Origin of the sequence: Pseudovibrio sp. JE062 (assembly GCF_000156235.1) — a bacterium.
In the GTDB taxonomy this organism is placed as follows: Bacteria; Pseudomonadota; Alphaproteobacteria; order Rhizobiales; family Stappiaceae; genus Pseudovibrio.
This window is the reverse complement of record NZ_DS996811.1, coordinates 2002-59672: the sequence shown is the minus strand read 5'-3', so window position 1 is coordinate 59672 and position 57671 is coordinate 2002. Positions and strand designations below refer to the sequence as shown.

The following is a 57671-nucleotide window of genomic DNA, read 5'->3' as shown; positions in this document are numbered from 1 at the left end:
ATCTGGCAAGTCCTTTCAATCTCTGCGTCGGGCGCTTAAAGCTGCCGCGCATGAAAATTCTTAGTTGGAAGCAAGGCGCATAACGCTGACCTGATCTGCTTCAGCTCGGTCCAGAATTCCGGTGACATGTCCTTCGTGCATCACCATCACGCGGTCACTCATGCCCAGCACCTCCGGCATCTCGGAGGAGATCATGAGAACAGCAACGCCCTCACCTGCCAGTTTGGTAATGAGCTTATGGATTTCTGCCTTCGCGCCCACGTCGATGCCGCGGGTTGGCTCATCCAGAATGAGGATGCGGGGTTTGGTCAGCAGCCAGCGACCGATCAGAACCTTCTGCTGGTTGCCACCAGACAGGTTCTCGATGCGCTCGTTCATGCCCGGCGTTTTCACACGAAGCGCGTCACTCATTTCCTTGCAGAGCTTGGAAACAGTGCTCTCAGCGACAAAGCCGCCTTTCACGTGATCCTGACTGAGCAGAGCGATCTGCATGTTTTCCTGAATGTCGAGCATCAGGAACAGACCAGTGTCCTTGCGGTCTTCGGTCAGCAGCGCCATGCCATGGTCCATGGCTTCAGCAGGTGTCTTGATCTCAACCGTCTCGCCAAACACGTCGATGGTGCCAGCGGTGGCTGGTGTCACACCGTAGATCGTTTCTGCCACGTTGGTGCGGCCTGAGCCCACCAGACCGGCCACGCCAAGGATCTCGCCTGCGCGAAGATCAAAGCTCACGTTCTCGAACACGCCTTCCAGACACAGGTCCTTCACGGAAAGAACCACGTCACCGATCGGCACTTCCTCTTTCGGGAACATCTGGGTGATCTCGCGGCCCACCATCATGCGGATGAGCTGGTCGCTGTCCAGATTGCTGGCCAGATCCGTACCGATGTACTTGCCATCACGGAAGACGGACACATCATCAGCAATCTCAAAAACCTCGTCCATCTTATGGGTGATGTAGACGATGCCTTTTCCGTCGGCCTTCAGGCTGGCAATGATCTGGAAGAGGTGTTCAACTTCGCGGTCTGTCAGGGCCGAAGTTGGCTCGTCCATGATCAGAACGTCGGATTCATAGGAAATTGCTTTTGCAATCTCGACCATCTGCCGGTTGGCAATGGAAAGGTCACGAACTTCAGTTTCCGGATCCAGACTGATGTTCAGTCGGTCAAACAGCTTCTGGGTGTTCTCACGCAGGGCTTTGTGGTCAACAAACCCAAGCTTGGTGAGTGGCTCCCGGCGGATCCAGATGTTTTCGGCGATGGTCATGAACGGCATCAGGTTGAGTTCCTGGTGGATCATGGCAACGCCTTGCTCCAGAGCATCCAGCGGCGTGTGCATTTGCACCTGCTTGCCACCCAGACGGACCTCGCCTCGGTCTGGCTGGTAGATGCCTGCAATGATTTTCATCAGGGTGGATTTACCCGCCCCGTTTTCTCCCATGAGGGCATGAACTGTGCCGGGTCGGATACGCAGGTTCACATCATCCAGTGCAACAACACCGGGGAACTCCTTGCGCACACTATCGACTTCTAGCAGGTACTTTTGTTGGGCTGCGGCACCCTTATTCTCACGTACCGCTTCTTGTGTGCTTAAACTCACAGTCCGTGAACTCCATTTTTCTGCTGGCAGTGTGAGGGGCTCCCGGGAGCCTGGCCCGGAAGCTTGATCACTTGGTGCCTGCGCGCGGTCCTCTCGTTTGCCTGAGTTTGTCAGGCGGACAGAGCTGCAAGGCAAAAGCGGAAGGCCGTTAAAACCTTCCGCTCAACTGCTTACTTGTCGAGGTACTCGCCAAGGTTCGCTTTGTTCACCAGCTTGAATGGGATCCAAACAATGGTGTCTACTTTTTCGCCGCGAGCCAGCTTCAGAGCAGCTTTAACGGAACCTGCGCCCTGGCCTTTAGCGTCCTGGAACACGGTTGCGAACAGCTGACCAGCCTTCATGGAAGCCAGAGCGTCCGGAGTAGCGTCAACACCTGCAACTGCGATGTCGCTTGCTGCGATGCCAGCCTGCTTCATTGCGATCAGAGCGCCCAGAGCCATTTCGTCGTTGTTGGCTGCAACTGCGTCGATTTTGGTGCCGGAAACGATCCAGTTGTTCATCAGGTCGATTGCTTCTGCGCGCTGGAAGTCAGCGGTCTGCTCTTCAACAACCTTGATGTCAGGATAGTTGCCCAGAACTTCCTTCACGCCCTGTGTACGGCCACGAGTACCGTTGGAAGCCAGTTCGCCAAGCATGATGGCAACGTTGCCCTTGCCACCCATCTGCTTTGCCAGTTCTTCCATCTGCAAACGTCCGGCAACAACTTCATCAGAGCCCACGAACACAACCTTTTCAGGCAGTTCTTTGTCTTCTGGCTTACGGTTTACGTAAACGAGTGGGATACCGGCGCTGTTGGCCAGTTTGGTGATGCGTGGTGTTGCGGAAGTATCAGCCGGGTTTACGATGATCGCATCAACGCCCTGTGCAACGAAGTTCTGCACCTGGTCGATCTGCTTGCCGATGTCACCGCGTGCGTCTTCAAACTGAATCTCAACGCCGTTGGACTTGGCTGCTTCTTCACCCATTGCGTTGCGCAGGATGGTCAAGAAGTTATCATCAAAATAAGCCATTGAAACGCCGATGTTCTCAGCCATGACGCTGGTTGTCATCATTGCCGATGCAGCAAGAGCCAGTAGAGTACGTTTCATTACTTCCTCCTCCGTGCCTTAGGTGGCACTTCTCCCAAGATTATGCTGGCGCAAGTCCCCACCTGCGCCAATTAATTTAGCGAAATCAGTCGCCTGGATACTCAGGCAGCGTTGGCTGCCTGCAATTCTTTTTTCAGGAAATCAAAGCTTGCCTGCGTGGCGTCCACCACGTTTTCAAGGGCATGCACAACTGGAGAAAATGGCTCCAGAGACACGTGGCCCGTATACCCGTTTGCAAGCATGGTTTTGATCTGAGCAGCGTTGCCCAGACGGTCCGCTTCACCTACCAGCAGGCGATGGTCATCCAGCATTTCAGCGATGGAAAGAGCTGGATCTTCCACGCCGGAAATGTGCATGAGGCCTGTCAGGTCAGCGAAGAATTCGGTTTCTTCAGCAAGGTGATGATGGAATGTGTCATGCACCAGCTTGAACACGCCCTCACCGTCCACATCGCGGATCGCTGCAACAGCATCCGCCTTGCGGCGCAAGGAGCACTGCGGGAAGCCGAGAGGCTCAACCAGACCGGTCACACCAGCGGTTTCCAGCAGAGGCTTGAGTTCTTTCAGCGATTGGCGCAGGTTCGCAGCCAGTTCATCATCGCTTTTGCCATAGTCATGGTCGTTGACCGGACACATGACGAGGGCCTTGGAGCCACAACGCTCAGCAAAGCCGATCAGTTCGTTTGCTTCAGCAAGGCGAACCTCTGACCACTCATTGAACCGTTGAAGTGCATTGATGCTGATGATTTCGACACCGTGCTTAACAGCCAGTGCCTTGACGTCTTCCGCTGGCGTTTTCAGTTCAAACGGATTGCCAGCAATGTCATTTCGGATTTCTACGGCATTGATCCCCATGGAAGCTGCCATTCCAAAAAACGCGTCCAACGTCATTTGAGGTGCCAGCATGTGGTTCAATGCGAAGTTGATGTTTCCCGACAAACGACTTCTCCCAATGTCCGATGTATAAACATCAATTTGATCTGCTAAAGATGATATGTAAGTAATGGTACCTGTCAATTTAGAGTCTGAAATTACTGATAAAATCGGATTCAGAGAACGAATATTCCATGAATTCAATATTTTGGAAGGTTTGCTCTCCCGAAGTCAAAATGTGAATTTCGGCGTAAAGATTGATGTGTATGATGGTTTAACAATCAAAGGTGATATATATGAGGCGGGGCAGCTGGCAGAATCCGAGCGTGTTGGATATCGCAAACAAGGCAGGAGTTTCGACCGCGACAGTTGACCGTGTCCTCAATAAACGAGGTGGTGTTTCCAAGAGGAAAGTGGAGCTGGTTCACAAGGCTCTGAACGAGCTGCGTGCGCCGGAAGAGGTTGTCTCAGAAACAGTTTCTCCGATAACGGTTGGACTGCTGGTGGATTCCGGAACGAGCTTCATTGAGGAGCTTCTGGAGCTGGTTGAACGCCGTTATGGGGATGACCCGCATGTGCGCTTCAAGTGCTTCACATCCCACACCAAAGACTTCGAGCCGAGTGTGTTTTCCGAGCAGATGATTGCCTGGGCGCGCAAGTATGACGGCATCATCATCGCCGTGCGCGAACACCCTGCGATCACCCGCGCTATTGAAGAAATCAGCGAAAATGGAACACCTGTTATATGCCTGACCACGGATCAGGAGAGCCCTAAACACCTTGGTTACGTTGGGATGGATCAGATTGCAGCCGGCCTTTGCGCCGCGCAGTTGCTTGGTAAACTCTCAGGCGACCGGTCCGGCGAAATCTTCCTTGCAACCAGCGCGCATTACCGCTGTCAGGAAGGTCGCGAGACAGGGTTCCGCCGCTTGTTGCGCAAGGAATATCCCAATCTTACCATCTCGGAGATCATCAACTCCAATGATGATGCGGAGACGGTCTACAAGCTTTTCAAAAGCAGACTGGATGAAGGGGCCAAACCACTTGGCGTCTATAACGTGGCTGGCGGAAACACGGGCATTGCCAAGGCGATCCGTGAGCTGGGTTTACCGATTGCCTTTATTGGTCATGAGCTCAATGAGAACTCCCGCAGGCTGCTGGAGAATGACCAGATGGACTTCGTAATCACGCATGACATGGAAACAGAGCTCAAGCGGTGCATTAAGCTCATTAGGCGGCAAAAAGATTTTCCTGATGGAAATCAACCAGAATACGAGCTTTTACCACCTGTTTTGAAGACACGCTTCAATATCTGATGGAATTTTTATGCAGATATTTGGATGAATTGAGCCAATATTCTAATCAATGAAATAAATATTCCATGATTATTGGTCTTCAGAAAGCGCAGAATTACGCCAAAACACCTTAGGTATTCAATCTTAAGGGCTCTGCCGAGGCTGTTCAGGTGGCCGCATCATGTCAGGGCAACTGGCAAAGTGCGATCCGTAGTAGCGCTATACGTAGTAACTCTGATGTTATTCACATCAAAAATGAGGCGTCCGCTCAGTCAGTTTAGCTCTGACATGTGAGGAACGGATGCGTTTGCAGCGATCGCACATGGGCTCAGTGAGCTGAAGTCGCCTCTTTCCTGAAAAGCAAGAAGCTCCAGTTGGATTCGCAGGTTCAATCTATCCTTCAGATAGACTTTGCGAGGCTGGAGGTGCTTCCACCTTCAACACGTGCGCCCCTCATTTCTCACCGATTGCAAACAGCTCCCCTTATTCCTTAGGCTCATTCATCAATGATATGACGTTTACGTCATGGACTCTCTTTTCCTTATTTGCTAAACGTTCAACAATTAACTTGAGTGAATGTTGGCTGGCTTTGGAAAAGAAAAAGACACAGGCAGAACGGCGTGAGGAATCTGAACGCAAGCTCTTTGATGCGCTGGTGACCATCATCAATGAGGACGGCATTCAGATGGCGACCTGCGAGAGTATTGGTCTGAAGGCCGGATACAGCCGCGGCCTCACCATTCAGCGGCTCGGCAAGAAAGACGAGATGTTCGTCAAGCTGATCGACCGCATGGTGAGCGAAACGGAGGAGCACATCACCAGCCAGATACCGGCGGAGACAGATGCCAGGGAGGCGATCCGGCGGTACATAGACATTCACTTTGATGATTTGCAGAATAAGCCCAGTTATCAGGCCTACTTTGCGCTGATGGCGGGCAGCGTCACGGACTATGCCCTTTTGGGAGATGCGGTGACGCGCGCGCATGATTTCGTCAAACGCCTGCTTGTCTCTTATCTGGAGCGCGGCAAGGCGGAAGGTGCGTTTCCAAAGGATCTGGATTCCGGCATTCAGGCCGTATCCATCGGAAGTTATTTGCTTGGGGTCGCGCTGCAGCAAAAGCTGCATCCAAGCCTCGATATCACTCTGCTGAAACCGGCAGCGTATTCATTGATACCATCATTGCCTGATAAATAATAAGCGCCACCACGAGCGCACCATGAGGAGAACAGGCTTCGCATTTTAAAACACAGCGCAGAACGCGCTGATCAACCTATGACTTGGGAGGGGAATATGGTTGGAACACATACTGGAGTACCGGCAGGTGCCATGAATTTTGATATGCTTGTGAACCATCTGCAGAAGGTGGACACTGGCATTCCATTGTTTAAAGACCTTGGCGGTCGTGCCTTCAGCAACCCGCAGTTTGCCACGCGCACCTGCCAGTTTGCCAAGGGCTTGCAAGACATGGGCCTTGAACCCGGCGCCCGCGTTGCCATTCTCAGCCTCAACTCGGTTGAGTATGTGGAAGCCATGATCGGCACCATGATTGCAGGCATGATCTCCGTTCCACTCAACATCCGCTGGTCCGCTGAAGAGATGCTCTATGCCATCGGCCATTCCAGCATGTCGGCGATCGTTTATGATGACACCTTTGCGCCTATGGTTGCTGCGATCAAAGAACGCGCGGAAAGCCTGAAGCATTTCATCCATGTGGGAGAGAAAGAGCAGCCGGAAGGCACCAAAGCCTATGCGGACTGCCTGAGCGAGCCGATTGAGCTGGAGCTGGGCCGCGATGTGGAGACCGAGTGCTTTATGAGCTACACCGGCGGCACCACCGGCTTCCCGAAAGGTGTCGTTCACACCCACAAGTCCATGCTCGCCAGCGCTAACATCGTGGCAGCGAATGGTGTTCCTTATCATGATCGTTTGGCGATGATGGTGATGCCGCTGTTCCACCTGTCCGGCTACGGCCTACTGTTGGCGCGCCTCATCCAGAACAAGCCATCCCTGATCGTGCCGATGTTCCGCCCGGATATCGTGGTGGCTGCGGTCAAGAACTTCGATGTCTCGTCCTTCCTCATGGCACCTGCCATGTTCCAGATGCTGATCCACTCACCGGAGTTTAAGTCCGAGGATTTCCTGCGCGTGGCACAGATCGTCTACGGCGCCTCTCCGATTTCGGAAGGTCTGCTGAAGTTGGTGCAGGAGAAGTTCCCGAAAACAGAACTCACGCAGGTCTACGGCATGACCGAGGCTGGCGCAGGTACCTTCCTGCATCCTCAGTTCCACAGTGGTGATCTGATGAAAATGGGTGCAGCCGGTCAGGCTGCCTCCCCGCTCATCCAGCTGCGTATTGAAGATGATGAAGGCAATGAGCTGCCGCCGAACACCATTGGCGAGGTGGTGTTCTACTCCCCTGCCGTGATGTGCCGCTACTACGATGCGCCGGAACAGACGGCAGCGGTGCTGAAGAATGGCGGGTACCGCACCGGTGATGTGGGCATGCTTGATGAGATGGGCATCCTCTCGCTGAAAGACCGAAAGAAGGACATGATCATTACAGGTGCAGAGAATGTGTACACCGCTGAGGTGGAAAGCGCGATCTCCACGCACCCGGATGTCTCCATGGTGGCGGTCATAGGCATTCCTGATGAAACCTACGGCGAGGCCGTGCATGCGGTGATTGTGCCGAAGGAAGGTAAGGAGCCGACCTTTGAAGAGATCCGCGCCCACACAAAAGAGCGCATTGCTGGCTACAAATGCCCGCGCTCCATGTCGCTGGTGGAAGAGCTGCCGCTCTCTGCCATGAACAAAGTTTTGAAGAACAAACTTCGCGAGCCGTTCTGGGAGAAGCACGACCGCGAGATTGCCTGAGTTCAGCCGGGGCGACGCGGTTGCCCCGGCCTTAAACCCTTATTTCAAGATAAGACACGGTAGATAAACATGGCGACGACAGCATACGTCTATGATGCGATCCGCACTCCGCGTTCCAAAGGTAAGCCGGACGGGTCTCTCAACGAAGTCAAACCAATCAATCTGGTGACCACACTGCTGGATGAAATGCAAAGCCGGCACGACCTCGACACCTCCCGGGTGGATGATGTTGTCATGGGCTGTGTGACACCAGTGCGCGAACAGGGCGCTGTTCTGCCAAAGATTGCCCTGCAGAAAGCGGGCTGGGATCAGACCGTCGCTGGCGCTCAGGTCAACCGCTTCTGTGCATCTGGTCTGGACACCTTCAACTCTGCCGCAGCGCGCATCGCATCCGGCTGGGAAGACATGATCTGCGCAGGCGGCTATGAAAGCATGAGCCGCGTGCCGATGGGCACGGATGGTGGTCCGTTCAGCGAAGACCCTGAAACCGTGCTTGCCACTGGCTTTGTGCCACAGGGCATCGGTGCTGATCTGATCGCAACTATCGAGGGCTGGAGCCGCGATGATGTGGATGCAGCCGCCGTCGCCAGCCAGCAACGTGCAGCACATGCGCGCGATAACGGTTGGTTCGACAAGTCCGTTGTGCCAGTGAAGGATGAGAACGGCATCATCGTTTTAGAAAAAGACGACTTCATCAAGCCAAACACGGATATGCAGGCGCTGGGTGCTCTGCGTCCAAGCTTTGAAAAGCATGGTGCCATGGGCTTTGATGCGGTCGCATTGGCCCGCTACCCTGAAGTTGAAAAGATCAATCACGTCCACACACCAGGCAACTCCTCCGGCATCGTGGATGGGGCCTCTCTGATCCTGCTTGGCAGTGAACAGGTGGGCAAGGACATGGGCCTGACCCCACGCGCCCGCGTGCTTTCAGTGGCTGTCACAGCCTCCGATCCGACCATCATGCTCACCGGACCGGGACCAGCTTCCAAGAAGGCACTCGCCAAGGCAGGCCTGACCATTGATGACATCGATCTGGTTGAGATCAATGAAGCCTTCGCTTCTGTGATGATGCGTCTTCAGAAGGACCTCAACGTGCCGGATGAAAAGCTGAACGTTGTTGGTGGTGCGATCGCCATGGGTCACCCTCTGGGCGCAACCGGCGGCATGCTGGTGTCCACCATGATCGACGAACTGGAGCGCCGTAACCAGAAGCGTGCGCTGATCACCATGTGTGTCGGCGGCGGCATGGGCATCGCGTCCATCATCGAGCGCGTATAACGGGGAAGACCATGTCTGAATACATTTACGAAAAAGACGCCAGCGGCATTGTTACAATCACGTTTGACTCACAAGGCAAGTCCGCAAACACCATGACCCGCGCCTGGTTTGAGGGCATGAAAGAGCTGATGGCCAAGCTCTCCGTTGAAGAGGGCCTCACCGGTGTTGTCATCGCCTCTGCCAAGAAGACCTTCTTCGCGGGTGGTGATCTGGAAGAGATGCTCCACGGCAGCATGGACCCGGAAGACATCTTTGCCTACGTGGAAGAGATGAAGGCCCCCCTGCGCCAGCTGGAAAAGCTGCCGGTGCCAGTGGTTGCGGCCATCAACGGAGCGGCCCTAGGTGGTGGCTTTGAGATCTGCCTTGCCTGTAACCACCGCGTTCTGCTCAACTCACCAAAGGCTGTTGTTGGCCTGCCGGAAGCAACCCTTGGCCTGTTGCCGGGCGCTGGGGGTGTTGTCCGTCTCACTGCCAAGCTGGGTCTGGAAGCAGCTCTGCCTCTGTTGGCTGAAGGCAAACAGCTGCGTCAGGAAAAAGCGCTGAAAGCCGGACTGGTGGAAGAGCTGGTGGATACACCAGAAGAGCTCATCCCAGCTGCAAAAGCATGGATCAAAGCCAACCCAGAGGCTGCGGCGCAGCCGTGGGATCAAAAAGGCTTCCGCTATCCGGGTGGCAATGCGGACAGCGCCAATGTGCGCATGGTGGCAGCCATGGCGCCAACCATGCTGTACAACAAAACACGCGGCCTGATGCCAGCACCGGAAAAGGTGATGGACATTGCCGTCAACTCCATGCGCATGGGCTTTGACAGTGCGCTGCGCAACGAAAGCCGCGGCTTTGCAGCCCTGCTGCGCTCCACTGAGGCTCGCGCTGCGATCACCACCTTCTTCTTTGGCATGCAGGCGATCAAGTCTGGCAAGGTTCGTCCGCAAGGCGATGCGTGGAAAGCGGGAAGCTCTGCGATCCTCGGTGCTGGCATGATGGGCTCGGGCATTGCCTGGGCACACGCCAGCCGCGGCTTGCCAACTGCGCTGAAGGACATGAGCCTTGAGAATGCGGAAAAAGGCAAAGGCTACTCCGTCAAGCTGGCGGACAAAGCTATCAAGCGTGGCCGCATGGATGAGGCTAAGAAGGACGCTCTGCTGAGCTGCATCACGCCAACGGACAGTGATGCGACCTTTGCAGGCACGGACATCATCATCGAGGCGGTGTTTGAGGATATCTCTTTGAAAGAGAAGGTTATCCCTGAAACCTACAAGCAGCTGTCCGACACCGGCATCTACGGCTCCAACACGTCCACTCTGCCAATCTCCATTCTGGCAGAAAGTTGTCCGGACCCGACCCGTTTCATCGGCCTGCACTTCTTCTCGCCGGTCGATAAGATGAAGATCGTAGAGATCATCGTTGGCGATAAAACTAGCGAAGAGACCCTGCGCAAAGCCTATGACTACGTGCAGCAGATCGGCTATCTGCCAATAGTGGTCAACGACAAGCGTGGCTTCTTCACCAGCCGTGTGTTTGGCACTTATCTGGATGAAGGCCTGGCTCTGATGCGTGATGGCATGAGCCCGGTTGCCATTGAACGCGCCGCCTGGAAAATCGGCATGCCGGTTGGTCCACTGGCCGTGCATGATGAAGTTTCCATGGTGCTGACCAAGAAGATCCACGAGACCCACATCGCGCTGGATGCACGTCTTGGCGTTGAAAACGGGTTCCCGGCAGATGACAGCTCCAACGTGAAAGTTGGCCAGTCCATGGTGAACATGGGCCGTGGTGGTCGTCACTATGGCGGTGGCTTCTACGAATATGCTGAGGATGGCACCAAGAAGCTGTGGGATGGTCTTTCCCAGTTCAAGGAGCGGGATCTGAACGTATCCATGCAGGATGCGGAAGATCGCATGATGTACCGTCAGGCCATCGAGACACTGCGCTGTCTGGATGAAGGCGTGCTGCGTACAGAAGTGGAAGCCAACATCGGCTCCATCTTCGCCATTGGCTTCCCTGCTCACACCGGCGGTGCACTCCAGTTCATCCACGGCGTTGGTCTTGATGCCTTCAAGAAACGCGCTGACGAACTGGCTGCAGCCTATGGTCCCCGCTTTGAGGTGACCGAAAGCGCGCTCAACAAACTGCGCAGCGAAAAACTCGCGGCTGCCTGAGTTGTAGCCATCTAAACCAAAAGCCCGCGATGCCGCTGTGTCGCGGGCTTTTTTGTGCGTGTCTGCCAGCTTTCCTACTGTGCTCCCCAGTTTCACTGATAAAAATACTACATAATTTTCAGGTTAGCTTCAGGCTCATAAGGAAGAAGGGCTTTGGAGGTAGAGTGATTGTCTGAAGGTTGCTGAACCATAGGGAAACTGCATTGGCGTTTCCGCTGTTCTGCTGCTCAAGGCTGTCTGATCCTCATCATAACAAAAAGCGAAGTAACCTGATCATGAGGCAGCTGATGATTGACAGAACCGTCACACCAGCCCGTATTGCCATTGTTGTTTTCATTATAATATTTGCTGCCACCCTCGCCCGTTTTTATGGCGCTGCCCTGCTTGGTCTCGGGGTGGATGAAAGCTACATGGTTGCCATGGCGCGCCATCCGTCTCTCAGCTATTTTGACCATCCGCCACTGACCTTCTGGATCATTCACGCAGCAGCATGGCTGACAGGATCTGAAGCAGGCTTCGTGCTCCGCTTTCCCTTCATCGCCATGTCGGTGCTCTCCACCCTGCTACTTTTTCAGCTGACCTCTCGCTTTTACGGTGCAAAGGCTGGAGCCTGGGCAATTGCATGGTTTTCCATCTCGCCGTTCTTCCTCCTTTCCGCAGGAAGCTGGATAGTTCCCGACGGGCCGATGATGCTGTTTCTGCTGATTACGGCCAGCCTGCTGACACCGCTTCTGAATCCAAACTCACGCCACATAAGCGATGCCCGTTGGATCGCTGTTGGACTGGCGTTTGGTCTGGCTCTGCTCTCCAAGTACATGGCAGTTTTGACTGGAGTGGGTGCCTTGCTGTTCCTGCTCACGGACAGAGAACTCCGCCCCCTCCTCCGTACCCGTGGCCCGTACATTGCTAGTGCCGTTGCTCTTCTGGTCTTCAGCCCCGTCATCTGCTGGAATGCCATGAACGGCTGGCAGTCATTCGGGTTCCAGCTGTCCCGTTCGGTGACGTCTAGCGGTTTCGACCTCCCAGTTCACCTTCTCAACTCCGGGCGCATGCTTTTGGGGCAGCTGGCCTATCTGCAGCCCGTGACACTGATCGTGTGCTTATGGCTTGTGGTGCGGTTCTTCCATGCTGGTGAGAAATCAGTGGCGGACCGGTACTTCCTGTGCCTCGCGCTTATCCCGATCATCGTGTTCAACGCAGTCGCTCTGCTTTCCCGAAACACTCTGCCCCACTGGCCCATGGCCGGATACCTGTTCCTATTCCCGCTTCTGGGCAGTTGGTTTGCAAAGCTAAAGCCGTCGAGCGTTGTCATTGCCAAACGCGCGTTTGCGGCCTCAGCCGCGCTGATCCTGATCGTTGTGGTGCTTGGAGGGCTGCATTTCAAAACGGGACTGCTGACACGACCGCTCGGATCTCCTCCACCGCGTTGGGACGAGACCATTCGTGCCATGGATTGGTTTGATGCAAAGGACGCTCTGATCAGCCGCGGTCTGCTGCAGGACGGGGAGCCAACCCCGCTTTACACCCTCAACTGGATCGATGGCGCCAAGGTATCCTATGCCCTTGGTGATCAGGCGGAAGTGCGAGTTCTGGGAAGCGACCCCCGCCATTTCGGATTCCTGCCGAAGCCAGCCCAAAACAGCAACGTACTTGTAGCAGGACTTCTGCCCTACGATGACTGGGAGACGCGACTGAACCGTGTTCGCGCATCCCTAACCGGATCATTCTGCGAGATCACCCAGCACGAGCCGATCACGATCAATCGAGGTGGCATGCCTTATCGGGCACTCTTCCTACTCTCAGGCTCGTCTTGCTGAGATGGCGGGCTCTCTTCAGGTTTTTCGGGCTTGTAATCCTTGTTGGTGAGGGCCTGATAAAACGGCTTGCTGCGAAGCATCTTGCGGTTTTCTTCAAGCTGGTCTTCATCATCCACGCCAACACCGCGTGAGCCTTCTTCATTGCGGAAGGTTGCAAAGCTCAGACCTTCGAGGCTGGCATCGGAATCCGGGTTCTTGCCCGGTTGAATGCCAGCGGCTGCCAGTTCCTGTTCCAGCAGTTTTAAAAAGAAGCCGAAGTCCTCAGCTCCATCAGGATAGCTTGTGTCCTTGGTATAGGGATAAAGGGTGATCTGCGCTCCCTGGGTGACCCGATCAAAGTACGCTTTTTGCTCTGCCAGCTTGGCTTTGGCTTCAGGCGTATCAGCGGAATACTGCTTCTCATCATCTTTAAAGGCCGCTACTGCTCCGTCCATGTTGGTGACTTTGAACGAAAGGAAAGGATTATCTGGTGAGAGCAAAAGGGGTGTCAGGACGTTACCGGCTTGCTCCAGTTGACCCATCTGGACGCTCAAGTGGATCTTGTTTCCGGCTTTCTCGTATTCGCCGCTATCAAGAACAGACTTGCCATCCTCGCCCAGAGGCTCAAACTGAGTAAAGATTCCATCACGGTCAGCATTGTTGATCCGGTGATCAGGGTTTTTGAGCAACTCCCTTTGAGCCGCTATCTTTTCCCTGCTCTGTGCGTAGGCTTCTTTATCCGTGTACGGGATCTTGCGCTGCTCCTCATACAATCTATTCAGTTCAGTGAGTATTTCCTGTGCCCCAGCTACCGAGTTGTCACCGGTATAAGCTTTAACCGTGATTTCCTTGCGCGGCTTTTGAGTTTCCTTTGATGGTTTTTCCTTGAGTATCCGCTCCAGCGTATCCAGATAGGTATGCAGTGTTACAAAGGTATCCCGGCTGGCTTTGATTTCACCAGCTTTCAGCTGTGCCTCTGCTTTATCTGCATTGGTTTTGACGAACTCGGCGAAACGAGGAGCTTCTCTCTGTCGTTGTTCAGAAAATCCTTCCAGATCAAAGCTGTTGAGGAACTTCAAACGGGCTCGAATGTCTGCCAGTTCCTGTTTTCGGTGTAGCAGTATACATGCAGAGTCAACACCGCGGGCATAGATCTTTTCGACTTCCTTCATCGTCAGGGTTGCATTGTCCAAAGAGTCGATAGCACCGGAAACATCTTGCTGCTTGTTCAGGTCGCTGGCCTTGTCCAGAAATTCTGCGGTGGATTTGACGAATTTGTCGAAGACCTCCAGATCATTCACATCCTTGAAGATGTTCCGGCGCTTTTTGTAGGCCTCAAACTTAGTCTGTGCTTTTTTGATCTCTGGTGTGAGATCTAGGATCTGCGTCTCAGGAGGTGTCGTGTCCTGAGTAGGCACATCAGGCTCCAGTGAGATGCCGTTGCCCTGTGGTCTTTCCAGGTGGTTCGTATCATCACCATTGGAACCACCCCTGGCACTCGCTTCCTCCTGATTGATGTGCAGGAGCTTTGAAACCGCGTTGATCCACTTCACCACTTTCGGGTCACTGGAGGTTTTTTCTTGTTCCTTCTTCGTCTTAGGCATCCATGAGCTCCATGTCACTTCCGGGACTGCTCTTATTCTGGAGTACTCTGCGGTTTTCCCAAATAACGGGATGGTTTCAGGGCGAACGGTGCGTCAATGGAATCGATAAAATATCAGGGTAACTGGAATACGTCGATTGATATGCCGGTAACTCATTGCAATGTAAGATTTATTGCGTGAAATGTATGCATGGAGGTGATAAACGATCAGCCTAACTGGTTCCTCAGTATTTACATTTACTGGTTCTTTTGAAGTGCCAATCGTGCGCTTAGTGTGCCTGTCAGAAGCAAAGGTGGCTCAGATCAAGTGAGTTTGATCAGCGCCTGCTTTTCAAACACGATTATTTGAGGTGCCCGTGCATGTCTCGCACTCTGACATTTGTCGTTTACTTACTGGCCGTGCTGCTGCAAGCGGGAGCTTATGGCCTCACCTTCATGCTCCCACGACTGTTCGCCACGTTCGGAGCCAATGAGAAAGCCGTTGGCCTCATCCTGCTGGTGGCGACTGTTTCCACGTTGATCGCCGTGTACTTCTCTGGTCATCTGTCAGACTGGTTTGGCCGCGTGGTCACCCTTGGGCTGGCCTGCCTTGCCATCGCCGCAGCTCTCGCACTGTTCGCTTTGGCGGATGGTGTGAACGCAATGGTCGTTCTCGCCAGCTTGTTGCTGGGTGCGGGGTGGGGCCTCACCTATGCATTGGCCCCTGTTGTGTTGACCCGGCTTGTAACGGCGGACGAACGTATCCGCTACTTCGCCTTGCACTCGGTGGTTCTGATGGCAGGCTTCGGGCTCTCCCCTGTCATGGCATCGCAGATTGAAGCCGCAGGTGGCACCATTGCAGATGCGTTCCTTATCACCTCCGGTCTGTGTGTTCTCAGCGCTCTGCTGTTTTTTGTGCTGGTTGCGCCTGTGCGCCGACATGCCATCAATCCGGGGCCGGAGGCCAGATCCCGCCTCAGCCTTGGCTATGTGGGCAGCATTTTGAAAGGCAAAGCGGTTCTACCGATTATCATGGTGTGCCTCGGAGCCAGTGTGTTTGCGGGTATGAACAACTTCCAGACGGTGTTTGCAGATGCCAGAGGGCTCGACTACGCTCACTTCTTCCTCGCCTACACCATCACCGTTGTCATCTGCCGTGTGGCGCTGGCCAAGTTCAAAGGCGGCACGCAGCCCTACATGACCATCGCCGCCCTGCAATATGTGATGGCTGGCAGCATTCTGCTCTTTGCATTTTCCGGCGCCAGCGTTCCGGCCTATATCGTGGTCGCGATCCTGTTTGGGGTTGGATATGGTGCCTCTTATCCGGTGTTGGCGGCCATGGCAGCAAATGATGCGCAGGAAGATCTGGTGCCGCAAACCTTACAGCTGTTCGCGCTGACCTACTTTATCGGCATCTTCGGCTTTCCGCTGATTGCAGGCTGGATGATCGTGGAACTGGGCACGGCCCCGCTGCTCTACCTCATCGTAGGCCTCGCCGCCCTGGAAGCCACCATGGCCCTGCGCCGCGCGCAAAACGATCAGGCGAACCTCACCCTCGCCGCCGACAAATCGGTTTAAGCAAAGGCACTTATTGAAACAAAAAACAGCTCGCGATGGAGGCTTGCGAGCTGTTTTAAAGCAAACGACTTAGATTACATTCTGGTTTAATCGTCATCTCTGCTTGGTATGAATTTCAAATATAAATACAATAAGTTACGAACTATACATTCGAGTATTCCCTTCCCCCCATAACTGTTAAATCAATGCTGAATCTGGTTTGGGCGGCTCTGTTGAAGAGACCTGCAATGGCCTTGGCCGTGCCTGCATCATCTCTTCACTGAACTTACCCAAGCCCAGGATAGATCGGCTGATGTGTGGCCTGCTTCATGGCCACGAAACACAGTGATTGCTTAGAAAATGTAATCAGCCTGAGGCCATGCTAGGGAAAGCCCGAGCTGCAAAACATTCCTCAAATGGGGGCTTGTTAAAGAAAAAGGCTCAGCCTTCGCGCGCGCTCAAAAGAGAGGTATGAGACCTTTCTTCAGAACCAGTGCCTCTCTGTCGCGATAAGAACTGGTAGTTCTACTTAAATGCTATTTGATGTTTACTTGCTATCCGTTACGGTAAGTTTATCGATTGCTGCGCGAATCATTGCTGTTTACATATTGCATATCCATGAAAAAGGACTTTGATTTCTTCCTTACTCAGCTTTACGAGGCCGTTGAACACCCCGAACTCTTCGAGGATGCGCTTCTTACTGCCAGTGACCTGCTGAGAGCTTCCGGAATGCATCTTTACACTTATGATGCTGCCAAGCCGGAGGAGCGGTTGAACTATGTTGCGCGGATCGATCCTTCTTTTGAGCCTGAGTACACTGAAAACTATTTTGCTCATGATTACAGAATAGACCGGGTCAACAGATCGCCATACGGACAGATCATTACTGACGCGGAGATGACGACCGAATATGGGTTGAAAACCAATCCCATACATCAATTTCTTCCCAAGTTCGAAGTCTATGACCTCATGGGAACCAACCTGACCAAGGGCGATAATTTTGGTTGGTTTGGTGTGTCTTCGCTCAATCCGGGAGACGGGTTCTCCCCCCTCCAGCGCAAGATGTTTGAAAGCATGATCCCTCATGCCAGCAGGGCCTTGCATTATCGGCAAAGGGTCAGAAGCCTTGAGATGAGACTGGCGCTGAAGGACTCGGTTACAGGAAACCTGCCATACGGACTCATCATCTTCACGCAGTATGATATCAACTCCATCAACCCAAGAGCCCTTGAGATATTGGAGCAAGGGTTCCTGAGGCTCAGAAAGACCGGGATTTCCTGCTCTGACCGCAAGCAGAACAAGAAGCTGGAAGAGGCTCAGATCAGCGCGCTGGTGGGAGGGCTGCCGATTGTGAACCTGACGGATGAACGCACAGGGACAACTTACCTGATCCAGATGTTCAACCCAAAGCCGCAGGCGTCTGACGGTTCATTGGAAACTGCGCAATATCTGGCCGTGAAGATCATGATGACCAGTGCGACGGCCCAAGCTGACCCAGCCGTGATTGAAAAGCTAAGTGACGTCTTCCGCCTCTCCAAGGCAGAGAGCCACGTCATCAGTGCCGTCCTTTCCAGCAAATCCCTGCAGGATTACGCGCAGGACAGGTCTGTGCGGTTGGATACCGTCCGCAAACAACTCAAATCCGCCCTCTACAAAATGGGCATCAACTCCCAGAAGCAACTCTTCCAACTCTATGAGGTCTTTCGGTCGTTTCGGGGGTGAGCTGGTGGATGTTCATCAGTGAACCACCTATGCGTGTCCTCAGCGATGGTCAAAGGTCCACCACGCACAAACTACGTGCCACAACCGACCCCTCATAAATCACCTCCCCGGCAAGCCGAGACTGCGGGAGAAGAAGAACCGGCAGGGCCGCGATGTTTCGATAAGAGCCTCAGGTTTCATGGTTGGCACGTTGCTTCAGGGAACGGAGAACGCCCCTCACCACCGACGGGCAGCCCTCCTGACCCCATAAAACACGAGCACCCGGAAGGACACATCACACCAACCTCTCGATTTGGTCAGCTAAAGTAGCTCGATACCCAAGGTACTCAAGTCTTCCGCCACTTTGCAAAGCTGGCAGGCTAGCAGTAGTCAGAGGCCCTGGCGCTCCGTGTCCGAGAGGACACTTCACGACCAGGCCCTCTGAATGACAGAGTGTCCTTCACTGCTATATGAGGGGCCCAGGTAGTGTTTACTTCTTACTCTTGGATGTTTTTCTCGATAAAGGTCAAGGATTTGAAGTAGTTTATGAAGCCATCGGGAACCGTGAACGCATCAACGGCCTCGGGAGCTTTTGCGTTGCTGCCCAACGCAAAACTGAAGTCGCGCCCATCCTGGGCCGCCGATGCATGGCATCCAGCGCAACCGCCCATGTTTATTTTGCCGAAGCCAAGTCGTTGGGCTTGGAACGGTAAGAGCTGGGTGTTGTAAAGCGGCTTATTTAAGATTGATTTTGCGACCGGAACACCTTCCTCGAGGAAGCCGTCAAAATTTGCGAGGGAGTAGTCGGTTTCCACAGTGGAATCTGAGAGATAATAGGAGGCGGTGGTTGAGAATATTCCGTCATCCATCCCGGCTTTATGAACTGGCTGAGGCTGGACGTTGATCAGTTTGTAGTAAAGAAGGGGGCTCTTGGCGGGCAGTTCTCCGGAATGTTTCAGATCGAGATAGGTTTCAATCTCGTAGTGGGCGCCTTGGTTGGCTTCGATTACATCAGAGGGGATTGCATACCAGCGGCGGTTAACACAAATATTGCCGTCTGATGGCAATGTCGGGTAGAAGTCTATTTTCTTAAAAACGGGATCTTTGAACTTGTAGGTAGGGTTTTCGCGTAAAAACAAACGGTTGCCGGGTGTGTGGCAATAGGAACCGTCCCTTTTAATAACCGGAAGTTTTATGGACGCAATCTCATCCTTTACCAACTTTGGAGATGTCGCTTCCACCGGGAGATTGTGCGGGTCAATCACTTCACCGTTTTCGTTTTCGATTGCTTTTCCATCTTTGGACAGAATGTTGTCTGCTTGCTCGAATGTTGCCCAGATACCCCAGGGAGCTTGCTCAGGGAACACCAATACGTGCATACCGGTCAGACCCCAGGTATCTTCCCGATAGCAGGGTTTGGCATCCGCACCTGTTCCTGTGGTTTCGTAGTAGCGGACGTTGGTCATATAAAACCTGCCAGATCCTTTTTCGGTATCTGTCAGAGGCCGGAAGGCCAGTTTAAGCTCAATGGCAGTATCGCGGTTGTTTTCCGGGGTTGGCGCGAAATTGACATAGGGTTTTTGCGGGTTCTGCCCCTGGCCGCTTTCCAATGCAGTGGTGTAATTGTCCTGCGCAATCTCAAGGGGAGATGGCGTTCCGTCATCATTACTCGGATACCAGAAGCGGTTCTCAACCATATTGGTATAGACGCTCTTGTTCATTTTCACTGAAAAACGGATGAGCTGCGGACTGCTGTTGTATCCGCTTGGATCGGTTGCCGGAAGGTGACCGGCATAGATCTGGTTGTTGCCAATCTGTGTGGTCTCGTCGAGATTGATCAGCGCCGGGGTATCGACTGGCTTCTGCCCATCACAGGCAGCGACTTCTCCGTTATCTGTTCCAACTGACTTTGGGTCGAAAAAATAGGCCGGAGCCTGGGAATACCCATAGTCAGGTTTATTGCTGGGAATACCGTCAGGGTCGAGCGTAACCCCGTGAGGCGGTATCTTTGCCGAGGCGTTTCCGGGGTAAACTTCCGACTTGGAGCGCATGGTTTCCCAAACGGTTGGTCCTGGACCTCCAAAGTCAGCCGACAAATTAGGGGCACCGCGCTCTGAGGCATCAGCTGGCCAGTTGAGGGCAATGAAAGTGTTCCAGATATAGGCACGGGCTGCTGCCAATGTGATGCCACGAGCTGCGCCATCCAGGCAAGGGGGCTGTACTGTAGCCGCAACAACGATCTGGTCAGCACAGGTAGAGCTGTTTGTCTCTTGTGATTTTGCTTCTTCTGGACTGGCGAAGCACGAGAATGCGAAAACTGCTGAAATTGCGAATACGGAGTGCACCCGCGTGCTTTGTTTTGCTTGCTGGATGAATTCAGGTTTTCGAGATAGTGGTTGTTGAAAGAAGAATTCCACGGCAACGCTCCTTTAGTCTCGTATGAGAACACAACTTTTTAATGAGGCATTCATCTATATAGATCATGGGTTGCAGTGAATTTAATGTCGGAGCCATACATTTATGCAGCTCGATAAGTAGATTGAAATTTTTGCTCCAGCCTCTCTTCGAGAAAACTCCAGCTCTTTTGTGAAGAGATGAAATGACAAATGAGCGCCAAACGGCTCTACATCCCGCACTGCACAATGAAATCCTTAAAAAACGCAGAAAAACACGAAAGAACGCAAACGAACGCGTTGCTATGTGAGGGGGAATGCTGAGCGGGTTTCATGGGTTCTGGTTTTGGCGGTTGAGAGTGACTTATGCCCGGTGGGTGGGGAAGTTATCAACCGTCGCGGCAAAGGGCTGTTCTGTGACTTGAGGAGGATAAGTGCGGGACCGCGCAATTTTGTTGCGGGGATAATGAGGTGCGAGCCGGAAAGTGTCGCTGAGGGAGGCCCTGTTGCAAATAACTTAGAATAATTGGCTCCTGTGAAATTTAACAGGCAAAAAATCTCTGAGATATCAAGAGTTCGTGGCGCCTCGTGCTTCCAGACAATTAATTTATAGGGTTCACCCTTGGGCGTTTTCAGGTGGAACGGCTTTTGCACATGGGAAAGAACATGGGTTCTAAGCAAAAACTAAGATTTTACAGAATTATTTACTGTGCTGGCTTGAAAAATACAGCGCCTGTTAATGCGGTGTGAAGTCTATACTGGCTTATCTACTTGTTCTAGGGGCAACCCCGTAGGAAAGAGGTAGAATAGCTGCTTGACACATGGGCAATTGTGGTTTCATATGCCTTTGCTATCACATGATATGCAGTAAAGATGAGGATTAGGTCATGAGCCGGTCAGTACTGGTTCTTCAGTATCGCAATAAAAAGAGCTTGGCGTGGTTTACGCAAGACGTTCGTCTTGCCTATGACTTCCCAAACGCGTGCGTATAAGCCTACAGGCCCATCAGTCTCTTTGAAAAATTGAACGAGTGACGCCTAATCTACTTGGAGCCACGGGTGAACTACATCCACTCATGTAGTTAATCGGGCAGATCTACTTGCTCTGCCGCCGGCAGGTAACAGGTAAGCTGCGTCTATTGTTCAAAACCGGGACTGCTGCCGCAACACGTTAATTCCAAAAGGAATGCCTGCACTTTCAGGCAGTTGTAACTTTCGCGCCAAAGGGTTGGAGAGCGACCCAACCTGTGCGCAGCTGCGTATTCCCAACGGTGGGAAACAGTTTTCTAAGAAGAATGCGCAGTAAAAATGCAAGGACTAGAACAATGAAACGTATCCCTGAGCCGTTCCGCATCAAAATGGTTGAGCCAATCAAAATGACCAGTTTCGCAGACCGCGAAAAGGCATTGGCAGAAGCTGGCTACAACCCATTCCTGCTTGCAAGTGATGACGTTTACATCGATCTTCTGACAGACTCCGGCACCGGCGCCATGTCTGACTACCAGTGGGCAGGCATGATGATGGGCGATGAAGCCTATGCCGGCTCCCGCAACTTCTACAACCTGAAAGACGCGGTTCATCACTTCTTCCGTTATGAATATCTGGTACCAACCCACCAGGGTCGTGGTGCAGAACAGATCCTGTTCCCTGCTCTGATCCGCCGCGCGAAGGAAGTTCGTGGTGCAGACAAGCACATCTTCATCTCCAACTACCACTTCGACACCACAGCCGCTCACGTGGAACTGAACGGTGGTCAGGCGGTGAACGTGGTGGACGAACGTGCTTATGACACAACCACTTACTACGACTGGAAGGGTGACTTCGATCTGGAGAAGCTGGAAGCGGCGATCAAGGAACACGGCGCGAAGAACGTCACCGCGATCATCACCACAGTGACCTGCAACAGCTCCGGTGGTCAGCCAGTTTCCATGGCAAACATGCGTGCTGTTTACGAGATCGGCCAGAAATACGACATTCCGGTTGTGATCGACTCCGCCCGTTACTGCGAAAACGCGTATTTCATCAAGCAGCGTGAGGAAGGCTACGCGGATAAGTCCATCACAGACATCATCCGTGAGATGTACTCCTACGGCGATATGCTCACCATGTCCGCAAAGAAAGACCCGCTGGTCAACATCGGCGGCATGTGCGCAATCCGCGAGAAGAAAGAGCTGTTCCAGGCCGTCCAAACCCTCTGCGTCCCAATGGAAGGCTTCGTAACTTATGGGGGATTAGCTGGTCGCGACATGGAAGCGCTGGCACGTGGTCTGCATGAGGGTGCGGATGAGAACTTCCTGCACTATCGTATTGGCCAGGTTAAGTATTTGGGTGATCGTCTTGTTGAAGGCGGCGTGCCAATTCAGTACCCAACCGGCGGTCACGCAGTGTTCGTAGACGCGAAGAAGATCCTTCCGCACATCCCTGGCGATCAGTTCCCAGCACAGGCTCTGTGTAACGCGCTGTACCTGGAATCCGGTGTACGCCCAGTTGAAATTGGCTCATTCTTGCTCGGCCGCGATCCTGCAACCGGCCAGCAAAAAGAGTCCCCACTGGAACTCATGCGCCTCACAATCCCACGTCGTGTGTACACCAACGACCACATGGATTACATCGCGGATGCTCTGATCAACGTTGCGAAGAACGCAAAGGATATCAAAGGCTTCGAGTTTGAATACGAACCACCTGTCCTGCGTCACTTCACTGCACGTCTGAAGCCAATCAAGTAATTTGGCACCTCGGGAGGCGCTGCTCTGTGCCTCCCTCTTTTCCTCACGGATATAACAAAACTACTTCACGGGAGAGAAGTAAATGTCTGAGGGCACACAAGTCGGTGGCATAGGCAATGCCACTGCAACAACCAGTCCATCCTTCCTAGGCGGTGCAATGATCATCGCCGGAACCGCGGTCGGTGCTGGTATGTTTTCCGTTCCAACCGTCAGCGCTGGTATGTGGAGTATCTGGGCTATTTTTGCGCTGGCCTTTACCTGGTTCTGTATGCTGCATTCCGGGCTTATGATATTGGAAACAAACCTGAATTACCCGGTCGGCTCCAGCTTCGACACGATGGTGAAAGACACCCTTGGGAACGGGTGGAACACCGTCAACAACATCGCCGTGGCGTTCGTCGGCTACATCCTCTGCTACGCGTACATCTCCGGTGGTGGTTCCATCGTGGTACACACGCTGGATGCAACAGTTGGCGTTGCACCTCCGCAGATGATTGCAGGCCTGATCTTCGCACTGGGCCTTGCGTTCTTCGTATGGTGGTCCACAAAAGCCGTTGACCGCATTACAACAATCCTGCTCGGCGGTATGATCATCACGTTCTTCATGTCCGTGACAGGCTACACCTTCAGCATGAAGGCCGCCGTGTTCTTTGACAGTGACAGTGGTATGGGACTGGGGAGCTACTTCCCGTACCTGTTCGCAGCAATGCCATTTTGTCTGGCATCCTTCGGTTATCACCACAACGTGCCAAGCCTGATGAAGTACTATGGCAAGGAGCCTAAGAAGATTCTGCTCTGCCTTGGTACAGGCACTTTCCTCGCACTGGTACTTTACATTGTCTGGCTGTTCGCCACATTGGGCAACATCTCACGAGCTGATTTTGGTCCGATCATTGAACAGGGCGGTAACATCGGCGTACTGGTGGAAGCTCTTGGCCGTGCAGTAGAAAACACCTCTGCGTCCAACATGTTGTCCGCATTTGGTAACATGGCTGTGGCGAGCTCCTTCCTGGGCGTTGCGCTTGGTCTGTTCGACTTCCTTGCAGACTTCCTGAAGTTTGATGACAGCCAGGCAGGTCGTGCGAAAACCGCTGCAGTAACCTTCGTACCTCCGCTGATCGGTGGCATCTTCTTCCCGGATGGTTTCATCATCGCGATTGGTTACGCTGGCCTTGCAGCGACCGTCTGGACTGCGATCGTTCCGGCCCTGATGGTGCGCGTCAGCCGCAAGAAATTCGGCAATCCTCAGTTCCGTGTCTGGGGTGGCGAGGCACTGGTCTGGGTGGTCTTTGGCTTCGGCATTCTGGTTGCCGTCAGCCATGTGCTTGGAATGTTCAACGCACTTCCAGTTTACCCATAGCGCCGAGAATGGCTTTACGCTCTGCTGGGGCTCGCGAATGTGAGCCTCAGTTTAAACGAGGAAATTGAAATGAAAGGCATACTCTCCATCCAATCCCACGTGACATACGGCCATGCTGGCAACGGCTGTGCTGTATTTCCAATGCAACGCATGGGACACGAAGTCTGGGCGATCAACACAGTCCAGTTTTCAAACCACACCCAGCACCCGCAAGGTTGGACCGGACAGGCCCATGATGCCAAGCAAATCTCTGAAATCTTTGAGGGACTTGCCAAGCTGAATGTTCTTTCTCAGATCAAAGGTATTGTAACAGGGTACCTGGGAGGCCCCTCTCATTGTGATGTCATTGTCGACATCGTGCAGGAAGTTCGCCGTCACAATCCTGATTGTCTCTATTTCTGTGATCCGGTGATGGGCGCACCTGATAAAGGCTGCATCGTCAGCGAAGGTGTAGCTGAACTGCTGGTCAGCAAAGTGATGCCGATTGCTGATGTGATCGTGCCGAACCAGTTCGAGCTCTCTCAGTTCATTGGCGAGCCGGTTGAAACGCTGGAGCAAGCCAAACAAGCCTGTGCTAAGGCAATGGAAAAAGGGCCGAAAATGGTTCTGGCCAAGCATCTTCACAGCGTCTCCGACGAAGCTTTCACCATGATGTTCGCCAATGCGCAAGGCAGCTATCTGGCTCAGCGCCCGCATTTGCCGTTTGAGCGCCAGCCAGTTGGCGTTGGCGATCTGATCACATCTGTATTTGCCGCTGGTTATCTGAATGGACTTTCTGAAGTAGAAGCGTTCCAGCACTGTAACAACGCGGTGTACGGCGTGCTTAAAACCACGCAGGAAAAAGGCGAATGGGAGCTGCAAACTATTGCTGCTCAACAGGAATTCGTCTCACCATCCGAACAGTTCGACTTAATAAACCTATAAAACAGGAAAAAACAATGACAGCTATCGATACCTCCAAAGCACCTGCAGCGATCGGCCCTTATGTTCAGGGTGTAAACCTTGGCCAGATGGTGATCACCTCCGGTCAGTTGCCTATCAACCCGGAAACCGGTGAGATGCCTGCAGATGTTGCTGAGCAGACCCTTCAGTCTTTGAAAAACGGTCTTGCGATTGTTGAAGAAGCAGGCCTTGCTGCGAAAAACATCAAGAAGACAACTGTTTTCGTGAAAGACCTCAACGACTTCGGTCGTGTCAACGAAGTTTATGGCAAGTTCTTTGAAGACAACAACGCACCGTTCCCAGCACGCTCCTGCGTGGAAGTTGCACGTCTTCCAAAAGACGCTCTGGTAGAGATCGAAATGATCGCCTGCCCGTAACCGGGTAGGATTTCCCCTGCAATGCTCGTGGTCCAAAGCGAGCATTGCCCTCATGTTATGATTTTGAATAGTGCTATAAATTCAATTAGTTGTAGCTTCATCTCAGTAATAAAATTGCAAAAACTGCAGTAATTATCTCCCCTCGTTGCCCTGCGCTTAAACTGCAATAGCTAAATCCGGCGGCTACTCCAACGCTCACGAATACGGCAGTGTCGACATGTGAAAACATGTTTGCACATATCTGGCTGGTTGGAGTTCCTTGTTGCATCTGCGCTACTACTGGCTGTCGCCGGGTGCTCGGAAATTCCAGGACATGGCCCAAGCGCTTATCAGGTTGAAACGGCAACCTCGCAGAGTGATGAGCAATCCCTGAGCTATGTCATGCTGGATGTAGATGTGCCGACAATCCAACATTTATCCAATTATGCCAGCAACTTACCTCCCAAAGAATTCCGCGTTGGCAAAGGCAAACGCAGCACGATCCGTGTTGGAGTTGGCGACCAGCTCTCCGTCGGGATCTGGGAGTCTATTCCTAATGGTTTGTTCTCCACGCAAGGGCAGAAGCGAACGGAGCTGGGGCTTGTCGTGGATGATAAGGGCAAGATCTATGTGCCCTATGTTGGCGAGCTGAATGTAGAGAACAAAACAATCTCTGAGGTGCGTGAGCTGATCCTTGCTGGTTTGGAGGGGAAGGCCGTTGACCCCCAAGTGGTTGTAAACCTTCAAGCAAATGGGTCTCACAAAGTGATCGTGATTGGAGATGTGGCAAGGCCGGGCCAGTTCCGCGTGCATGAGGATGGGCTGAGTCTGGTCGAGGCGATCTCTGAGGCTGGGGGGACAAGGAATCCGGATTACGAGTCGTTTGTCACCGTTGTGCGGGATGACAAGAAGTTCCGGTTTGGGCTGGATGATATTGCAGAGCAACCGGCCAATAACATCTGGCTGAGACCGAAAGATATCGTCTCTATTACGCACCAGCCGAAGTCCTTTACGGTGTTCGGAGCTGTTGTTGCCCGGCGCAAACATGACTTCCCGTCTTCGCGGCTAAACTTGTCAGAAGCTATTGGAATGTCTGGTGGTTTGCATGATGGAACAGCGGATGCGACGGGTGTGTTCCTGTTCCGGTTTGAGGACCGGCAGAAGATGATGCCGCTGCTTCCGCCGCATGAGCAGCACAATGAGTTTGAAACTGTTCCCGTTGTTTATCGTCTCAACCTGAAAGAACCCAGTGGCTTGTTCCTGACGCAAGCCTTTGAGATTAAAGACAAAGATGTGATCTATGTTGCCAACTCCTCCGTGTCAGAGGTTAACAAGTTCATCAGTATCCTCGTTTCTCCGGTCACCGGAACGTTGCGTTCAGGCGTGGCGTTGGCTGGTATGCCTTAGCAATCAACTAGTCGCTATCGATTGATTTTGCTGAGTTATTTGCTGTGCGTGGCTGTTTCGAAACGAAAATTTTGGACACTTTGCACTCTGGCATTACCCTGAAAAATAGAGGAATTTATCGATAGAGGCGGTTGGGCAATATCCTCTCCGGTCCTCCTGTTCAGAGGCGTTGAGGGGGCGGCCTCTGCATCAGCTTTGCGGTAAAGTGCTGATGTAATTGAATTCTTCGCGATGAGCCGATCGCGCGGAAGGTAACGATCAAGGGCGTTTTCACCTTAACATTTGCTTCCACAGCAGAAATGCCTTTGATCGTTTCATCTACGCAGTGCGTTCTTCAAAGTAATACTACAAAAATCGTTAGAGTTTATGCTGCCACTCTCTTAGAACGAAGGTCGTGTGCATAGAATCTACATAAGGTAACTTGCTGATACGGAATCTGGCTGATTCCAATGCTTCCTGTGAGATAGCCTCTACCATCACGATCATATCGGTGGTTGGAGAGGAAACTGTCCAGCAGCCTTTCACTTCCTCCCATTTTTTAACGTGCTCAAATAGTGTTTCGCAGGCTGGTTCTGTCAGGTGAACGTGGAAGAAGCTCTTCAGTGTGCCAGCGTTTCTGACGTCCGTATCTTCCAGATCAACTGTAAATCTTTTAATGATACCAGCATCATAAAGCCGATCGATCTTTGTTTTGACGTTGGTTCTGGACGTGCCGATCTTCTGGGCAATCTCTGTGAGAGACTGCCGCGCGTTCTCCTGCAAGAGAGAAAGGATTTTGCGTTCTGTATCGCTTAGATTTTGCATTTTCTCTGGTAAAGTAATTCATTGAATTTCAAAGTTGGTGCGACAGTATAATTATTGATTTTTTAGTGCAATCAGCTAGTGGTCTAATGTAGTTTGAGATAAATCAAGAAGTATAGTCTTTAGCAATCTAACCTGATTTTCATCGGTCTTCTTTTCGCCCGTCGCTTCAAAACCAAAATCCAGCAGTGTCTGGTCCTGCGGATAAGTTGAACCGCATCCGGCATGAATCTCAGTAAAGTCAGCAGCTTGCAGGATGTCTGGGGCTGTCTGGTGGTTGATACCTGAACCCGGCATGACTGAAAGGCGCCCGGCAGCCGTGTGGTGCATCGCTGCTAAATTCTCAATGCCATCAAATGCTTTGTGAGCACCGCCGGAACTGAGGATGCGTTCGAAGCCAAAGTCCACTGCGGTTTCTGTCGCTTCCACCAGATCAGGAGCCAGATCTATAACCCGATGGAGGGTCAATCCAAGCCCTTCGGAGTGATTTATCAGATTTCCCAATAGGTTAGCGTCAAGTGCGTTGCTATGTTGGTTTGCGCCGAGGACGACGCCAGCCAAATTGGTATTACGAACTGCATCGATTTCCCGCTTCATCTGGTCCACCTCCTGCGGGGAAAAGATGAAGTTACCCCCGCGCGGGCGGATCATGGCGTAGACCGGGATGGGGGCTTTGGCAGCCAGCTCCATCAGGCCGACGGAGGGTGTGAGCCCACCCATGGCGAGGCAGGAGCACAGTTCGATCCTGTCGGCACCACCGGCAACTGCGGCGTTCAGTCCGGCAATGCTGTCGACACAGACTTCCAGCTTCATGACAGCGCCTCCACCTGCCCGGCCAGCAGGTCTTTTGCAAGAATGGCTTTGCGCTTTTCCGGTTGGCCCAGCTCAGGTGTCCAGACCCAATAGACAATCTCCTCATCACAGCCCACATTGACCACGCGGTGTTTGCCTGCAGCATCAATGGCATGGATCACCACACCGCCAATGTAGCCGCTCTCCAGCTCCTGCAGTTCAGAGATTGCCAGCCGCAATGCATCATCCAGTGAGATACCCAGTTTCATGGCCAGCACCACAGTGCGGGCTGTGCCACAGCGCATGGTCATTTCGCCGGTGTGTGTACAGGCCGCCGCGCCATATCGGCTGTCTGCGTAAAAGCCAGCACCGGGGATTGGAGAGTCCCCCACCCGTCCAGGATATTTCCAGGCCCAGCCTGATGTTGAGGTTGCCGTGCAGATGTTGTTCCCGCCGTCTTTGCAAAGGAATACGGTGGTGTCGCGCACCTTTTCCGGGTCGGTGATGGCCTTGGTGAGGGGGGCAAGATCCGTGTTGGGGAATGCAGCCTTTTGCTCCTCGCTCATCACCTCTTCCAGCTTGCGCCACCACACTTTTTTGCTGTGGTCCAGAAGGGCGGGATCTTTGGCAAACCCCAGCTCATCGGCATAACGTCGTGCGCCCTCACCCACCAACATGGTGTGAGGCAGATTATCCAGCACGGCCTTTGCCAGACGTGTGACTTCCAGCGTCATCGGCACCCCAGCCACAGCGCCATAATCCCGTGTGGTGCCGTTCATGACGCTGGCGTCGAACTCCATATCTCCTAAAAGGTTAGGCCAGCCGCCATAGCCTACACTGCGCACCTTGGTTTCCGCTTCCACCAGAGACAGCCCAGGTACCAACGCATCCAGTCCATGTGCTCCGTTTTGCAGGTGGTCCGCCGTGGTGCCAATGCCCGGCCAGCTTTCAGAGTTTCCAAGTACAATCATTGCGCAGCTCAAAACTTATCAGAGAATAAATCACAGCAACTCTTCGGCGCGCCACACGCCTTGTCAATGCTACCAATCCGGCGCTCAGGGCTGCCTCTCATGTGAATATGCCGAGAGGTGCACTCCTAACTATCTGAATTAAATGATATATTTGATTTGAAAATTGGTAGCACGCAAACCTGTGAGCGTTTGCGTTGTTTTGTGCGTTCCTTTGAAAGCTTTTGCGTTTTCCTGCGTTGTTATGTTTTCACTCGCAGATCGCGCCAAGGTTTATTGAACTCCACCTGAGAGTTGGTGGTCTTGCGAAAATCTGAGTAACTTATTCCCCACCCATATTTTCCTCAATCACCTCTTTACACCTTCTTAGAAGTTTCATCAGCTCTTGGGTGCTTGGTTCGGGGATCCAGCCGGAGAGGGCTAGGGCGGCGGTGGTGGGGGTGCCTAGGGTGGTGGCGATGGTTTGGTGGATGTCGTTGGCTTTGCCGAGGGTATCGGGCTGAACCTCCACGTAAGCGTAGTTCTGGCGGCGGATGGTGGTGATGCGGTCCATCAGTGCCTCTGGCCCCTCGGGGTAACCGGGGATATCTCGCCCGGCATACAGACTTATTATCTCTTCGTCCGTTTTGGCGGCGAGCAGTGCCATACCCACGCCGGTCATGGTGGCAGGGCGTGATCCGATACGGCCCAGAGCGTCACCGGCTGACATGCCCGGCGTGCGGTGGTAAAGGTAAGCCACCTGATCCCGCCACAAAACTCCAAGTGCCACAATCAGACCGGTGGAAGTCAGCGTTTCCAGAGCGTCCATGGAATGGCGCAGCAGGCTGGAAGCGTGCAGGCTCTGGGCTGCAAGCACGTGCATGCCCGGGCCCGGCTCATATTTGCGCTGAGCGGTCTGCTGCAGAATATCCATGGATGCCAGAGTCTTCAGCAGGCGATTGACCCGCGTCGTCTCCATATCCAATACGCGTGCCAACTCCCGTCCCCCCATGGGACGATCAGAGGAGGCAAGCGCTTGCAAAACGACGAAGCCATCAGAAATGCTCTTGTTGGATTGGGCGGGACTTTTGGTTGCCATCTCTGCCTTCGCATCGCGGATCATCGAGCCGTTGCCAACCTGATCCATCTTCAAGTGAGTTATCAATAGCAACATTACTGCATTTTCTGTGCTGTTTTCCAGCATTGAACCACGTCTATCAGCTTGGTCCACAAGGCATAGGCGAAACTGCGGCATGTTTTAATGTTGCTATAAAAGCAATATTGTGATTGGTTTGCGCATGGGTGAGCTAACCCACCCGAATTACTCAGGCAGCTTTCCTCACCGGATGCTGCGATAAAATGGGGCGCTGATCATGACAGATGCGAGTCTGGTCGCTGTTGATTGGGGCACGAGCTCGTTCCGGGCGTGCACTCTCAGTAACCAAATGGAAATCCTCGACAAAATCTCGACAGACCAAGGGATACTCCAGTGTGACGGAAAGTTTGAGGAGGTCCTGCGAGATAACCTTAAGGGCCTGAAGGGGGGCTATGCGGACTTGCCAATCGTCCTTTCGGGCATGATCACCTCTCGCAACGGCTGGGTTGAGGTGCCTTACGCAACATTGCCAACCACAGCTGCAGACCTTTCCAGTGCCGCAAAGCAAGTAACACTGCCGGATTTAGGTCCGCTCTGGTTCATTCCGGGCATCAAGGCCGAAGGGGCTGAGGCCGATGTGATGCGCGGGGAGGAAACGGAGATCCTTGGGGCCGTCTCTCATTTCAACCTGCGCGATGCCACCATGATCATCCCCGGAACCCATTCCAAACACACGATCATTCGGGATGGAGCTATTCAAAGCTTCCGCACCTATCTCACCGGAGAGATGTTCAGCGCCCTCACCAAATCCACCATTCTCGGTGCGTTTGGCAGCAAAACATGTGATCTCGGCTGCTCCTGGTTTGAGGAAGGCATCCGGATAGGTGCGCAGCAAGGTGGGGCTGGTGCTTTGCTCAACCGCGTATTCTCCGCGCGCTCCCGTGTTTTGGTGGATGGCATGCCGGAAGAGCATGCAGCTTGCTACCTTTCGGGCTTGCTGATCGGTGCAGAACTTTCCCAAGCCATCGCGACCTCTCAAGACACACTCTGGATCCTTGGCAATGGCAGATTGCCTGAGCTGTATCAGCGCGGCTTTTCTGTGCTGGGTGCTCCCTCAAAAATCGTCCCGAACGGTTCCGCTGCGTTTGGTGCAGCACAGGTCGCACGCGCCCTCAACCTTATCCAATAAATTCAGGAAGAACAATGAAATCACTCGATAGACACATGCAAACCGCGCCTGTGGTCGCGATTTTACGCGGGCTTACACCGGATGAGGCTTTGGAAATTGCGCAGGCGCTGATTGATGGCGGCATTCGCATTATGGAAGTGCCACTGAACTCACCGGATCCCTTGATAAGCATCTCTTTGATTGCAGAGAGGTTTGGTGATCAGGTGAGTGTTGGTGCAGGCACCGTGCTCAACTCAGACAATGTAAAGCAGGTGAAGGAAGCCGGAGGGCAGTTTATCGTTGCGCCCAACTTCAGTGTAGAAGTCGGCAAAGCCTGCCAGTTGCTCGATATGGACTGGATGCCAGGCGTTTACACGCCAACAGAGGCGTTTGCTGCTGCTGAGTTGGGCGCGCATTCTCTTAAGCTCTTTCCGGCAGAACTCTGCCCACCTTCCATCATCAAAGCCATGCTTGCCGTATTGCCTAAGGGGACACGTGTTCTCCCCGTTGGTGGCGTCGATGCAGACAACATTGCGCAGTACATGGCGGTTAGGGCAGCCGGTGCGGGCATTGGGTCCTCACTCTTTAAACCGGGAGACACACCAGATCAGGTGCGGCAGCGGGCCAGAGCTCTCGTGACAAACGTAAACAAGAAGGAATGCTAGCATGTTGAGTGCAAATCTTGATCATCTGGAGATCATCCCCTTTATCTCCACGGAGCTGAAGCAGCTTTTGAAAGATGCCAAAGAGTTCTTGAGCGAAGACCGCGAAGCGGGACGCTATGACCTTGATGGCGATAAGGTTTTCGCCATGGTGGTGGATGCGCAAACCCAGCCCATAGAAGAGCGTCGGCCAGAATTCCATGCTGATTATGCGGATATTCAGGTGCTGCTGGAAGGCACGGAAGTGCTGGGTTACGGCCATATGCCAGCAGGCGCCATCACCGAGGATAAGATGGCAGATAAGGATGTCGCCTTTACAGCTGAGATTGCCTCAGAAAAGACGGTTCTCATGGCACCGCGCGACTTTGCCGTGTTCTTTCCCGGTGAACTGCACCGGCCATTGGTGGCACCAGATGGCAAGGGCGCGCCCGTGCGCAAAGCTATCTTCAAGGTGCATCGCTCAGTGCTGGAACCTTCTTAAGTCAACGACTTAGCACGTATCATCATTGTTCAGGATGCGAGGTTGTCATGCGGACACCAAACGAAATCTTTAATCTCACTGGGCGCACGGCTTTAGTGACTGGCTCCAGCCGAGGGATTGGCGCGGCCATTGCAAAGGGGCTTGCAGGAGCTGGAGCCACGGTGGTGGTGCACGGGCACAAACAAGACGCCTGTGCAAACACGCTGGAGGAGATCAGAGCAGGTGGCGGCACTGCTTACTCCATTGGGCAAGACCTGAGTGCACCCAGAGCCGGGCGCGAAGCCATTAAGAAGGCAGAAGCCGTAGCGGGGCCAGTTGATATTCTGGTCATCAACGCTTCAGCCCAGATAAACGCAGTACTGGAGGATCTTGCACCGGAAGATCTGGAGTTTCAGCTGAACGTCAATGTGCGTTCGACCATTGAGATGCTGCAAACCTGTCTGCCAGTGATGGCAGAGCGCAAATGGGGGCGTGTGGTCAGTATTGGCTCGGTCAACCAACTGAAACCAAAACAGATCGTCACGGCCTATGCGGCCACCAAAGCGGCGCAGCACAACATCATGCAAAGCCTAGCGCAGGATTATGCCAGGGACAACGTGCTGCTGAACACGCTGGCACCGGGGCTGATCGACACGGACAGAAGCGCCGGGCGCAAGGCAGAAGACCCGGAAGGGTTTGCTGAGTACGTGCGCCAGCTCAACTGGATGGGCCGTGAGGGCACGACCGATGAGATGGTGGGGGCTGCCTTGCTGCTGGCCTCAGATGCCTGTGGGTTCATGACGGGTGAGAGCATTTTCATGACTGGTGGCTACTAGTTATCACCGGTCCTGAAGGGGAATAAAAAGGGCGGCTCAGCAGGTGCTGATGCCGCCTTTTTTGCTGCCTGAATGCTTGCGTTGAAATGTGCGTTGGTTTGCGTTGATCCGCATATTTTTGAGTGATTTTGCGAGAATCGTTTTCGCAGCACAACCGTTTTGAGAGCTGCAGAGCGAGATTTATTTTTCCAGCACCCCGGTCCCATCCTACCTATCTACCACGCTCCAGCGGCAGAACTCTGCCGTTTGACCATGGTGTTTTGGTGTTCTGCCGCGTCCTCTGATTACGTTGAAAACCCTATTGCGATATATCGCCGATTTTATTAGTATCAATAAATAACACAAGGTATCATAAAGTGGACCAATGAAAAAAGCTGATCTAAATGGCATCTTGCCGGTACTGCCGACGCCCTTCTCAAAAGATGGCGGAGTTGATCTCGACGGAATGAAAGAGGTGGTGACCTTCGCCCTGTCCGCTGGCGTGGATGGAGTGGTGTTTCCCGGTTTCGCCAGTGAGGTGGAGAAGCTCACCGCGGATGAGCGCAGCAGCCTTCTGAAAGTGGTCGTTGATACCGTTGCTGATCGTCTGCCGATCGTCGCCGGTGCCAGCGCTGCAAAGCCGGAGCTGGTGATTGCTCATGGCAAGACAGCCGAAGCTTTGGGCATTGGCCACCTGATGGTGCAGCCTCCGAAGGAGCTGGGTGAGGCAGAAGCACTGGTCTTCATGACAGAGGTTGCTGAAGGTCTGCCGGGTATGGAGATCATTCTGCAGAACGCGCCAGCACCGCGTGGCTCTGATCTGTCCCCAAAAGCGATCCTGAAAATCCTCGAAGCCGTGCCTGCTGTCACCTACGTGAAGGAAGAGACCCTTCCGGCGGGTCCGGCTATTGTTGAGATTTTGGCAAACCGTCCAGCGGGCCTCAAAGGCGTTATCGGTGGCGGTGGCGCGCGTTACATTCTGGATGAGTACGAGCGCGGTGCCTGCGCGGCGATGCCAGCCGTTGAAATCGCCGATCTGCATGTGCAGATGGACCGGGCGTGGCGCTCTGGCGAGCAGTCCAAAGCGCGGGACCTTTACATCCGAACTCTACCTTTGCTTGCAATTCAAGCACTTTACCGTATGCGCCTAACCAAATATGTGCTGCTAAAACGCGGCATTTCCATCGAAACAGACGTGCGCGCACCAACCCCCCTCTTGGACAAAACCTCTCTAGCGGATATTGACAATAATCTGGTGGAGCTGGGCTTGTTGGAAAGCTCTGTCATGGAAGGGGCAGCATAATGACAGATCCTGTCGCAAAAGTTGAGGTTTTCACATTAACTCAACCTCGCGAAACACCCTATCTGGGTGCTGCACGTCCGGGTGAAGAGCCCAACGCGCAGGGATATCTGGTGCGTCGCGGAAACCGGACGGTCTATCCAATCTTCGACCGCTCTGTGCTGGTGCGTCTTGAAACACGCAATGGCGCAGTTGGTTGGGGGGAGACCTATGGTCTTGCGGCACCCGGAGCTGTCGGTGCCATCATCAACGATCTGCTGGCCAGTTTTGTCATTGGCCGTGATCCTGCAGATCCGGAAGTCATCTTCGACGATCTTTATGATTTGATGCGGGTACGTGGGTACACCGGCGGTTTCTATGTGGATGCATTGGCCGCCATCGATATCGCGCTTTGGGACATTGCCGGGCAGCAGGCAGGGAAACCTGTGGTGGAGCTGCTGGGTGGTGTGAAGCAGGATGGCATTCTTGCTTACGTTTCCGGCCTGCCGGAACCAACCCGTGAGAAACGCGCAGAACTGGCGCTGAGCTGGCAGGAGAAGGGCTTCCACGCCTTCAAGTTTGCCAGCCCGGTGGCTGATGATGGCCCGGTCGCTGAAATCGAGCATTTACGTTCCGCTCTGGGACCAAAAGCTCTGATTGCGGCAGATATGCACTGGAACCAGACAGCCGATGAAGCTCTGTCCCTCATTGAGGGCATGGCACCATACGGCCTTTGGTTTGCTGAGGCACCGGTGCGCACTGAAGATATCAATGCCCTTGCACAGGTGAGCCAGAGCACATCGCAGAAGATCGCGGTGGGTGAAGAATGGCGCACTGTGTGGGATATGCGTCACCGCATCGAGCGTTGCCGCATCTCAATCGTTCAGCCGGAAATGGGGCATAAGGGCATCACCAGCTTTATGCGCATAGGTCGGCTGGCCGAAGAACTCGGCATTGACGTTATTCCTCACGCCACCATTGGTGCGGGGATCTTTCTGGCAGCGAGCCTGCAAGCTTCTGCCGCTCTGTCCGCCACCCGTGGGCACGAATTCCAACATTCCATCTTTGAACCAAACCGCCGCCTGCTAGTCGGGAACATGGATTGCAAAGCGGGGACTTACTTCCTGCCGGAAGGTCCGGGTCTTGGTGTCAAACCTTCGCCAGAAGCATTGGCGCTTCTGGAAACGCTCTAACCTTGCTTTAGGGAGGAAAGCTCTATGAAATCCTATATTAAATCACTGCTACTTGGGGCGAGTGCAGCGGTTGCCATATCCTTTGCAGCACAAGCGGAAACGCTGGTTCTTGTGAATGCGGATGCCATTGATTCACCCGTTGATTTGATGAACAAGCACTTTGCCAAACTGGTTGAGGAACGCTCCAACGGCGACATCGATGTCAGCTACATCACCGGCACCCAGCTGGGCACACCTCCGCAGGTGATGGACCAGCTCTCCGCCGGTTCTCTGGATGCATTCGGCACCGCTGGCTCCTGGCTGACCAGCTATGCACCAGACACCAACATCCTCACCTGGGGCTTCACATTCCGCGATGCGGATCACGTCTTCAACTTCTTCAAGAGCGATCTGTTTGACGATCTGACGAAGGACATGATCAACGAGGCCCGCATCCGTCCGCTGTCTTCCGGTCCAACAGAACCTCGTGTTGTGTTCCTGACAGAAGAGCTGAACGAGAAAGCCGACTTCTCCGGCCGCAAAATGCGCATTCCGCAGATCCCGGCTTACCTGAGCCTCTGGAAAGCCATCGGCGCACAGCCAACACAGGTTGCTTGGGGTGAGGTGTTCCTGGCCATGCGCACCGGCATTGTTGATGGCGCAGAAGGCCCTCCAAGCGCGGCAATCTCCCAGCGCTTCCACGAGGCAGCACCAAACGTGTACATGACCAACCACGTATGGGCGACGTCCACCATCGTCATTAACGAAGACAAGTTCCAGAGTTTCTCACCAGAGCAGCAGGAGCTGCTGACCAAAGCTGCGGAAGACGCCTCCCGCTGGGTCTACGAGTACTCCACCGAGCGCCGCGAAACCGTGCTGGACGAAATGCGCAAGGGCGGTGCCACCATTCGCGAGATCGACGCCACCCCACTGCGCGAAGCTGCCAACGCTGGCGTTGCGGATGTGGAAGCCGAAGGTCTGTGGCGCAAAGGCCTGTTTGAAGCTGTCCAGAAATACTAAGCCCGGCCTCTGACCGGACACCAAAGCTGTTGTGAGGCGCGGGGCTGCCCGCGCTTCTCCTCTAATCAATCGCGGTCCAAGCCGCATTAAGAGGGCTTTTCGATGAAAAGTTTCTTGAAGACCGTTGTGACGGTTCTCGGGAAGATAGAAATGGCACTATGCATGGCACTGATCACCATGATTGTGGGAACCATCTCTTTCCAGATCATCCTGCGGTACGTTTTTGACTCTCCCATTGCCTGGATGGAAGAGATCGTAACAATCGCCTTTATTCTGCTGACCATGCTGGCCGCCGCCGTGGCAACCAAGGAAAAGCGCCATATTCTGGTGGACCTTTTCCCGCAAGGGTCGCTCTCCAAAACACTGGGCGTGATTATGGCGCTGGTGACGATTGCAACGCTCGTCGTCATTCTGCTGCACGTTAATCCGGTTCTGAAGGTTGAGATGCGCCGTACCACCATCTCCCTGCCGTTCAACTTCCCGGTCGCGTTCTACAACTCCATTCCACTTATCTACTGCTTCTCTTCGATCATCCTGTCGCTGGCCTATGACGTGATCTTTGAGCGCAAAGACGAGCAGGAGGCTCTGGTCTGATCATGGAAGCACTTCTTCTGCTCGGCCTCTTGTTTGGTCTAATCTTTCTGCGCATGCCTGTGCCGTTTGCCATGCTGGCTGCCTCCGTCATCTTCATCGTCATCCAGCAGGTCACCGGCGCTTCGCCTCTGTTCTCTGCTGTGGGTCTGAAGATCATCGCACAGCGCGTCACGCCCTCGCTGGAAAGCTTCCCACTGCTTGCAATCCCGCTCTTCGTCTTTGCGGGCAACTTACTCAACGTCTCAGGCATTGCAGACAGGATCTTCGCTTTTGCCAAGACACTGGTGGCCCATATTCACGGCGGGCTGGCGCACGTAAATATTCTGGCCTCCATCGTCTTTTCCGGCATGTCCGGCGTGGCACAGGCCGATGCTGCTGGCCTTGGCACCATCGAAATCAAGGCCATGAAAGACGCCGGCTTTGAAAAGCCCTTCAGCGCCGCCGTCACTGCTGCTTCCTCCATCATTGGCCCGATCATCCCACCAAGTGTGATCATGGTGATCTACGCCGTGCTGTCCGGTGAATCCATCGCCCGCCTGTTCCTGGCTGGTATCGTGCCGGGCCTGTTCCTCGGCTTCGTGCTGATGGTGCTTATCTACTTCATGGCTGTCTCTGGCAAGGTGCATTCACCTGTCGCCCCGCGGGCCACCTTCCGCGAAGTGGTTGTTGCGGGATGGCGCGCTTTGCCGGGTCTTCTGGCTCCAATCCTGCTGGTGTCCGGCCTGTTGCTTGGTGTGGCAACCCCAACCGAGCTGGGTGCAATCGTCACCGTTTACGCCATGGCTCTTGGAGCGCTCTCCCGTGAGATGTCCTTCAAGGATGTGCTGGATGCCATGCGGGCCACCACCTTCACCATTGGTGCCATGGTGTTCATCATCGGCTGTGCAGCCCCAATCTCCTGGTTGATCTCCGTGCTCAACGTGCCGGAAACGCTGCAAACAGCACTGCTGTCCATCTCGGACAACCCAATTGTGCTGTTGCTGATGATCAACCTGATGCTGCTGGTGGCCGGGCTCTTCATGGAAACCACCGCGATCCTTCTGATTGGTGTGCCAACTCTGCTGCCGCTCATTGAGCATATCGGCATGGACACCACCCAGTTCGGCGTGATGATGATCTTCAACTTGCTGATCGGTGCGGTCTCCCCACCATTTGGCGTGATCCTGTTCATCATGATGGACATTGCCAAGATCAGCTATGGCAAATTGGTCAAGGCCATGATGCCGTTCTATCTACCTATTGTGATTACACTAATTGTGATCACCTTCTTCCCGGCAATAACACTGACATTGCCAGATTTGGTTGCAGGTGTAAGCAGTCGTTGATAGGGAGAGTGACCGGCTCTGGGATGCAGAGTCGGTCGCTTGTTTGTAAGATAGTGGCAAACTTCGACAGAGTGCAGCAGGTTCGGGGATCGTGATTGATGATGCAGGGTGAAACAGTCAAAGAAGACCGTGATACCAAAGCCAAAGTGCCAACGGGCGCCGCAGCGCTGGCCAAAGGCCTGACCCTGCTTGATATTATCGCCGATGCGGATGAACCGCATCGTTTCTCTGAGCTGCTCAAACTCTCTGGCCTGCCAAAACCCACCTTTGCCCGCATCCTGAAAACACTCATCGCCTTCGGTCTTGTTCGGCAAGATGAGGGCAAGGGCATCTACACCCTTGGCCCGCGCTTCATGGAGCTCTCCCACAAGGTTTGGGATACGTTTGACCTGTCTTCCGTGGCAGGCTCTGAGCTGCAGCGCCTTTCTGATGATCTTCAGGAAACCGTGACCCTATGCCGACTGGATGAAGACCGCGTTCTCTATCTGGAAGAGCGGTCCGGTCAGGGGCTCGCCGTGCGTGTGGATGTGGGCCAGAAAGTACCAGCCCACGCAACGGCTGCTGGTAAAGCGCTTCTGGCATTTCAGGATCCGACCACTCTGCGCAGATTGCTGCAGAACATGAGCCTGTACTCCTTCACCGATCAGACGATCACCAGCAAGGAACAACTGCAAGCGGACCTGACCCTGATCAGAGCCCGCGGCTATGCCATCTCACTGGAAGAGCATTTTGCAGGGGTGAACTCGGTTGCTGTGGCGATCACAGGCAAGGATGGACAACCTGTTGGCGCATTGGCGGTTCTCGGGCCATCCTCGCGCATGACAGAAGGCCAGATCCACCCGATTGGCCGTGAACTGATGGCCGCCGCCCGCCGCATCACCGGTGTGGCCGGTGCCGTTGCCATCAGCTCCCAGCCGAGACCAAGAACAAACAGAGCGAACATGGCCAAGCCATTGGAATGCGTGCTGCCATGGGGCGCACAACTGGGTGAATCCCCGGTCTGGCACAGCAGCGAAAACAAGCTGTACTGGGTCGATATTCTTAAACCAAGCGTTTGCAGGTTTGATCCTGAAACCGGCTCAAACGACAGCTGCGATGTCGGTAAGCTGGTCAGTGCCGTCATGCCAACCAATGATGGACGCTTGCTGCTGGCCACACAGGATGGCTTGGAATGGCTGGACTTTGCCAGCGCGCAGCTAACGCCGTTTATGCACCCGGAACGAGATGTGGCAGGCAACCGCCTCAACGACGCCAAAGTTGGCCCGGGCGGCGCAGTGTGGGTTGGCTCCATGCGGCTGGATGCAAGCCAGCCAACGGGCGGCCTCTACCGCGTCACCAATGACGGCAACTTCACTGTCAAGGAAACAGGCATCGCCGTTTCCAACGGCCTGGGCTGGAGCCCGGATTCCAGAGTGTTCTACTTCGTCGATACGGTCCTGGGCGTCATCTACGCCTACGATACAGAGCCGGGCATCGGCACTCTCACCAACAAGCGCATCTTTGCAACGATCCCTGAAAGCGAAGGCCGTCCGGATGGCCTGACAGTGGATGATCAGGGCGGCGTCTGGGTCGCCATCTGGGACGGCTGGCGCGTCAACCGCTACCTGCCGGATGGAACGTTAGATCGCGTGATCGATCTCCCTGTCCCACGCCCAACCAGCGTCACCTTCGGCGGAGAAAACCTCGACACCCTCTACATCACCAGCGCCCGCACCCGCCTCCCCGCCGCCACCCTAGCCGAAGCCCCCCTCTCCGGAGGCCTGTTTACGTGCAAACCGGGTGAAAAGGGGATAGCGAGTTCGGAGTTTGAGGTGAGGGCTTAGCTTTCCCCCTCAGTTCAGCGTTGCCCCGTTTAGTGTGGCGAGCCAGTTGGCGAAGATGCCGCTGGAGGTGCGCAGTTGTTGGTCTTTGCCTGCGGAGACGTCCATCAGGATGTCGCGGGGCGAGACGCCGTAGTGTTCTTTGAAGCTTCGGGTGAAGCTGGAGGCGTGCGAGAAGCCACAGCTTTCGGCAATCTGCTGAACCTTCACCACCTCGCTTCCGGTGCGCAGCAGTTTGCGCATGGCGTGTTTCATGCGGATGTAGCGCAGGAAGGCGACGAACCCGCCCATAGGCTCAAACAGGCGGTAGAGCGTCGTGCGGGAAATGTTGAGGTGCTTTGCCACCTCAGTGCTGTTGAGCCGCGGGTTGGAATAGGTGCGGCTGATGTATTCTGCCGCTTGTAAAAAGCGCGCTGCGTTCTGGCTGTTTTCATCCAGTGCGAAGGAGACACATGGGCCATTGTTCATCTGGTTGGCAACCAGTTTGGCGATGCACTCCACAATGGGCGCAACATCTTCATCGGTCAGATCCCCCAGTTGACCGCGTAACAGCTGCATCATGCTGATCACCGCATTGGCTGAACCGCCAATGGCCGGGATGCATAAGGTGGGATAGGTGCGGTCGCCATGCAAAAACGGAGCAAGGGTCGCCCTTGGTAGTGCAAGTGTCATCTGCTTGTAAGAGCTGTGCTCCACCACAAACGGTTCCGCCATATCCTGAATGATGAGGTGACCCGGCTCAATGTCCACGCTGTGTCTGCCCATGTGGGTGACGCAGTTGTGGGTGTGGTCGTAAAACTGCACAAACACAGCGTCCATGCCATCGCGCGCGATGCGTTGGCTGGAGCGGATGAACCTGTGCGGGGTTGCGTTGATGGTTGCCACAAAACCGCTTTGATAGCGGGACCCGCGCACACCTGCGCCGAAGGCCTCTGGTGATGCGCTGCTGGAGGATAAACACACCTCGCCAGACGCTTCAGCCACCCCTTCGCGCCATTCTTCCCAGTTGATGCTGGGCCGGTAGATCACCTCGGGTCTCAGGTTTTTCATTGAGTTCTTCGATTCAACAGACATTCTACTCGATACTATACTGCAACACGTGCAAGGCAATTCCAGTCTGCACTCAAAATATTCCTGAAGGCTGGAGAACGAAGGAGCTTCGGTCCCGATTGAGAAAGAGACCTGCGAGGCCACTCCGTTCTGTCAGTTTTCGTCCCCTCCCGTTGAAAAGGATGCAATACGGGCATTGCTTCCGTGGTCCTGCTTATGGTTGGAGGCAAGGCGGTGGTCTGCAATGTATTGCGGGTTTACTCTGACAGGAACGTGTTCACTCCAGCCTTCAGATGACCAAGCTTCAGGAATGCGATCCCCGAGTTTCGGCCATGAAAAAGAATTCTGAAAAAGAATGCAGTGCTGATCATCAGATCATGACACCGAAAACATAGTCACCGCCATGTCACCCCATCCATAATGCCACGGTAGGCATATCCTCCTGAAGGATGACGGTTAAAACAAGGGCGTGAAACAAAATGCTAAAACAAAGCTGTGCTTTGAAACGCCAGGTTAAGAGAAGTGGACGGTAGGCCAGTGAAGCGGTCGATAAAGATCGAATCGATTTTTAATTATGTGCTGCATCTGCCATGCATTGTCGGCAACCAGATGCTCTTCCTAGCGTAATTTTGAAAATAGCAGCAGAGGTGCCCACACTGCAGAAATGCCAAAAGGCGAGCCAGTAAGCCCGCCTTTGAGTTGCTTTGGGGTAATGGAGGCTTAGGCGCTGACGCGTGCGGCCAGCTTGGCGTCTTCCTCCAGCATTTTATCCAATCGTGCCTTTTTGATGATTGGGCTTAGTTCAGGATCTTGCACATGGGTCAGCAAGGCGGTTTGGGAGGCGATAACATCCTCGTCACTGGCTACAGCTGCCCCATGGAACACGAAGGGGCGCAGATAGGTCATGCCGGTCAGCAGCGCCGTTTGCTGGAAGGGCTTGAGCAGTTCATCCATGCTGAAGTTGTTGTACCCACCTGCGTGGTAGCTGTCCTCCGGGCCGCCGGTGGAGGTTGCCAGCAGCAGCTCTTTGCCCGCAAGCTTGGTGCCGCTAGGGCCATACGCAAAGCCATAGGTGAGCACCTGATCCATCCAGGCTTTCAAAACGGGTGGAGCGGAGTACCAGTAGAGCGGAAACTGGAAGACGATGCGGTCGTGGGCAAGCAGGAAGTCCTGCTGTTCTGCCACGTTGAAGCTTAGGGTCGGTCCGCCAAGACGGGTCAGGTCCAGCAGGGTGATGCCGTCTGTTTCAGCAAAAATTTCAAACCATTTTCTGTTGATGCGGGACGTGCTGAGGTCGGGATGGGCGGTGAGAACGAGGGTTTTCATTGGGAGACATCCTCTCTGAGTTGCTGTTGCACTCTTTATAGCGGGATGCTCACATGCTATTAATTACCTGATTTTCTATCTGATAGATGTATGGGATCGAACAATGCGTCTCCCCCTCGCCATGCTGGAAGTGTTCAACGCCATTGCTCAAAACGGCAGTTTGCGGGGCGCTGCCAATGCTCTTGGCATCAAACCTTCCACGGTCAGCCACCAGTTGAAGTCTCTGGAAGAGCAGCTTGGGACGGCCCTGTTTGTGCGCACCACACGCTCAGTGACGCTGACAGATGCAGGCCGTGCGCTGCAAAGTGGTGCCGGGGCGGCGTTCGACTTGTTGGGGCAAGCGGTGGAGGATGCGAAGGAGTATGGCAGCAGTGCACGCGGGTCTTTGCGCCTGACGCTGCCTGAGTTTGTGTTCCATACGTTTCTGGCCGATCTGCTGCCCGGGTTTCAGGCGAAGTATCCGGAAATCCAGCTGGAGTTTTCTTTGAGTGATGCCATCGTTGATATTGTGTCAGAAGGTCTGCATGCGGGCTTTCGGACAGGCAGTCTTGTTGCGCAGGATATGATTGCCCTGCGTATCTCGGACCCTCAGCCGCTGACCGTGCTTGGCAGCAAAACCTATCTGGATCAGCACGGCAGGCCGGAAAAGCCGGAGGATCTGCTGGACCACGCGTGTATCCAGTACCGCTTCCAGACATCCGGCCAGCTGGCGCCCTGGGTGTTTCAGGTGGATGGTGACCGGGTGGAGATCGACGTCAAAGGCGGACTGGTTCTCAACACCCTGCCCTCTCAACTGGAGTTGATGGAGCAAGGCATGGGGCTGGCCCTCACCTTCCGCTACTACGCGCTGATGCAGTGCGATGAGACCAAGGTGGAACGCCTGCTGGAAGACTACCTCGACCCCGTCGCTCCGCTCTACCTGTTCTACCCCCGGGAGTACAAAGACCTCCAACCCCTGCGCCTCTTCATCGACCACATCAAGGCGCATCGGAAGTTGTCGACTTAGGTCGCCGGCGCCTTATATGGCGGGACTTGGCGCAGGACCATGCCGTGTTTTTGATCGGCTTTGTAGCCGAGGCTCTCGTAGAAGCCTTTGGCGCCGCGGTCTTTACCGGTGAGGAGCATGATTTTGTAGGCGTTGGCTTGCCAGGCCTCGTTGCGCAGGGTGTCCATGACCATGCGGCCAAAGCCTCGGCCCCGGTAGGCTTGCAGGGTCACCACATTCTCAACAAGGCAGTACGGACGGCCGCCATAGGTCATGTTGGGCAGAATGTGGAGCGTGGCGCAAGAGACGATCTGGTCGTAAATCTCCAGCCCGAACACCATGGTGCCGTCATGGTCCAGAAGCTTGGCGAAGTGAGCACGCCCCTCCTCCCCACGTGCCAGCGGAACACCTCCTGTCAGCTCATGCAGGAGGCCGAGATAATCCTCATAGTCGTCAATGGTCAGGCGGCGGACGGTGATGGTGGGCGAGAGGACAGACATAACGGGTTCCACTGAAAACGTGCAGCATGAAATATACGGGAAGTTTACCGCGAAGTTTTCCTGAGTCCCAGTCTCTCTCTATTGAGATTTGCTGCAAGCGGATGCCACAGCGCGAGCGATGACCTGCTCCTCGTTGGTGGGGATGATCAGCACCCGCACCCGTCCGGTGCTGATTTCCGGCGCGTTGGCCATGTTCTTTTCCTGATCAATGGTGATGCCTAGAAACTCCAGTGGTTCGCACACGTTGGAGCGTACCCGTGCAGAGTTCTCGCCCACTCCTGCGCTGAAAATGAGCGCGTCGATGCCTTCCAGACTGGCGGCCATGGCACCGACTTCCCTGCGGATCTGGTAGCTGTAGTAGTTGATGGCTTGTTTGGCGAACAGCTCTTCGGAATGTTCCAGCACGCGCATATCGGAGGATTCTTCAGACAAACCCAGCAAGCCGCTGCGGCGGTAGATGATGCTCTCAATCTCCTCCGGTGACAGCTCTTTTTCCTGCATCAGGTAGAGCATCACGCCCGGATCGAGCCGTCCGCAGCGGGTGCCCATGGGCAGGCCATCCACGGCGGAAAAGCTGGTGCTGGCGTTGATGGACCGCCCTTCTTCCACCGCACACATGGAGGCGCCATTGCCCAGATGGGCAATCACAAGGCGGCCATTGGCGATATCGGGGTACTCGCGGCGCAACTCGCTGCAGATGTAATCAAAGGAAAGCCCGTGGAAGCCATAGCGGCGCACACCTTCCTCGTAAAAATGGCGTGGGATGGCGAAGGCGTCATTGGGAAAGGTGTGACCGGCATGGAAGGCCGTATCAAAGCATCCGATCTGCAGCACGCCGGGAAATACTTGCTTGGCTGCGCGGATGGTCGCCAGACTGTAAGGCTGGTGCAGCGGGGCCAGCGGGATCAGTTGCTCCAGCTCCTGCACCACTTCAGAGGTCAGCTCTGTTGGTTTGTAAAACGCGTTGCCGCCATGGACGATGCGATGGCCAATGCCCACCACGGACTTGCCCTTCAGATGAGGTTCCACGCGGGTGAAGATGGAAACAACAGCACCGGCATGATCAACGTGGCCCAGATCTTCCACGATTTGCTCACTCGCCGTTTGCATTTTCAGCGGGCGTGAGGGCCGAGACGCTCATGATGCCGGAGATGAAAGCTCAGTTCCGTTGCCGCTTTGTAAGCGCGACTTGATGGAGATGAACCGGTGTTGAGCGTAAAATAAAAACTCATGCTTTCTGGCTCGCAGCGTAAAGAAGCGCAACAGCGCAAGACATCAAACGGGCCTTGTCGTCATCGGCACGGCTGGTGAGGATCACCGGACACCGGGCACCCATCACAACGCCGCACACCTGAGCATGGGCAACAAAGGCCAGTTCCTTGGCTAGCATATTGCCAGATTCCAGATTGGGCACAACCAGTACATCTGCCCTCCCTGCAACCAAGGAGGTGATGCCCTTGGTCACCGCAGCATCAATGTCTATGGCGTTGTCCATGGCCAGCGGGCCATCAACAATGCCGCCCTTGATCTGGCCGCGTTCTGCCATTTTGGAAAGGATCGCTGCATCAAGGGTGGAAGGGATCTTGGTGTTCACCGTTTCCACGGCAGAAAGAATGCCCACCTTGGGCTGCTGTTGACCCAGTGCTTGCGCCAGATTGATGGCGTTCTGGACAATATCCACCTTGGCTTCCAGATCCGGCGAGATGTTGATGGCCGCATCGCTGATGAAGAGCAGATGGTCGAGCCCCGGAACGTCCATCACAAACACATGGCTGAGGCGATTGTCTGTACGCAGGCCAATGTCCCGCTTCACGATTTGGGCAAGCAGCACATCCGTGTGGAGCTGGCCTTTCATGATCGCCTGCGCCTTGCCCTCACGCACCATAGCTACCGCCTGCGCAGCGGCTTGTGTGTGGCCTGCCACATCAAGAATGGTGCAGTGTGCCAGATCCTTCCCAAGCCGTTCAGCTGCATCTTCGATCTTGTCCCGATCACCGATCAGGATTGGCTCGATCAGTGTATTTTCTGCGGCCAGCAAGGCGCCGCCCAGAGACTTGCGGTCTTCCGGTGCAACAACGGCGGTGATGAGTGGTGGTAACGGGCGAGCAAGGTCCAGCAGGCGTTCAAAGTGCTCGTAGCTGCGCACGGTCAGTCCCGGCAGGCTGACGGCCTTGGCGATCTTGCTGGTGCGCGGGGCGATGACTTCTGCCTCCCCTTCCACGATCATCTGTCCATCTGCACGTTCCACGGTGGTTTGCAGTTTCACCACATAATCCGGCAGTTTTTCTGTCACCTTCACCCGCGCTGTCAGGTGGTCGCCTTCATAGGCCCGACCCAGAAAGCGCAGGTTTTGGCTCCTATAAAGTGTGCCCGGCCCCGGCATCTGGTTGCCCAGCACGGCGGAGATCAGGCTGGCAACCCACAGTGAAGGAGCAACGCCCTCAAAGTCCCCTTCCCCCTCGCGGTCTTCCTTGGGCAGGTGAATGGGGTTGAGATCGCCAGAGGCATGGGCGGAGACATAGAAGTCATCAGCAGAACAGGTCCGCTCATAGGTGGCTTCCATTCCCACTTCGATCTGATCATACGGCGTGTTTTTGTAGGTCGTTGTCATCTATTCACCTACCCCCACTTGAGCGTTTTCTTCAGGCAATGCCACAATTCCAGCGAGTTGGGCGCCATGTCTTCCTCGTTGCCGATGATGTAGGTCACCGCTTTGTAGGCGAAGGTTTTGTCCTTCTCGTTCTTCAGCAACAGCGGCAAGGCGTTGTAGCCCGCCTCCATCTCAAACCGAGCAATCAGCGTCTGGTCGTGAATGAGGAAGTTGCGCTCCTTAGGATCCATGGATTTGAACGGTGCCCATGTGGTCAGCACCTCGTTGAAGCGCTCCAGCTTTTCGCCGCGCACCTCGGTGCGGGTATCAGCAATCATCAGCACAATGCGCACGATAGCAGCGGCGGCCCCGCCCTTTTCGATCTTCTTCAGGGCGTTTTGAATACTGGCCAGGCTGTGTAGATCCTGCATTGGCACCTTCGGCCTGCGGAAGGACAGCGCCTTGCCGTATTCCACCGCTTGCGGAGAGGCCCAGAAAGTAAGGAAGCTGTTTTCAATCATCGCTTCGCGCATATCTTTCAGCGCATCCCAGCCATATTCGATGCTGTCCGCCACTATCTCCTCCCAGTAATGGAAGGGCGTTTTGGCCATGTTGGGTTTGTGGTTCTGCTTCACCGCAGCGGCTGCCATGGTGGGCCAGAACATGAAGGGGTTGGTGGAGGCAAACGCGCCGTTGGCAAGCCGCATAGGGTGCAGATCTCGCGTGACTTCCGCAGTTTGCGAGCTGTTCATGGTCTTCAGCACCGGGCCGATGGTGCTGTCGTACATGTCTTCCCAGCTTTCCGAGAAACGGGCCACACCGGCAAAGGCTTTTTCCTCATCGCGCTCGCCGGTTTCCAGCAGCATTTCGTCGATGGTTTTGCGGGCAAAACTCACCTTGAACTTGGCATCGCAGCCTTTGCCCTTTTGCTCTTCAATCTGCAGCTTGTAGAGCCCCGGAGGCATGGCCTCGATGGTCTTCAAGGTAGACGCCACCTGCGTATGTTCCCGCTTGGCTACGCTGGAGGACACGAAGATGCCCAGATGCCCGACCTGATCATGAAGCATATAGAGGATACGCTGGCCGAGGATCTCGATCTCCGCGTCATCCGTATAGGTATCCGCGATCCAGTTGAGGGCCTGATCGGGCGGGGTGATGTTATCGCCGTAAGAGGAGAAGACGATGATCGGTGACTTGATGGTCTTCAGGTCAATAGGTCGTCCGGGCTCCAGAAACGCTTCGTTCTTGGCCAGTTTGTTGCCGATGAAGAGGTTGTCCAGAATCCAGCGGAACTCTTCCTCAGTCATGTAATAAAAGCCGTTCCACCACTTCTGGAACTCCAGATAGCGCTCTTCGCCGCTGTCGATCGTGGTGTAAAGATCATAGTACTTGCGGAACCAATTGCGGCCCGGGTTCAGCATTTCAAAGTTCTGCACCAGATTGGCGCCATCAAACACGCCATTTCCCAGATCTGCAGAAAGCAGAGCTGGCACAATGCCGCCGGTCAGGCCTGCGGAGTAGCGCATGGGGTCCTGCCCCATCTTGCCGCTCCAGTAGGACATGGGCGCCCCGTTGAGGACGATTGGCCCCACCAGATCCGGATAAACCGCCGCCAGAATGGCCGTCGCCCACCCGCCCTGACAGTTGCCCACCACGATGGGTTTGGGGCTGTCCGGATGGCGTGCGATGATCTCCCGCAGGAACGCCGCCTCCGCATGGGTAACGTGCGACAGTTCCTGATGCGGTTCTGGCATGGGGTGGAAGGCGACGAAATACACGGGATGGCCACCGCGCAGGGCAACGCCCACCTGACTATCATCCTTGAAGCCACCAATGCCGGCACCGTGTCCGGCGCGCGGATCGATGATCACATAGGGGCGCTTCCAGTCAAACACCTCCGTCCCTTCGGGCGGAATGATCTTCAACAGCATGTAGTTGCAGGGCCGTGGCAGGTTTCGCCCCTCCACGATGACCTCATAATCATAGACGAGTACCGGAGGGCAGCCCTTGGCCATGTGGTCAAAATATGTGTCGCTGCTTTCGCGCAGGGCATCCATGGTCAGGATCGCCCGTTCACTGGACTCCTTCAGATAGTGGGTCCAGGCATCCATGACCTTCTTGGGCGTGTCATACGGTGCCCAGGAGGCGGCCAGCGCTTCGCCTTTGATCTTGGACTTCTCCTGCTTTTTCTGGAAGTCCTTCATCAGGCGGGTGGAGCGCCGTGAGTTGGCAACCTGCAAAAACTGGTTTTGCTGCGCGAGGGCCTCAAAGTACTGGGCCGTGCGCTGGGTAAAGAGTTCTATTTGCATAATCTACCTCGGTGCCTGCCTAGCCAATGATGCGGTAACCGCCGTCAATGGGGTGAACCACACCAGTGATGTTGCGGGCTTCATCACTGGCCAGAAAGGCGGCATAAGCGCCAATGTCTTCAATGCTTGCGAGTTTTCGTGTGGGCGCGCGCTCGGTGGCGTCTGCCAGCATTTCGTCAAAGCTGGCGATGCCACTTGCTGCGCGGGTGGCCAACGGGCCGGGAGACAGCGCGTTGACGGAAATCCCCTTCTGGCCCAGCTCTGCCGCCACATAGCGTGTGGTGCTTTCCAGTGCGGCTTTCACCGGACCCATGATGTTGTAGTGGCTGATCACTTTTTCCGAGCCGTGAAAGGTCACCGTCATGACGCTGGAGCCCGGCGGCATCAGCGGTTCGGATTTGCGGATCAGGCGCAGGAAAGAGTGCACGGAAATGTCCATAGCCACGCCGAACCCCTCTGCCGAGCAATCCACCACCCGGCCATGCAAGTCGGCCTGCGGGCAAAAGGCGATGGAATGGAGCAGAATATCCAGCGTGCCCCAGACCTTTTCGATCTGCTCATAAAGGGCGTCCACCTGCTCGGGCTGGGTTACATCCAGCGGCGCAAAAATGGCGGCGTTGGCTTCTTCTGCCAGCGGGGCCACATGCTTTTTTGCTTTGTCATTCAGGTATGTAAGTGCCAGTTCCGCACCCTGAGCCTTCATGGCTTTGGCGCATCCCCATGCAATGGACTGGCTGTTCGCCACCCCAACAATAAGGGCTTTCTTGCCCTTCAATGAAAACATGTGGCCGTTACCCTACTCGTTGAACCCGGTGATTTGAAAGGAAAACAACAAGACTAGGAATAGCTATACAGGAGAAATAAGGAAAACCAAGGTGCAAAATCTAGTAAATGAAATGGCTATTCGGAATATTCAAAGAGTGACTATTTATGTAACTAAGTAGTTTTGTAATAAAATTAGATTTTCTGCTGTTTAGGTGGCGTTGTTGGGACGTAAAGCCCATCAACGGCCTGCGCTGCATCCCTCATCTTTTTCACCACTACAATCTGAGAGAGTGCCTGTCAGCACAGACCTGAAAAGCCAAAGCTTTTAAGAGGATTCATAAAAGCGTGGACCGGGCCTGTTTCTACAGTTTCCGGCGGAATGTTATTCGTAAAGTGATGGTGCTCGCATGACCGGATCAAATCTATCTGTTTCAAACTCACAGCCACCTGCCCCGCAGCCTAATGTGGCTCAGTATGCCGATGTCGTGCCGCCAAAGCCGAGCGAACGTATCGTTGAATACTCGCTTAATTACGTGACGAAGAAAACTGCTCAGCATGAGGCTGTATTGGGTGAGATCAAGCGTGAGCTCAACTCCTACTTCAGTACAGAAGTGACTGAGAAGGTGGTGGATCATTTCCTCTCCACCAAACCTCACCTACCGAAATCCAGTGTGCTTGCGACTCTGCTTCATGTGCCAAGCAAAGCTTCTCAGCAAGCACAGGAAAAAGTGGCAGCGTTGTTTGAGGAAGCGCATGCCTACGGCACCCGGCTGACGCTGGAAACCTTTTTTGAAGGGGCTGCGATCCCTGATGGCCCAAAGAAGGCAGCTGAAGTGCTTACAGCTCGCATTGTTGAACTTGCCAAGTCAGCGGATGCAGATGGTATTTCCAGCCTTGTTCGGTCCCTGAGTTTCCTCGGTGGTTCTGATGACGCTGTTTTGAAAGAAGCCGTGCCGATTGCGTTAAAAGCAGTGCATTCCACGCTGGTTTATCCTGAAAGCGTTCGCACCCAGAATGCGGCACAGGGCGGTGAAGTGGCCCGCGTGCCGGGCGAGGTGACCACCCATCTGCTGGCGTTGATCAGAGACGAGGCCCAAAGCCCGGATCTGGATCCGGCAACTGCAGACTTGTTGGCTGAAGTTGATGGCTATGTGAAGGATCAGGTGCTGGGCCACCGGATCTCTGTACCGGAAACCCGCGAACTGTTGACCGTGGTTGGAGACAGGCTTGAAGAGATTGGCTTCAAGGATCTTGCCGACCAGACCAAGGTGCTGCAGAGCCAGTTGGGCAAAAGCGATAACCCACCGCTGACCCGCCTGCATGATGCGATTTACTCCCGTGTGCTCGACAGTACGTTTATTGCAGATCTGGTGGAAGATACGCCGCAGCCGGTGATGGATTCAGCGCAGCTGGTGAAAGACGGCCTGCGAGATGTGATCTCCATCCAGACCCCACGGGTGCAGAACCAGACCGCGATGACAATGCACAAGATGATGGCAGGCAATGAGCGCTTCTGGATGCCTGAATGCCCAGAACTGATGGAGTTCGTGCAAGGTCCCCGTCAGGATGCGCTGACCAATCTGGATAAGTTTCTGAGTGCCCCAACCCGCAACGGATATGACGCCATTGCCGTCCCGATGCTGGTTGTGAAAGGCACCGTTGCTCTGCATGCTCTGCTGACCAAAACAGTGCCTGAAGACCGCCAACCGCTCGTCATGAACGGTAAAAAAGTTGCGGATCTGCCAGCCTATGTGAAGGTGGCAAACAAGGCCTATCAGGGGATTTGCAAGGAAGCCAACCGCACCAATGCGCCGGAAGATCCAGACCTGAAACGAGAAGATCGTCCTAAGGTTGGCCGTACAGATACGCCAAAGAGTGCGCATGCTGGGATTACGCTTGGCTATCAACCCGGCAGTGTCACGTTTGAGAGTGACCCAGATAAGATCCCAAGTACGCACCCGGCGGATGTGAACCTGCCCAAACTGCAGGAGCCGAGCAAGTCGCAGGTGGAGGCCCTGTCTCGCGGCATTCCGTTTGCCTCCGGTGTGTCCGGATCTACCAACCTGAACTTGCACTTTCTGCACTATCTCCGGCACACCTCCCCAAACCCGGATCTGATCCCGGATTCCAAAGACTACATGGTCGCCAACACCATGTTCCTGAATTTTGATGGCGGTCACTCAATCCACGAGGCCCTTTGGGTCGGGCAGGAGCTGGATGGCACGCTGGGGCTTGATCTTGGCCTCGCCCGTGCAAAGCCGGATGGAACACAGATCGACTCTTCGAGCTATGTCTCTGACCTTAATGAGTTTATCGAGCTTTACGATGGAACCGAGACGGGGGAAGCCTTGGAGCGCGCCAAGGAAAGCGCTTTTGATGCCACGCTGGATTACTTTGACGAGCACAGTTATGCCGCCGGTAAAACCGTCGGTGAAGCCTGAGGCCATGTGAGGAAAGAAAAATGAAATACGCTGCAACACTCCTTGCCGAGCTGGGCGAAAAGATCGGCCTGCCAAACCTTGAGCTGGATGAGGAAGGGCTTTGCTCTTTTGAGGTTGAAGACGAGTTTACGCTCACTCTGGGGGCAAACAATCAGGATGAAGTGATCCTGTTTGCTCTTCTGCCAGACATCCATAAAGACAAACGTGAAGCTGGATACCGCTTGCTGCTTCAGGCAAACCTACTGGGCAAAGGCACTGGTGATGCGGTTCTGGCGATGACAGAAGGTGACAATCAACCAGCGCTAAACTCTCGGTTTTCCGCTCAAAACCTCGTGGTTCAACAGCTGGAAGAGAAGCTCGACACCTTCATCAAACTGGTCAAGCTCTGGCGCGCAACCATTCAGTCTCTCAATGCGTCAGAGACTGAAAGCACGCAAGACCTCCACCTTTCCAATGATGCCTGGCTGCGTGCTTGACGCCTGAACGGACGCCCCTAAACCACCGAGCGAGACAGCGCCTGCTGTGTGATCTGGGTGCAGATTTTTTCTGCGATCAGGGGGGCGAGGATGACGCCGGGGTGGCTGCCTGCGACGAAGGCATTGGTAAAGCCGTTGATGGGGCGGGCCAGAGGCTCAGTTGAGTGGCTGGCGGGACGTTGACCGACCTGAATGGACAGCAACTCCACCTGACCGGCGCTGGTGAAGGTGTCTTTGACGGCCTGCACCAGCCGCGCGCCCATACGCTCCAGCTCAGCCGGTTCATCCGTTTCCGGCGGATTTTCGGCCAGTGCGAAGTTGCCCAGACCCAGGCTGCGCATCTCGATATCCGGCGTTAGCAGCACAGGGGTGTATTCTGGCAGTTCTGCGCTGATTTCGATATACGTGGCAGGTGAGGTGTAAAGGCCGTGGTCAGGCTCATACGGAGCGATCAGGCCGCCGTTGGCGCCGCCCGTTGCCAGTACGGTGAAGTCGCTGGCAAAGAGCTCGTCATTCATGCGGATGCCGTTGCAGTTATGGTCGGTGACATCCAGTGCACTGACTGAGCTGTTCAGCACCACCTCACCGCCCAGGCGGGTCAGAGCATCAACCAGCTTTTCGATGACTTTGGGCGGGTACCAGCAGACATCTTCTTCTGAATAGGCTGCAAACTCTGGTGGGTTGGTGAGCGCGGGCAAAAGGTCCTGAAGTTCCTGCTTGCTCATGAGGCGCGTGCGGGTGCCTGCCTGCTGTTGGCGGTTAATCAGGTCTTGCGTTTCTTCCGGTGTTGCGCGCCAGACGATAGCGCCGTTGTTGGCTCCAAACAGAGCGCCGTCAAACTCAGCATTCAGTGTCTTGTAGCGCGCTATGCCATCGGTCAGCAGGGGGAACAGTTCCGGGCTCTCGATAGGATCATTGGCGATATGGCAGATCCAGCCAAAGGAAACGCGTGAGACATCTCCACCCACACAGTGGTTTGCATCAAACAAAGTGACTTTGAAACCCAGACGCGCGAGCTTGTACGCGATCATTGCTCCGGTGATGCCGGCGCCGACCACGTTAACGCTTAAATTATGCATAGATGCCTCAGTTCAGAACATGAACCGGCCAGCACGGACATGCTGAACGGCAGAAAAATCAAAGAAATGGCTTTGGCTGACCCTAGCGAACTGGTTTGTGCAGCGGAACCGCTCTCCTGAAAAATAAGAGGGTAGTGATATATTTGCAGCGCCTAATATAGGCAAGCTGGCAAACTCCCTAAGTTGCTGATTGAGCAAAGTTAATGGGATCCTGTTGCTTGGGGACACAAGCGATCAGGTTACCTTTCGTGAAAAAATGCTTGAAAATTTCATAGTTCCTCATGAAAATATCAGGAAATATTTCACGGAATCATGAGGCATGACAGTTGGCAGCACATTGGGGGAAGATTTGAAGGCGCTTCGCACCTCGCGTGGGATGACGCTGGAAGAGACTGCGAAGAAAATGGGCCGGTCTGTGGGCTGGCTCTCGCAGGTGGAGCGCGACAAGTCCACACCCCGCCATACGGACCTGAAGCAGTTTGCCGAAGTGTTTGGTGTTCAGCTTTCCCTGTTCTTTGGCCATGCAGAGGCGCCGGAAAGTGAGCAAGGCCGGGTTGTACGCTCTGGCAACCGCCGTGTGATTGGCGAGCGGGACAAGGGCCTGCTGGAAACGCTGGTTTCTCCTGACTTGACAGACAGTTTTGAGATGATCCACTCCACGTTTCAGCCCGGCTCTCACCGCAGTGAGGCGATTATGCGGCCAACGCAGGAGGTGGCTTACATGGTCTCCGGTAAGCTGGATGTGTGGATCGGCGAGGACATGTTCACGGTGGCGGCAGGCGACAGCTTTCGCGTCAAGGAAACGTCTTACCGCTGGTCCAATCCTTATGCGGAGCCTGCCGTCGCCATCTGGGTGATCTCGCCGCCGGTTTATTAAGGCCGTGCCGGATCTCCGGTGCAGCTTCAGCATACGATTTTAGAGAAGAATGATACCCGCCTCACAGAGAAAAGCGGGAGAGGACTACCTGATGGATTTATAGTTTTTGGGAGGAAGTGCGCATGTCTATTCCGGATACAGCGCTGGTTGTGATTATCGGCGGCGGTGTTGTTGGCGTTTCCACGCTGTATCATCTGGCCAAAATGGGCTGGAGCGACTGCGTTCTTTTGGAAAAGAACGAGCTGACGGCAGGCTCCACCTGGCATGCGGCGGGCAACTGCCCCAACTTCGCCACCAGCTATGCGGTGATGAACATGCAGCGTTACGGGCTAGAGCTGTATCGCGGGCTGGCGGAAGAGGTCGACTACCCCATCAACTATCATGTGACTGGGGCCATCCGGCTGGCGCACAGCCATGAACGGATGATGGAGTTTGAACACGTGGCTGCCATGGCCGAGCACATGGGCCTGACCATGGACATGTGCACGCCGGACCAGCTGCAACAGCACTTCCCCTTCATGGAAACGCATGATCTGGAAGGCGGGCTTTGGGATCCGCTGGACGGCGATATCGACCCTGCGCAGGTGACACAGGCCCTTGCCAAGGGCGCCCGCGATCTGGGTGCCCGCATCCTGCGCTTTACGCCTGCCACGGGCGTGCGCCGGGAGGGCGGCGAATGGATTGTCTGCACCGAAGCGGGTGAGATCCGCTGCGAGTACGTGGTGAATGCGGCGGGTTATTATGCTGCCCGTGTGGGGGAATGGTTTGAGCCGTATGGCGGGCGCAGCGTGCCGACCATCACCATGAGCCATCAGTACTTCATGACAGAAGCAATCCCCGAAGTGGAAGCCTGGACCAAACAACATGGCCGCAAACTGCCCATGCTGCGTGACCCGGATACCTCCTACTATCTGCGGCAGGAAACGGGCGGGTTCAATCTGGGCCCGTATGAGCGTGCTTGCCGGACAGCATGGACAACGCCGGATGATCCAATGCCGGAGGATTTCAGCTTCCAGCTTTATCCGGATGATCTGGAGCGGCTGGAGTTTTACATCGAAGATGCCATGGCACGTGTGCCCTTGCTGGGAACGCAAGGGGTGAAACGCAACATCAATGGGCCTATTCCCTATGCCCCTGATGGTCTGCCCATGATTGGCCCCATGCCCGGCGTGCCCAATGCGTTTGAAGCCCATTCCTTCACCTTCGGCATCGCGCAGGGCGGCGGTGCGGGCAAAGTGACGGCGGAATGGATCGTCAACGGGCAGACCGAGTGGGACATGTGGGCTGTCGATCCGAGACGTTACACCGATTATACGGACAAGCAGTACTGCATCGATAAGGCCAAGGAGGTGTACGGCCACGAGTACGCCATGCACTTCCCGCATCACGAATGGCCTGCAGGGCGAGACCGCAAACTCTCCCCCAACCATGCCAAATTGCTGGAGCTTGGCGGACAGATGGGCGCCTACAACGGCTGGGAGCGCGCCAACTGGTTTGCAAAAGCAGGCGATGACACCTCTGAAGAGGCCACCCAAACCTGGACCCGCTCCGGCCCATGGGAGCAGCGGGTGCGAGAAGAATGCAAAGCGGTGCGCGATTATGTTGGCGTGTTGGATTTGCCCGGGTTTTCGAGGTTTAAGCTTTCCGGCGAAGGTGCCGCTGATTGGCTGCGGGAGCAGATTGCAGGTGCACTGCCAAAGGTTGGTCGCATGACACTGGGCTACTTCCCAGATGAGCGCGGACGGGTGCTGACAGAAATGTCGATCCTTCGCCATGGTTCAGATGAGTTCACGCTGATCACCGCAGCATTGGCTCAGTGGCACGACTTCGAGTTGCTCAATGTCTGCTTGCCGGAAGGATTGTCGTTGGAAGACCAGACGCGGGACGTCACCACGCTGATTGTCACCGGCCCTCAATCCCGTCAGTTGCTTGCAGGCATGACAGAGGCGGACCTTTCCCTCAGTTGGCTTAGTCTTCAGCAGGCAACGGTTCTTGGAAAGCAAGCGCTTCTGGTGCGGGTGTCGTTTGCGGGTGAACTGGGTTGGGAAATCCACGCAAGTAATGAGGATATGCCTGAAATCTATGAGGCGATCCTTGGTTCTGGTGCCAAACCTTTCGGTATGTATGCGCTCAACGCCTTGCGACTGGAGAAAGGCTATCGCAGCTGGAAAGGCGATCTTTCAACGGACTACACCCTGTTTGAGGCTGGGCTGGACCGGTTCGTGAAGCTCAACAAACCGCAAAACTTCCCCGGCAAAGCTGCGTTGCTGAAGGAGGCAGCAGACGGCGTGAAGCGTCGCTTCGTGACCATGATTGTCGAGGCTGGTGACTGCGATG

General features: G+C 54.6%; 46 protein-coding genes (1 of these 46 running past the window's edge). 28 read left to right on the top strand and 18 right to left on the bottom strand.

The features are described from left to right. The 4 genes from PJE062_RS17190 to PJE062_RS17175 all read right to left on the bottom strand — a co-directional run. On the bottom strand, positions 1 to 2 hold a 2-nt sliver of the coding sequence (locus tag PJE062_RS17190; RefSeq protein ID WP_008550884.1) for an ABC transporter permease. The gene continues 1012 nt to the left of window position 1, outside the view; a 2-nt sliver of its 1014-nt coding sequence is all that appears in the window; its start codon straddles the left edge of the window (only 2 of its three bases are visible, at positions 1 to 2); its stop codon lies off the left edge, out of view. A 58-nt stretch (positions 3 to 60) separates the two neighbouring features. Then, positions 61 to 1599 carry a sugar ABC transporter ATP-binding protein gene (locus PJE062_RS17185; protein ID WP_037037623.1) on the bottom strand — a complete coding sequence of 513 codons (1539 nt, stop codon included), beginning with the start codon at positions 1597 to 1599 and terminating at the stop codon, positions 61 to 63. 170 nt (positions 1600 to 1769) lie between these two features. Then, positions 1770 to 2687: a sugar ABC transporter substrate-binding protein gene (locus PJE062_RS17180; RefSeq protein ID WP_008551018.1), complete on the bottom strand. Its 918-nt coding sequence runs from the start codon at positions 2685 to 2687 to the stop codon at positions 1770 to 1772. A 101-nt stretch (positions 2688 to 2788) separates the two neighbouring features. Continuing rightward, positions 2789 to 3592, bottom strand: coding sequence for a TIM barrel protein (locus PJE062_RS17175; protein ID WP_008551108.1), 804 nt, complete (start codon positions 3590 to 3592; stop codon positions 2789 to 2791). Between the two features lie 263 nt (positions 3593 to 3855). Between PJE062_RS17175 and PJE062_RS17170 the strand changes: the two genes are divergently transcribed. The 6 genes from PJE062_RS17170 (at position 3856) to PJE062_RS17145 (ending at position 12983) form a co-directional block, all read left to right on the top strand. Then, the gene (locus tag PJE062_RS17170) at positions 3856 to 4875 is read left to right on the top strand and encodes a LacI family DNA-binding transcriptional regulator (RefSeq protein WP_198136877.1); all 1020 of its coding nucleotides are present in this window, start codon (positions 3856 to 3858) and stop codon (positions 4873 to 4875) included. Positions 4876 to 5443: 568 nt separating this feature from the next. Further along, on the top strand, positions 5444 to 6049 hold the full coding sequence (locus PJE062_RS17165) for a TetR/AcrR family transcriptional regulator (protein ID WP_008551125.1): 606 nt from the start codon (positions 5444 to 5446) through the stop codon (positions 6047 to 6049). Between the two features lie 96 nt (positions 6050 to 6145). After that, a complete protein-coding gene (locus PJE062_RS17160; RefSeq protein WP_008550869.1) occupies positions 6146 to 7729 on the top strand; it encodes an AMP-binding protein in 1584 nt (527 codons plus the stop codon). 69 nt (positions 7730 to 7798) lie between these two features. Next, the gene (locus tag PJE062_RS17155; RefSeq protein ID WP_008551023.1) at positions 7799 to 9007 is read left to right on the top strand and encodes an acetyl-CoA C-acetyltransferase; all 1209 of its coding nucleotides are present in this window, start codon (positions 7799 to 7801) and stop codon (positions 9005 to 9007) included. Between the two features lie 11 nt (positions 9008 to 9018). Beyond that, positions 9019 to 11166: a 3-hydroxyacyl-CoA dehydrogenase NAD-binding domain-containing protein gene (locus PJE062_RS17150; RefSeq protein WP_008551208.1), complete on the top strand. Its 2148-nt coding sequence runs from the start codon at positions 9019 to 9021 to the stop codon at positions 11164 to 11166. Between the two features lie 287 nt (positions 11167 to 11453). Next, positions 11454 to 12983, top strand: a complete 1530-nt coding sequence (locus tag PJE062_RS17145; RefSeq protein WP_008551058.1) for a glycosyltransferase family 39 protein — start codon at positions 11454 to 11456, stop codon at positions 12981 to 12983. On the opposite strand, the gene PJE062_RS17140 is transcribed toward PJE062_RS17145, so the two are convergent. Then, complete coding sequence (locus PJE062_RS17140) at positions 12944 to 14566, bottom strand: virulence protein (RefSeq protein ID WP_008551173.1); 1623 nt, start codon at positions 14564 to 14566, stop codon at positions 12944 to 12946. The two genes, PJE062_RS17145 and PJE062_RS17140, sit on opposite strands and share 40 nt — an antisense overlap. Before the next feature lie 359 nt (positions 14567 to 14925). Between PJE062_RS17140 and PJE062_RS17135 the strand changes: the two genes are divergently transcribed. Together PJE062_RS17135 and PJE062_RS17130 are read left to right on the top strand one after the other, a co-directional pair. Continuing rightward, complete coding sequence (locus PJE062_RS17135; protein WP_008551016.1) at positions 14926 to 16122, top strand: MFS transporter; 1197 nt, start codon at positions 14926 to 14928, stop codon at positions 16120 to 16122. A 597-nt stretch (positions 16123 to 16719) separates the two neighbouring features. Further along, positions 16720 to 17823, top strand: coding sequence for a hypothetical protein (locus tag PJE062_RS17130; protein ID WP_037037484.1), 1104 nt, complete (start codon positions 16720 to 16722; stop codon positions 17821 to 17823). 476 nt (positions 17824 to 18299) lie between these two features. Here the strand turns inward: PJE062_RS17130 and PJE062_RS17125 are convergent, their stop codons facing one another. Continuing rightward, positions 18300 to 20219 (bottom strand): hypothetical protein, encoded by a 1920-nt coding sequence (locus PJE062_RS17125; RefSeq protein ID WP_008550960.1) that lies wholly within the window; start codon positions 20217 to 20219, stop codon positions 18300 to 18302. Between the two features lie 1300 nt (positions 20220 to 21519). On the opposite strand from PJE062_RS17125, the gene PJE062_RS17120 reads away from it, so the two are divergent. The 5 genes from PJE062_RS17120 to PJE062_RS17100 all read left to right on the top strand — a co-directional run bounded on the left by PJE062_RS17120 (position 21520) and on the right by PJE062_RS17100 (position 26985). Continuing rightward, positions 21520 to 22920: a tryptophanase gene (locus tag PJE062_RS17120; RefSeq protein WP_008550870.1), complete on the top strand. Its 1401-nt coding sequence runs from the start codon at positions 21520 to 21522 to the stop codon at positions 22918 to 22920. Positions 22921 to 23002: 82 nt separating this feature from the next. Continuing rightward, complete coding sequence (gene mtr, locus PJE062_RS17115) at positions 23003 to 24280, top strand: tryptophan permease (RefSeq protein ID WP_008551114.1); 1278 nt, start codon at positions 23003 to 23005, stop codon at positions 24278 to 24280. A 69-nt stretch (positions 24281 to 24349) separates the two neighbouring features. Next, positions 24350 to 25204, top strand: a complete 855-nt coding sequence (gene pdxY / locus PJE062_RS17110; RefSeq protein WP_008551144.1) for a pyridoxal kinase PdxY — start codon at positions 24350 to 24352, stop codon at positions 25202 to 25204. A gap of 14 nt (positions 25205 to 25218) precedes the next feature. Beyond that, positions 25219 to 25599 carry a RidA family protein gene (locus PJE062_RS17105; protein WP_008551223.1) on the top strand — a complete coding sequence of 127 codons (381 nt, stop codon included), beginning with the start codon at positions 25219 to 25221 and terminating at the stop codon, positions 25597 to 25599. Between the two features lie 219 nt (positions 25600 to 25818). Then, a complete protein-coding gene (locus tag PJE062_RS17100; protein WP_008551254.1) occupies positions 25819 to 26985 on the top strand; it encodes a polysaccharide biosynthesis/export family protein in 1167 nt (388 codons plus the stop codon). Positions 26986 to 27342: 357 nt separating this feature from the next. On the opposite strand, the gene PJE062_RS17095 is transcribed toward PJE062_RS17100, so the two are convergent. From PJE062_RS17095 to PJE062_RS17080, 4 genes are all read right to left on the bottom strand, one after another. Then, the gene (locus PJE062_RS17095; protein ID WP_008550787.1) at positions 27343 to 27789 is read right to left on the bottom strand and encodes an Lrp/AsnC family transcriptional regulator; all 447 of its coding nucleotides are present in this window, start codon (positions 27787 to 27789) and stop codon (positions 27343 to 27345) included. 75 nt (positions 27790 to 27864) lie between these two features. After that, positions 27865 to 28599, bottom strand: a complete 735-nt coding sequence (locus PJE062_RS17090) for a copper homeostasis protein CutC (RefSeq protein WP_008551252.1) — start codon at positions 28597 to 28599, stop codon at positions 27865 to 27867. Then, entirely contained in the window at positions 28596 to 29549 is a 954-nt protein-coding gene (locus tag PJE062_RS17085; protein ID WP_008551174.1) for a N(4)-(beta-N-acetylglucosaminyl)-L-asparaginase, read from the bottom strand. The genes PJE062_RS17090 and PJE062_RS17085 overlap by 4 nt, the downstream gene beginning before the upstream one ends. 319 nt (positions 29550 to 29868) lie before the next feature. Next, complete coding sequence (locus tag PJE062_RS17080; RefSeq protein WP_208982375.1) at positions 29869 to 30699, bottom strand: IclR family transcriptional regulator; 831 nt, start codon at positions 30697 to 30699, stop codon at positions 29869 to 29871. A 199-nt stretch (positions 30700 to 30898) separates the two neighbouring features. On the opposite strand from PJE062_RS17080, the gene PJE062_RS17075 reads away from it, so the two are divergent. The 10 genes from PJE062_RS17075 (at position 30899) to PJE062_RS17030 (ending at position 40939) form a co-directional block, all read left to right on the top strand. Then, complete coding sequence (locus tag PJE062_RS17075; RefSeq protein WP_208982374.1) at positions 30899 to 31810, top strand: 2-dehydro-3-deoxygalactonokinase; 912 nt, start codon at positions 30899 to 30901, stop codon at positions 31808 to 31810. Between the two features lie 14 nt (positions 31811 to 31824). Next, on the top strand, positions 31825 to 32454 hold the full coding sequence (locus tag PJE062_RS17070) for a 2-dehydro-3-deoxy-6-phosphogalactonate aldolase (RefSeq protein ID WP_008550788.1): 630 nt from the start codon (positions 31825 to 31827) through the stop codon (positions 32452 to 32454). 1 nt (position 32455) lies between these two features. Continuing rightward, positions 32456 to 32932, top strand: a complete 477-nt coding sequence (locus PJE062_RS17065; protein ID WP_008551081.1) for a YhcH/YjgK/YiaL family protein — start codon at positions 32456 to 32458, stop codon at positions 32930 to 32932. Positions 32933 to 32979: 47 nt separating this feature from the next. Continuing rightward, on the top strand, positions 32980 to 33747 hold the full coding sequence (locus tag PJE062_RS17060; RefSeq protein ID WP_008550883.1) for an SDR family NAD(P)-dependent oxidoreductase: 768 nt from the start codon (positions 32980 to 32982) through the stop codon (positions 33745 to 33747). A gap of 364 nt (positions 33748 to 34111) precedes the next feature. Beyond that, positions 34112 to 35029, top strand: coding sequence for a dihydrodipicolinate synthase family protein (locus PJE062_RS17055; RefSeq protein ID WP_037037478.1), 918 nt, complete (start codon positions 34112 to 34114; stop codon positions 35027 to 35029). After that, on the top strand, positions 35029 to 36198 hold the full coding sequence (locus PJE062_RS17050; protein ID WP_008550983.1) for a mandelate racemase/muconate lactonizing enzyme family protein: 1170 nt from the start codon (positions 35029 to 35031) through the stop codon (positions 36196 to 36198). Before PJE062_RS17055 ends, PJE062_RS17050 begins: the two co-directional genes overlap by 1 nt. 24 nt (positions 36199 to 36222) lie before the next feature. Then, positions 36223 to 37197 (top strand): TRAP transporter substrate-binding protein, encoded by a 975-nt coding sequence (locus PJE062_RS17045; RefSeq protein WP_008550964.1) that lies wholly within the window; start codon positions 36223 to 36225, stop codon positions 37195 to 37197. Between the two features lie 102 nt (positions 37198 to 37299). After that, complete coding sequence (locus tag PJE062_RS17040; protein ID WP_008550996.1) at positions 37300 to 37791, top strand: TRAP transporter small permease; 492 nt, start codon at positions 37300 to 37302, stop codon at positions 37789 to 37791. A 2-nt stretch (positions 37792 to 37793) separates the two neighbouring features. Further along, positions 37794 to 39116, top strand: coding sequence for a TRAP transporter large permease (locus PJE062_RS17035; protein WP_008551154.1), 1323 nt, complete (start codon positions 37794 to 37796; stop codon positions 39114 to 39116). A gap of 98 nt (positions 39117 to 39214) precedes the next feature. Further along, a complete protein-coding gene (locus PJE062_RS17030) occupies positions 39215 to 40939 on the top strand; it encodes an SMP-30/gluconolactonase/LRE family protein (RefSeq protein WP_083793274.1) in 1725 nt (574 codons plus the stop codon). A 9-nt stretch (positions 40940 to 40948) separates the two neighbouring features. On the opposite strand, the gene PJE062_RS17025 is transcribed toward PJE062_RS17030, so the two are convergent. Next, positions 40949 to 41986, bottom strand: a complete 1038-nt coding sequence (locus PJE062_RS17025) for a helix-turn-helix domain-containing protein (protein WP_008551204.1) — start codon at positions 41984 to 41986, stop codon at positions 40949 to 40951. A gap of 720 nt (positions 41987 to 42706) precedes the next feature. Beyond that, positions 42707 to 43312, bottom strand: a complete 606-nt coding sequence (locus PJE062_RS17020) for an NAD(P)H-dependent oxidoreductase (RefSeq protein ID WP_008550987.1) — start codon at positions 43310 to 43312, stop codon at positions 42707 to 42709. Positions 43313 to 43415: 103 nt separating this feature from the next. On the opposite strand from PJE062_RS17020, the gene PJE062_RS17015 reads away from it, so the two are divergent. Continuing rightward, entirely contained in the window at positions 43416 to 44318 is a 903-nt protein-coding gene (locus PJE062_RS17015) for a LysR family transcriptional regulator (RefSeq protein WP_008550892.1), read from the top strand. Here the strand turns inward: PJE062_RS17015 and PJE062_RS17010 are convergent. From PJE062_RS17010 to fabI, 5 genes are all read right to left on the bottom strand, one after another. Beyond that, entirely contained in the window at positions 44315 to 44797 is a 483-nt protein-coding gene (locus PJE062_RS17010; protein ID WP_008551149.1) for a GNAT family N-acetyltransferase, read from the bottom strand. The genes PJE062_RS17015 and PJE062_RS17010 overlap by 4 nt on opposite strands. Positions 44798 to 44875: 78 nt before the next feature. Then, a complete protein-coding gene (locus PJE062_RS17005; protein ID WP_083793273.1) occupies positions 44876 to 45907 on the bottom strand; it encodes an acetate/propionate family kinase in 1032 nt (343 codons plus the stop codon). A gap of 118 nt (positions 45908 to 46025) precedes the next feature. Next, positions 46026 to 47408, bottom strand: coding sequence for a bifunctional enoyl-CoA hydratase/phosphate acetyltransferase (locus PJE062_RS17000; protein WP_008550879.1), 1383 nt, complete (start codon positions 47406 to 47408; stop codon positions 46026 to 46028). Between the two features lie 8 nt (positions 47409 to 47416). Beyond that, the gene (locus tag PJE062_RS16995; protein WP_008551046.1) at positions 47417 to 49696 is read right to left on the bottom strand and encodes a DUF3141 domain-containing protein; all 2280 of its coding nucleotides are present in this window, start codon (positions 49694 to 49696) and stop codon (positions 47417 to 47419) included. A gap of 19 nt (positions 49697 to 49715) precedes the next feature. After that, complete coding sequence (gene fabI / locus PJE062_RS16990) at positions 49716 to 50480, bottom strand: enoyl-ACP reductase FabI (protein ID WP_008551231.1); 765 nt, start codon at positions 50478 to 50480, stop codon at positions 49716 to 49718. Between the two features lie 388 nt (positions 50481 to 50868). On the opposite strand from fabI, the gene PJE062_RS16985 reads away from it, so the two are divergent. Next, complete coding sequence (locus PJE062_RS16985; protein ID WP_008551158.1) at positions 50869 to 52902, top strand: hypothetical protein; 2034 nt, start codon at positions 50869 to 50871, stop codon at positions 52900 to 52902. A 20-nt stretch (positions 52903 to 52922) separates the two neighbouring features. Then, complete coding sequence (locus PJE062_RS16980) at positions 52923 to 53378, top strand: CesT family type III secretion system chaperone (RefSeq protein ID WP_008551170.1); 456 nt, start codon at positions 52923 to 52925, stop codon at positions 53376 to 53378. A 17-nt stretch (positions 53379 to 53395) separates the two neighbouring features. Here the strand turns inward: PJE062_RS16980 and PJE062_RS16975 are convergent, their stop codons facing one another. After that, positions 53396 to 54457: an FAD-binding oxidoreductase gene (locus PJE062_RS16975; RefSeq protein WP_008550861.1), complete on the bottom strand. Its 1062-nt coding sequence runs from the start codon at positions 54455 to 54457 to the stop codon at positions 53396 to 53398. A 319-nt stretch (positions 54458 to 54776) separates the two neighbouring features. Between PJE062_RS16975 and PJE062_RS16970 the strand changes: the two genes are divergently transcribed. Together PJE062_RS16970 and PJE062_RS16965 are read left to right on the top strand one after the other, a co-directional pair. Beyond that, complete coding sequence (locus PJE062_RS16970) at positions 54777 to 55334, top strand: helix-turn-helix domain-containing protein (protein WP_008551085.1); 558 nt, start codon at positions 54777 to 54779, stop codon at positions 55332 to 55334. Between the two features lie 122 nt (positions 55335 to 55456). Beyond that, the coding region (locus PJE062_RS16965; protein WP_037037474.1) for an FAD-dependent oxidoreductase at positions 55457 to 57671 on the top strand (2215 nt) is incomplete at its 3' end.

What these genes read in the sequence shown, in the direction of transcription:
- PJE062_RS17180 (WP_008551018.1), bottom strand. Translation starts at nt 2,687, where the DNA reads ATGAAACGTACTCTACTGGCTCTTGCTGCATCGGCAATGATGACAACC.
- PJE062_RS17175 (WP_008551108.1), bottom strand. Translation starts at nt 3,592, where the DNA reads ATGCTGGCACCTCAAATGACGTTGGACGCGTTTTTTGGAATGGCAGCT.
- PJE062_RS17170 (WP_198136877.1), top strand. Translation starts at nt 3,856, where the DNA reads ATGAGGCGGGGCAGCTGGCAGAATCCGAGCGTGTTGGATATCGCAAAC.
- PJE062_RS17160 (WP_008550869.1), top strand. Translation starts at nt 6,146, where the DNA reads ATGGTTGGAACACATACTGGAGTACCGGCAGGTGCCATGAATTTTGAT.
- PJE062_RS17155 (WP_008551023.1), top strand. Translation starts at nt 7,799, where the DNA reads ATGGCGACGACAGCATACGTCTATGATGCGATCCGCACTCCGCGTTCC.
- PJE062_RS17150 (WP_008551208.1), top strand. Translation starts at nt 9,019, where the DNA reads ATGTCTGAATACATTTACGAAAAAGACGCCAGCGGCATTGTTACAATC.
- PJE062_RS17145 (WP_008551058.1), top strand. Translation starts at nt 11,454, where the DNA reads ATGATTGACAGAACCGTCACACCAGCCCGTATTGCCATTGTTGTTTTC.
- PJE062_RS17140 (WP_008551173.1), bottom strand. Translation starts at nt 14,566, where the DNA reads ATGCCTAAGACGAAGAAGGAACAAGAAAAAACCTCCAGTGACCCGAAA.
- PJE062_RS17135 (WP_008551016.1), top strand. Translation starts at nt 14,926, where the DNA reads ATGTCTCGCACTCTGACATTTGTCGTTTACTTACTGGCCGTGCTGCTG.
- PJE062_RS17130 (WP_037037484.1), top strand. Translation starts at nt 16,720, where the DNA reads ATGAAAAAGGACTTTGATTTCTTCCTTACTCAGCTTTACGAGGCCGTT.
- PJE062_RS17120 (WP_008550870.1), top strand. Translation starts at nt 21,520, where the DNA reads ATGAAACGTATCCCTGAGCCGTTCCGCATCAAAATGGTTGAGCCAATC.
- mtr (WP_008551114.1), top strand. Translation starts at nt 23,003, where the DNA reads ATGTCTGAGGGCACACAAGTCGGTGGCATAGGCAATGCCACTGCAACA.
- pdxY (WP_008551144.1), top strand. Translation starts at nt 24,350, where the DNA reads ATGAAAGGCATACTCTCCATCCAATCCCACGTGACATACGGCCATGCT.
- PJE062_RS17105 (WP_008551223.1), top strand. Translation starts at nt 25,219, where the DNA reads ATGACAGCTATCGATACCTCCAAAGCACCTGCAGCGATCGGCCCTTAT.
- PJE062_RS17095 (WP_008550787.1), bottom strand. Translation starts at nt 27,789, where the DNA reads ATGCAAAATCTAAGCGATACAGAACGCAAAATCCTTTCTCTCTTGCAG.
- PJE062_RS17090 (WP_008551252.1), bottom strand. Translation starts at nt 28,599, where the DNA reads ATGAAGCTGGAAGTCTGTGTCGACAGCATTGCCGGACTGAACGCCGCA.
- PJE062_RS17085 (WP_008551174.1), bottom strand. Translation starts at nt 29,549, where the DNA reads ATGATTGTACTTGGAAACTCTGAAAGCTGGCCGGGCATTGGCACCACG.
- PJE062_RS17080 (WP_208982375.1), bottom strand. Translation starts at nt 30,699, where the DNA reads ATGTTGCTATTGATAACTCACTTGAAGATGGATCAGGTTGGCAACGGC.
- PJE062_RS17075 (WP_208982374.1), top strand. Translation starts at nt 30,899, where the DNA reads ATGACAGATGCGAGTCTGGTCGCTGTTGATTGGGGCACGAGCTCGTTC.
- PJE062_RS17070 (WP_008550788.1), top strand. Translation starts at nt 31,825, where the DNA reads ATGAAATCACTCGATAGACACATGCAAACCGCGCCTGTGGTCGCGATT.
- PJE062_RS17065 (WP_008551081.1), top strand. Translation starts at nt 32,456, where the DNA reads ATGTTGAGTGCAAATCTTGATCATCTGGAGATCATCCCCTTTATCTCC.
- PJE062_RS17060 (WP_008550883.1), top strand. Translation starts at nt 32,980, where the DNA reads ATGCGGACACCAAACGAAATCTTTAATCTCACTGGGCGCACGGCTTTA.
- PJE062_RS17055 (WP_037037478.1), top strand. Translation starts at nt 34,112, where the DNA reads ATGAAAAAAGCTGATCTAAATGGCATCTTGCCGGTACTGCCGACGCCC.
- PJE062_RS17050 (WP_008550983.1), top strand. Translation starts at nt 35,029, where the DNA reads ATGACAGATCCTGTCGCAAAAGTTGAGGTTTTCACATTAACTCAACCT.
- PJE062_RS17045 (WP_008550964.1), top strand. Translation starts at nt 36,223, where the DNA reads ATGAAATCCTATATTAAATCACTGCTACTTGGGGCGAGTGCAGCGGTT.
- PJE062_RS17040 (WP_008550996.1), top strand. Translation starts at nt 37,300, where the DNA reads ATGAAAAGTTTCTTGAAGACCGTTGTGACGGTTCTCGGGAAGATAGAA.
- PJE062_RS17035 (WP_008551154.1), top strand. Translation starts at nt 37,794, where the DNA reads ATGGAAGCACTTCTTCTGCTCGGCCTCTTGTTTGGTCTAATCTTTCTG.
- PJE062_RS17030 (WP_083793274.1), top strand. Translation starts at nt 39,215, where the DNA reads ATGATGCAGGGTGAAACAGTCAAAGAAGACCGTGATACCAAAGCCAAA.
- PJE062_RS17025 (WP_008551204.1), bottom strand. Translation starts at nt 41,986, where the DNA reads ATGAAAAACCTGAGACCCGAGGTGATCTACCGGCCCAGCATCAACTGG.
- PJE062_RS17020 (WP_008550987.1), bottom strand. Translation starts at nt 43,312, where the DNA reads ATGAAAACCCTCGTTCTCACCGCCCATCCCGACCTCAGCACGTCCCGC.
- PJE062_RS17015 (WP_008550892.1), top strand. Translation starts at nt 43,416, where the DNA reads ATGCGTCTCCCCCTCGCCATGCTGGAAGTGTTCAACGCCATTGCTCAA.
- PJE062_RS17010 (WP_008551149.1), bottom strand. Translation starts at nt 44,797, where the DNA reads ATGTCTGTCCTCTCGCCCACCATCACCGTCCGCCGCCTGACCATTGAC.
- PJE062_RS17005 (WP_083793273.1), bottom strand. Translation starts at nt 45,907, where the DNA reads ATGCAAACGGCGAGTGAGCAAATCGTGGAAGATCTGGGCCACGTTGAT.
- PJE062_RS17000 (WP_008550879.1), bottom strand. Translation starts at nt 47,408, where the DNA reads ATGACAACGACCTACAAAAACACGCCGTATGATCAGATCGAAGTGGGA.
- PJE062_RS16995 (WP_008551046.1), bottom strand. Translation starts at nt 49,696, where the DNA reads ATGCAAATAGAACTCTTTACCCAGCGCACGGCCCAGTACTTTGAGGCC.
- fabI (WP_008551231.1), bottom strand. Translation starts at nt 50,480, where the DNA reads ATGTTTTCATTGAAGGGCAAGAAAGCCCTTATTGTTGGGGTGGCGAAC.
- PJE062_RS16985 (WP_008551158.1), top strand. Translation starts at nt 50,869, where the DNA reads ATGACCGGATCAAATCTATCTGTTTCAAACTCACAGCCACCTGCCCCG.
- PJE062_RS16980 (WP_008551170.1), top strand. Translation starts at nt 52,923, where the DNA reads ATGAAATACGCTGCAACACTCCTTGCCGAGCTGGGCGAAAAGATCGGC.
- PJE062_RS16975 (WP_008550861.1), bottom strand. Translation starts at nt 54,457, where the DNA reads ATGCATAATTTAAGCGTTAACGTGGTCGGCGCCGGCATCACCGGAGCA.
- PJE062_RS16970 (WP_008551085.1), top strand. Translation starts at nt 54,777, where the DNA reads ATGACAGTTGGCAGCACATTGGGGGAAGATTTGAAGGCGCTTCGCACC.